General features: G+C 47.5%; 29 protein-coding genes and 1 rRNA gene. 22 read left to right on the top strand and 8 right to left on the bottom strand.

The genetic code is table 11. From position 1 onward, the window contains the following. Positions 1-408: 408 nt before the first annotated feature. Positions 409-804, bottom strand: coding sequence for a hypothetical protein (locus AC1DXC_RS26615; RefSeq protein ID WP_477462217.1), 396 nt, complete (start codon positions 802-804; stop codon positions 409-411). Between the two features lie 353 nt (positions 805-1,157). Between AC1DXC_RS26615 and AC1DXC_RS26610 the strand changes: the two genes are divergently transcribed. The 3 genes from AC1DXC_RS26610 (at position 1,158) to AC1DXC_RS26600 (ending at position 4,297) form a co-directional block, all read left to right on the top strand. Continuing rightward, the gene (locus AC1DXC_RS26610) at positions 1,158-2,057 is read left to right on the top strand and encodes a hypothetical protein (RefSeq protein WP_477462216.1); all 900 of its coding nucleotides are present in this window, start codon (positions 1,158-1,160) and stop codon (positions 2,055-2,057) included. Positions 2,058-2,380: 323 nt separating this feature from the next. Beyond that, complete coding sequence (gene lpdA / locus AC1DXC_RS26605) at positions 2,381-3,784, top strand: dihydrolipoyl dehydrogenase (protein WP_477462215.1); 1,404 nt, start codon at positions 2,381-2,383, stop codon at positions 3,782-3,784. Positions 3,785-3,859: 75 nt separating this feature from the next. Then, positions 3,860-4,297, top strand: a complete 438-nt coding sequence (locus AC1DXC_RS26600) for a sterol desaturase family protein (protein ID WP_477462214.1) — start codon at positions 3,860-3,862, stop codon at positions 4,295-4,297. Between the two features lie 112 nt (positions 4,298-4,409). On the opposite strand, the gene AC1DXC_RS26595 is transcribed toward AC1DXC_RS26600, so the two are convergent. After that, on the bottom strand, positions 4,410-5,057 hold the full coding sequence (locus AC1DXC_RS26595; protein ID WP_477462213.1) for an LA_2272 family surface repeat-containing protein: 648 nt from the start codon (positions 5,055-5,057) through the stop codon (positions 4,410-4,412). 202 nt (positions 5,058-5,259) lie between these two features. On the opposite strand from AC1DXC_RS26595, the gene AC1DXC_RS26590 reads away from it, so the two are divergent. Further along, on the top strand, positions 5,260-6,213 hold the full coding sequence (locus AC1DXC_RS26590) for a helix-turn-helix domain-containing protein (protein WP_477462212.1): 954 nt from the start codon (positions 5,260-5,262) through the stop codon (positions 6,211-6,213). A 142-nt stretch (positions 6,214-6,355) separates the two neighbouring features. Here AC1DXC_RS26590 and AC1DXC_RS26585 read toward each other — a convergent pair whose 3' ends face one another. Further along, complete coding sequence (locus tag AC1DXC_RS26585; protein WP_477462211.1) at positions 6,356-7,672, bottom strand: sugar MFS transporter; 1,317 nt, start codon at positions 7,670-7,672, stop codon at positions 6,356-6,358. A gap of 113 nt (positions 7,673-7,785) precedes the next feature. On the opposite strand from AC1DXC_RS26585, the gene AC1DXC_RS26580 reads away from it, so the two are divergent. Both AC1DXC_RS26580 and AC1DXC_RS26575 read left to right on the top strand, forming a co-directional pair. Next, complete coding sequence (locus tag AC1DXC_RS26580) at positions 7,786-8,766, top strand: glycosyltransferase (protein WP_477462210.1); 981 nt, start codon at positions 7,786-7,788, stop codon at positions 8,764-8,766. Between the two features lie 11 nt (positions 8,767-8,777). Then, positions 8,778-9,290: a hypothetical protein gene (locus AC1DXC_RS26575; protein WP_477462209.1), complete on the top strand. Its 513-nt coding sequence runs from the start codon at positions 8,778-8,780 to the stop codon at positions 9,288-9,290. A 103-nt stretch (positions 9,291-9,393) separates the two neighbouring features. Here the strand turns inward: AC1DXC_RS26575 and AC1DXC_RS26570 are convergent, their stop codons facing one another. Then, positions 9,394-10,164 carry a hypothetical protein gene (locus AC1DXC_RS26570; protein ID WP_477462208.1) on the bottom strand — a complete coding sequence of 257 codons (771 nt, stop codon included), beginning with the start codon at positions 10,162-10,164 and terminating at the stop codon, positions 9,394-9,396. Next, a complete protein-coding gene (locus AC1DXC_RS26565; RefSeq protein WP_477462207.1) occupies positions 10,161-10,751 on the bottom strand; it encodes a hypothetical protein in 591 nt (196 codons plus the stop codon). Before AC1DXC_RS26565 ends, AC1DXC_RS26570 begins: the two co-directional genes overlap by 4 nt. Before the next feature lie 126 nt (positions 10,752-10,877). Here AC1DXC_RS26565 and AC1DXC_RS26560 point away from each other — a divergent pair, with 126 nt between their 5' ends. After that, positions 10,878-12,551 (top strand): glycosyltransferase family 39 protein, encoded by a 1,674-nt coding sequence (locus AC1DXC_RS26560; protein ID WP_477462206.1) that lies wholly within the window; start codon positions 10,878-10,880, stop codon positions 12,549-12,551. 15 nt (positions 12,552-12,566) lie between these two features. Here the strand turns inward: AC1DXC_RS26560 and AC1DXC_RS26555 are convergent, their stop codons facing one another. Continuing rightward, complete coding sequence (locus AC1DXC_RS26555; protein WP_477462205.1) at positions 12,567-13,466, bottom strand: tetratricopeptide repeat protein; 900 nt, start codon at positions 13,464-13,466, stop codon at positions 12,567-12,569. 109 nt (positions 13,467-13,575) lie between these two features. Here AC1DXC_RS26555 and murB point away from each other — a divergent pair, with 109 nt between their 5' ends. From murB to AC1DXC_RS26540, 3 genes are all read left to right on the top strand, one after another. After that, the gene (gene murB / locus AC1DXC_RS26550; protein ID WP_477462204.1) at positions 13,576-14,595 is read left to right on the top strand and encodes a UDP-N-acetylmuramate dehydrogenase; all 1,020 of its coding nucleotides are present in this window, start codon (positions 13,576-13,578) and stop codon (positions 14,593-14,595) included. Between the two features lie 271 nt (positions 14,596-14,866). Further along, positions 14,867-15,403 (top strand): RNA polymerase sigma factor, encoded by a 537-nt coding sequence (locus AC1DXC_RS26545; RefSeq protein WP_477462203.1) that lies wholly within the window; start codon positions 14,867-14,869, stop codon positions 15,401-15,403. A 524-nt stretch (positions 15,404-15,927) separates the two neighbouring features. Further along, on the top strand, positions 15,928-18,549 hold the full coding sequence (locus AC1DXC_RS26540) for an alpha-L-arabinofuranosidase C-terminal domain-containing protein (protein WP_477462202.1): 2,622 nt from the start codon (positions 15,928-15,930) through the stop codon (positions 18,547-18,549). A 74-nt stretch (positions 18,550-18,623) separates the two neighbouring features. On the opposite strand, the gene AC1DXC_RS26535 is transcribed toward AC1DXC_RS26540, so the two are convergent. Both AC1DXC_RS26535 and AC1DXC_RS26530 read right to left on the bottom strand, forming a co-directional pair. Next, positions 18,624-19,832, bottom strand: a complete 1,209-nt coding sequence (locus tag AC1DXC_RS26535; protein WP_477462201.1) for an alkaline phosphatase family protein — start codon at positions 19,830-19,832, stop codon at positions 18,624-18,626. Positions 19,833-19,985: 153 nt separating this feature from the next. Beyond that, positions 19,986-20,894 carry an AraC family transcriptional regulator gene (locus AC1DXC_RS26530; RefSeq protein ID WP_477462200.1) on the bottom strand — a complete coding sequence of 303 codons (909 nt, stop codon included), beginning with the start codon at positions 20,892-20,894 and terminating at the stop codon, positions 19,986-19,988. Between the two features lie 281 nt (positions 20,895-21,175). Here AC1DXC_RS26530 and AC1DXC_RS26525 point away from each other — a divergent pair, with 281 nt between their 5' ends. The 12 genes from AC1DXC_RS26525 to AC1DXC_RS26470 form a co-directional block, all read left to right on the top strand. Then, positions 21,176-23,431 carry a hypothetical protein gene (locus AC1DXC_RS26525; protein ID WP_477462199.1) on the top strand — a complete coding sequence of 752 codons (2,256 nt, stop codon included), beginning with the start codon at positions 21,176-21,178 and terminating at the stop codon, positions 23,429-23,431. Positions 23,432-23,485: 54 nt separating this feature from the next. Continuing rightward, positions 23,486-24,829, top strand: coding sequence for a sugar porter family MFS transporter (locus tag AC1DXC_RS26520; RefSeq protein ID WP_477462198.1), 1,344 nt, complete (start codon positions 23,486-23,488; stop codon positions 24,827-24,829). A gap of 13 nt (positions 24,830-24,842) precedes the next feature. Next, a complete protein-coding gene (locus tag AC1DXC_RS26515) occupies positions 24,843-28,184 on the top strand; it encodes a DUF5107 domain-containing protein (RefSeq protein ID WP_477462197.1) in 3,342 nt (1,113 codons plus the stop codon). Between the two features lie 112 nt (positions 28,185-28,296). Then, complete coding sequence (locus AC1DXC_RS26510; RefSeq protein ID WP_477462196.1) at positions 28,297-30,504, top strand: alpha-galactosidase; 2,208 nt, start codon at positions 28,297-28,299, stop codon at positions 30,502-30,504. A 63-nt stretch (positions 30,505-30,567) separates the two neighbouring features. Then, positions 30,568-31,629, top strand: coding sequence for an aldose epimerase family protein (locus AC1DXC_RS26505; RefSeq protein ID WP_477462195.1), 1,062 nt, complete (start codon positions 30,568-30,570; stop codon positions 31,627-31,629). A 1,000-nt stretch (positions 31,630-32,629) separates the two neighbouring features. Beyond that, positions 32,630-35,905 (top strand): SusC/RagA family TonB-linked outer membrane protein, encoded by a 3,276-nt coding sequence (locus AC1DXC_RS26500; protein ID WP_477462194.1) that lies wholly within the window; start codon positions 32,630-32,632, stop codon positions 35,903-35,905. Between the two features lie 26 nt (positions 35,906-35,931). Beyond that, the gene (locus AC1DXC_RS26495) at positions 35,932-37,842 is read left to right on the top strand and encodes a RagB/SusD family nutrient uptake outer membrane protein (protein ID WP_477462193.1); all 1,911 of its coding nucleotides are present in this window, start codon (positions 35,932-35,934) and stop codon (positions 37,840-37,842) included. 51 nt (positions 37,843-37,893) lie between these two features. Beyond that, a complete protein-coding gene (locus AC1DXC_RS26490) occupies positions 37,894-39,129 on the top strand; it encodes a DUF4959 domain-containing protein (RefSeq protein ID WP_477462192.1) in 1,236 nt (411 codons plus the stop codon). A 23-nt stretch (positions 39,130-39,152) separates the two neighbouring features. Continuing rightward, positions 39,153-40,373: a DUF4998 domain-containing protein gene (locus AC1DXC_RS26485; protein ID WP_477462191.1), complete on the top strand. Its 1,221-nt coding sequence runs from the start codon at positions 39,153-39,155 to the stop codon at positions 40,371-40,373. 420 nt (positions 40,374-40,793) lie between these two features. After that, positions 40,794-41,213, top strand: coding sequence for a (R)-mandelonitrile lyase (locus AC1DXC_RS26480; RefSeq protein WP_477462190.1), 420 nt, complete (start codon positions 40,794-40,796; stop codon positions 41,211-41,213). A gap of 60 nt (positions 41,214-41,273) precedes the next feature. Next, entirely contained in the window at positions 41,274-42,257 is a 984-nt protein-coding gene (locus AC1DXC_RS26475) for an aldo/keto reductase (protein WP_477462189.1), read from the top strand. 1,065 nt (positions 42,258-43,322) lie between these two features. Beyond that, positions 43,323-43,395: ribosomal RNA gene (locus AC1DXC_RS26470) — 16S ribosomal RNA — on the top strand; the annotation flags it as partial.

The raw sequence follows: 43,395 nt of genomic DNA, 5'->3' as shown, positions 1-43,395 counted from the left end.
TTGTCAACCAGCTCTTCAAGGATAAAAGTAAAATCTATCAGTTCATTGATCTTGCGAAGAAGATTGTCTTTGGGTACGATCAAATCATACAATCCCGAAAACGCGCTAAATTGGATCTTTTGTTGTTGAGCTAACATCTGAAAGGCGTTCTAATACACCTTTAAAATACAAAAAAAGGAGCAGAAAGACAATCCTTCCTGCTCCTTTTTTACACCTCTTTTTCTAAAAGGACTTTTTCAGTGCCCTCCCTTCCCGGGGGCGCTCCTTTTTACCAAGAGTACCAAAACTGTGTATGATTATGAGCCGCGAGATACGATTCTGCCTTGTGACAGCTGAAAGCCAGCCCTATGCTACTGCAAATTTATAAATCGCGGTAGTCGAGATTTTGTCTCAAATCTATTAACAACCCTACCCAATGTCCCTCAGGCCCTCGCCAACGGTAATGTGGCTTAGTTCGGGCTGGTTATCGTAATTGATAAGCGGTCGCAACCTGGTTTCGGTGGGCTGCTTGTAGGGTTTCTCTATCACCTCTTCATTATAAGCACCGGTTTCTCCGGGGCGGGCGTAGCTATAGCCGAGGCGTTTGTTTTCTTCTTCTATAAAGGTGAACAAATCTCCCAGGGCAGCGTGCACTGCCTGTAAAAATTTATAGTTGGTTGAAGTGAGGCACTTGCCATTATCTTCAACACCTTTACCGGGTTCGCAAAAGTTTAGTTTGGTGATAACACCATTGGTCAATTCAACATCAAACTTACCTTCATTGTGCCAGGTTAAGTTGTTTTTTATCTCTCTGTAGTGGTCCATTTTGTTTGGTAATTATTTTTCATAGGGTATTTTGTGCGGGGCGCATCATTAAATATCGAAGGCCCTACCCATCCCGTTGCAATGTGTATGCCACATAGCAAAAAAACAGCTGCCAATCAGCCGGTTAGGCGTATTTATTTCAAACACTTAATTAAACATTAAAAAAATTTAAGCAGCATTAATAATTCTGTAGAAAAACCAGCGAGGCCGACCACCGCAAGCATTCAACCATAAATTTATAGTTATGCGGTTGTACAAAATAAACGGCATTGGCCGTTACTGTTCAAAAATGCATACACTTTTTGCTTGTTTATTTATGCCGATTTTTCGATAACTTACCATCCAATTAACCAATGGCCGCCAAACAAAAATTAGGGAACCCGTTTTTCATCACCGCTGTGTTGGTGCTGATTCTCAATGATTGGTACCTCAAAGCAAGCTTTCATAATGCCCTCACCGGCAAGTTATCTGATTTTGCAGGGCTTTTTGCTTTTGCCTACTTCCTGAGCGCGCTTTGGCCGCGCAGGGTAATGCTCGTACATGTGGTCACGCTGGTATTATTTATGGCTTGGAAATCGCCCCTGGCGCAACCATTTATCGATAGCCTTAACGGCCTGGGCATCCCGGTCAGTCGCGTGGTAGATTATTCGGACTACCTGGCTTTGTTTATCCTCCCGCTTTCTTATTACCTGTTTAACGCATCCGGCAGCTATCGGTTGAAGCCGGTTTTGCAAAGTGGGCTTATCTGCGTGTCGCTGTTATCTTTTGTGGCAACCAGCATGGTGCGCGGCAAATACACAAAAATTACCGGCATCAATAAAACCTACAGATTCAATTTCTCTAAGCGCGAGTTGGTTTCGCGCGTGAACTCACTGCAGCTGGAATATATAAAGGAATTTGATAAGTATGTACGCAGTCACAATAGCGGCAAAAGCCTGAAGATATCCCCCGATACCGCCAGCATCGATTTCGACAGCAAGACGAGTACGTTTTACTTCAGTAGCACTTCTAGCAAAAAAGATACGATAGCGAAACTGCTCGATTACGAGCGGCTGCAGGATGCCGACACCATCCGCCTGCGCACTATGCATTCAGATATCAATATCTCGGGCGACGCTACGCATTCCGAACTAAAATTACTTGGCGTGATGAGATACGTAGAACTTAAGGACAAAAGTGACGCGCAGGACAAAGCCGTAAGCCTCTTCGAAAAATGGGTAATTAAGGAGTTAAATAAGGGGTATGGAAAGTAAACGTACGCTGGATAAGGTTTTGCTTTGTGCCGATAAGCATGCAATTACTATAATAGACTATGTTTTTATAATTATACTATTATTGGTATACTGATACAACCCTTATTTGCACATCAGCCGCACGAAGGTTTTAGAACCACTATGCTTATTTCCAATATTGCGTTCCCTTTGTTGCAAGCCAGCTTCATCCCCCTGCAATTAAATCCCTAAATCGCATAAATCTGTTTAACGGCGAAGCCCTCTTGAACGCCATTAAAAACAATTATCTGGTGAAAAATCCCGGTTCTATTTCCTTAACTTTGCCAGCCATAAAATATACTACTATGCAATATGATGTTATCGTTATAGGTTCTGGTCCGGGTGGATACGTTGCGGCTATCCGCTGCGCGCAATTAGGCATGAAAACCGCCATTATCGAAAAATACAACACCCTTGGTGGTACCTGTCTCAATGTAGGCTGTATCCCATCTAAGGCACTGCTTGATTCTTCCGAACACTACCATAACGCTGCCCACACCTTTACCACCCATGGTATCAAACTGGATAATCTGGGTATCGATTTTGGGCAGATGATTAAACGTAAGCAGGAAGTAGTGGATGCCAACACCAGCGGCATCACTTATTTAATGAAGAAAAACAAAATCGACGTTCACCAGGGCGTTGGTTCTTTCAAAGATAAAAACACCATCATCGTTACCAAGGCAGATGGTACTGCTACCGAGTTGACTACCGACAAGGTAATCATTGCCACGGGTTCTAAACCATCCAGCCTGCCTTTCCTGAAGATAGATAAGAAACGCATTATCACCTCTACCGAGGCATTAACCTTAACCGAAGTACCCAAGCACCTGATATTGATCGGCGGCGGCGTTATCGGTTTGGAACTGGGCTCGGTTTACGCGCGTCTGGGTGCCAAGGTATCTGTCGTGGAGTTTATGGACGGCATTATCCCAACCATGGACAAGGGCCTTGGTCGCGAACTGCAGAAGGTATTGAAGAAACTGGGCATGGAGTTTTACCTGGGTCACAAAGTAACCGGTGCTACTGCCGAAGGCGATGTGGTAACCGTTACTGCCGACAGCCCTAAAGGCGAGAAAATAGAACTGAAAGGCGACTACTGTATGGTAGCCGTTGGCCGTATAGCTTATACCGATGGCCTGGGCCTCGATAAAATCGGTATAACCGTAGAAGAACGCGGCCGCAAAATTACGGTTGACGAGCATCTGGAAACCAGCGTTAAAGGCGTTTACGCCATTGGCGACGTGATAAAAGGCGCTATGCTTGCCCACAAGGCTGAAGACGAGGGCACCTTTGTCGCCGAACTTATTGCCGGCCAAAAACCACACATCAACTACAATCTGATACCGGGCGTTGTGTACACCTGGCCGGAGGTTGCTGCCGTTGGTTACACCGAGGAGCAACTGAAGGAAAAAGGAACCGCTTACAAAGTAGGTTCTTTCCCGTTCAAAGCCAGCGGACGTGCCCGCGCCAGCGGCGATTTAGACGGTTTTGTAAAAGTACTGGCCGATAAAACAACCGACGAAATTTTAGGCGTGCACATGATAGGTCCCCGCGCTGCGGATATGATTGCCGAAGCGGTTATCGCCATGGAATTCCGCGCCAGCGCGGAGGACGTAACCCGCGCCAGCCACGCCCACCCAACTTACACCGAAGCGATGAGGGAGGCTTGTTTGGCAGCGACCGAGAACCGCGCTATACATATTTAGGAGTTGCAGGATTTAGTTGCAGTAGTAGTTAGATTTAGGACTACTACTGCAACAGCCACTGCTACTAAAAAAGGGATGCAAGTAATACTCAATATCCTTATTTTACTATTCACTATTGCTGGCATGGAGCTGGCCTCCTGGGCTATGCATAAATACCTGTTCCATGGGCCGTTGTGGTTTATCCATAAAACGCATCACCAGCAGCGCCACGGTTGGTTCGAACTGAACGACCTGTTCAGCATCGGCTTTGCTGCGTTTGCGCTATGGCTGATGTGGCTTGGGCATGTCGCTTTAGATTACCGCTTTTGGATTGGTACGGGCATCAGCATGTACGGCACCATCTACTTCATCTTCCACGATTGGTTTATCCACAACCGATTTAAGGCTTTTAAAAGCAATAATCGATATTTATCGGCTATCCGCCGGGCGCATAAAATCCATCATAAGTCAACAGAAAAGGGCCCTTCGGAAGAGTTTGGCTTATTGGTGGTGGGGAAGAAGTGGTTTAGGTAATTGTCTGAACTCGGATTTTAAGGAAGTTATTGAATTAACAGAATTGAATATGCTAAATTCTAAAAATTCTTCCAATTCGATGAATTCGAGTTCGGACAAATCGCAGGCTAATCTAATCCCCAAAATTCCAGTTAAGTATAGGCAGTTTCCTTTTCTGGTTGGTGTTCCAAAGCCCGAACTGAATCCCCTTTAAATTGGTGGCATGATTAAATATCCCTATCTGGATACCCCTTGCTTTGCCGCTTGTATTGTTGAAGCCTATCTGGAAGCCCCGCATGGCATAGCTTTCGTTGATCATGGCCACCTGTATGCCATTGTGCTCCTGAGCCAAATTTATCATCACGCTTACCGAAACTCCGCTTACCCTACGGTTTATCTGGCCGATTAGCCCTGCGCTGATGCCATTAACAACACAATCGCATACGGTACCAGCGGGGGATAAATTGAAGCCGTTGATTCTTTCGGCTAGAGGCTCGGCCATCTTAGCCTTAAACTGCTCTTCGGTTTCGGCAATAGGGCTGCGGGGCATCAACGGCGAAAGTATGCCCAGGCCGATGGCCTCCAGCCGGATGCCATTGGTGTGCACATTGTTGATGCTATCCTGTGAGAGGACGGAGTATAGCCCCACCGAAATGCCGTTGATGGTTGAATTTTTCTCAAGGAAAGTGCCGACAGGGAAATGGCTCGCCCGTTTTTGCTGCTGGGCAAAAGCAACAGTTGTGTCTGATATGATAATGAGCAGTAATAATTTGAATTTCATCGTTTGTTTGTTTAATGAACTAATTTAGGCAAGCAAAAATTCATGGAGTATCCTATAAGAAGGGCCAACCCGGGTGGAGTAATTTTTAATGACTTTGGGTGAAGGGTAAATCCTATATTTATAATCTTTAAGATTTATTCTTCGCTAAAAAAAGTTGTAAAGCTAAATAAAACCCTATCAATCATCTTTTACATTATTCTTTATGGACACGCAACAGGTCAAGTTCTTCCAGGCTATCAGCCAATCCCTGCCCGAATATCAAAACCTGGCGCAAAACGTAGCCGAAGTGCTTGGCATCAGCACCAACGAAGCCTATAAAAAGGTTAGAGGCAAAAGTACTTTAAGCCTGCCGCAATTGGTAAAACTGTCGGATGCGTTCGGTACGCCGTTTTCGTACCAGCCCAACGATTTGTCCTCGGTTAGTTTCAACTACTTATATATAGACCGTGAAACGCCCAACATGCTTGCTTATCTGCAGGATTTGCAGCAAAACCTAAAAGCCATTAGGCAGCGGGCAGATAAGCATATCATGATTACTACAGATGATATACCCATCTTTCATTTCTTTAAATATCCGGAACTGACTTGTTTTAAGTTGTTCTTTTGGGCCGATAAGCCGGCGCTTAAATTTGATTATGAGGCCATCAGCGACGAGATTGTTGCCGTTGCGCAGGAACTGAATCGAATCTATCTCGAAATTCCGAGTACCGAAATATGGGCCAACGATGCTGTTTATGGTACCCTGGATCAGCTACGCTACGCTTTTGAAGCGGGGCACATCAGTGATAAAGCCCTCGCCGAAAAGATAGTGGAACAGGTGCGTTATTGCCTTACGGATATGAATATGTATGCCATCAGCGCAAAAAAAACCATCGACCCCGCGCATAGCTTTACCTGGTACAATTGCGATGTGCTGGGTAGCCTGGCCTATTTAGTAGAGTTTAAAGAAAGTATGCTGTGCTACAACCGCTTCAATACCTTTAATTACCTTAAAACCGACGACCAATTCTACTGCCGCCAAACAAAAGAATGGATGCAGGGGCTTATCCGCAAGTCGGTAGCCTTTAGTGGGCAGGGCGAAAAGTACCGCAATAAATTTTTGTACGCGGCCTTTGCTGCTTGCGATAAGTTGATTGAGGAAATTACAAGGGGATAAGGGAGATTGTCTGAACTCGAATTTTTTGTTAAATGTCTGAACTCGAATTTTAAGGAATTTATTGAATTAACAGAATAGAATAGTCTCAAATTCTGAAAATTCTTCTAATTCTTTAAAATTCGAGTTCAGACAAAAAGGAAACCTACGCCGCTACCACCTTCTTCCCCACCTTATAGCCCGACGCGGCATAATAGAGGATGAACAAATAAATTGGCAGCAATATCCAATAAGAAGATTGCGACGCGGCCTCGATGCCTTGCGTTTTCTTGAAATGGTCTACCAGCGCACCGTATATCGGCGGGAAAACTGCCGCGCCGGCGATGCCCATTACCAGTAAGGATGATGCTAATTTGGTAAACCTGCCCAGGCCCGATAAAGCCAGTGGCCAAATGGCGGGCCACATCAGCGAGTTAGCCAAACCTAAAAGTGCGATGCAGCTGATGGAAACATATTTGGGCGTAAACAGCGCTATGGTGGTTAGCACAACACCCAATATGGCGCAGGCAACCAATGCTTTTTGCTGCGAGAAATACTTGGGGATAAACAATATACCTACAACATAACCTATAACCATGCAGGCTAAAGTACCCGAAGCGAAATATTTGGCGGTAGAAAGCGCGATATGGTGGGATGTGCCGTAACCGATGATAGAATCGCCGGCGATTACTTCCGCGCCCACATAAAAGAACAAAGCAATAACGCCCAGCACCAGGTGCGGGAACTGCGTGATGCTGGTTTTGCCCGAATTGGCGGCAGCAACGGTTTCATCTTCGTGATCGGTATCAATTTCGGGCAGGCCGGAGAAGTAGATGAGCACCGCTAAAATTACCAGTATCACTACGATGAGGAGGTAAGGTACAATTACCCTGGAGGCCAGTTCGTTCAGCTGGATGAGTTTTTCGGCGGGGCTAAGTTTGGCAAGCTTGGCATCGAAACCGTCGAGGTTATTCAAAATTACGGCTCCGAGGGCCAATGGAGCCAGTACGCCCGCAAACTTGTTACAGATACCCATTATGCTGATACGTTTGGCGGCACTCTCGGGCGGGCCAACGATGGTGATATAAGGGTTTGATGCCGATTGCAAGACTGCCGAACCGCAACCCTGCACAAATAAACCAATCAAAAACACGGCGTAAACGCGGGTTAGGGCAGCCGGGATAAAAATCAACGCGCCAAGGCCCATCAGTACCAGACCCGCTACCATACCATTTTTAAAGCCTAGTAATTTCAATAGCCAGGCCGATGGCTTGGCCATGAGCAGGCAGGCGATGTAAAAAGAACTTGCCACCAGGTACGATTCGAGATTGGTTAACTGGCAGGCTATTTTTAAATAGGGGATAAGAACAGAATTTAGCCAGGCCACAAAACCCAGGATAAAAAATAAAGAGCCAATGATGATGATGGGGTTTAGTCCTGATTTTTTTGTTGCCGGGATTGCGGAATTGGTAACGACTGCCATAAGGGGATTTTAAAATTTGTTAATAAGTTAATGGAGTTACTAAAATAATTAAAAAAGCTGATGTTTTCTAATTTGGCTGTTTTATTTTGCGCCGAAAGCTAACTTTGCCGGTAATGAACATCCTCATCGTAAACGACACCCAAATACCGGCAACCACCTACGGCGGCACCGAGCGCGTGATTTGGTGGCTCGGGAAGGAGCTGGTGCGGCAGGGGCATAAGGTTACTTATTTGGTTGGCGCAGGGTCGAGCTGTCCGTTTGCCAAAGTATTGGCATACGATGCCTCAAAGGATATGAACCAGCAAGTGCCCGATGATATCGATGTGGTGCATTTTCAATTCCAGGTGCAGGGCTTTACTAAAAAGCCCTACTTGTGTACGGTTCATAACAATTCAGGCAGAGGGGGTATGGATATCAATTCGGTGTTCGTATCGGCCAACCATGCGGCGCGAAACGGCTCAACTACCTACGTTTATAACGGACTGGATATTGCCGATTACCGCCTGCCCAACCTTGCTAACAAACGCAGCTATACTCACTTTTTGGCCAAAGCCGCATGGCGGGTAAAGAATGTGCAAGGCGCTATTGATGTGGCCACTAAAAGCGGTAATAAGCTGGTGGTAATGGGCGGCACACGCCTCAACCTGAAGATGGGCCTGCGTTTTACACCGAATTTAAATGTGCGTTTTAAAGGGATGGTGAATAACGACCAAAAATCTGAAGTGATGAACGGCTCCAAGGCCCTGCTGTTCCCCGTGCTGTGGAACGAACCCTTCGGCATAGCCATTACCGAAAGCCTTTACTTTGGCTGCCCTGTTTTCGGTACGCCCTATGGGTCGTTGCCTGAACTGGTGCCGAAGGAGGTGGGGCTATTATCGAACAGTAAAGCCGTTTTGGTGGAAGGGCTAAAAAACGTTGCTAGCTTTAGCAAGCAGCTTTGCCACGAATATGCGATAGACAATTTCAACATCGCCAAAATGGCTGCGGATTATTTGAAGCTGTATGAGCTAATATTGAACGGAGGGACGTTGAACACTGTAGCTCCGATGCTATTAGAGCCGAACCAGCCGAAGTATTTGGCCTGGAATGATTAAATTGACTGCGGATGAGGAATTTTAAGATAAGCTTGGGGTATCGCATCATTTTGGTGGTTATAATATTTGTAACCGTTTTAGCCACTGTTATTTATTTTATTATCAGGCCAACACCTTTAGAACTCCTCTCAAAAGGCACCTGGTGTGTCGACCGCATTTATTATCAAAACGTTTTAATAGGACCCCGTACGAAGGTGTTTGTTTACCTGCAGGACGCTAACGGCAACGGTCCTTGTTTGGATGTGGCCGATTTTAGAGCGAATGGGGTTTTAGTACTTCCCGGAATTAATAGTTACGCCATCAATGGCACCTGGAAAATGGATGAAAATGGCAATTTATTAATGGATGCAGATTCTATCAAAAACGTTTTTAACGGAAAATACGAGATTAACGTAACGGAACAATTCCTGCAATTGAGGAATGGGAATACAACAATACTGGCCCATAAGGACAACTACACATTCCCTAATCCGCTTGACGATCTGCTGAAATGGCAAAGAGAACAAGGTGGAAGGCGGTATTAATATCTGGCATATCGTCTAAAATTACGCAAAGGGAAACTCTATTTACCCTGGAATAAATAAATAAGGATCAGATTTGTCAACTTTTTAAAAGTTGACAAATCTATCATTGCTTCTTTTTAATGGGCCATTGCTTTTTGTAAAGTTTGTCAACCATGCCGCTAAATTCCGGACTAAAAACCCGCTCGGGTACCCCGCCTTTTTTTAAATCATAAAGGTACTGAATGGCCGCAACGTCAACGTCTTTCCCTTTATACGTGCTATCCCGCCGGGTTTCCATTAGTATCATTCCCGTTTTTTTTATCATTTCCCAGTTTTCTACATTGGTGCCTCGCGGCGATATCTGCCTGAAATTGTTGCCTTCCTTATCGCTGATATATAAGTAATCGGGGTCTTTATCGTCAAGCTTTCCATCCTTGTTTTGGTCTTCGGAGATTATCGTATAAAATATAAAGCTACCCTGCTGAACAGCGCCTGATTTATCGTAAGGCGCATGGCCCGATTGCGAAGAATATGCTGATTTGGTGTAATCGGTATTATAAGAGTTAATAATCATTCTTTTATTGTTATCGAGCAGATGATATTTTCTGGTGTTAGTATTATAAAATGCGATGTTCCAAAAAGTGACTGAGCGGGCGTCACCACTACTTGAGTACGACCCGCTATCGTCTTCTTTCTCTTCGGTGATATGCGGTAGCGGATACATTACATTTTCCGAGCTATCTATTTCTACCGGCCCTGACGTATATAATTCGGGAGGCGCAGGTTTTCCGGGTACAGCGGTAGTATCAGAGGGATTTACTTCGGGCTTATCTCCCGAGCCCGATTCGCAGGCGGCCAACAAAAGGCATATGGCAGGTATCAATATTTTTTTCATAGATGTTCGTTTTCTTCTTTTGACGCGGTTTCTTCATTAGCCTGGGGATTATACCCGGTCGGGCGCGTCGGCTCCCTCCTTGTCTTCTCTATTAAATTAACAACCGCTCGGTTATTAGTTACAAGCAAATAACCTACTAATATTTTACAGACGTCAAAAAACATCGATGTAAGGTCTGCACCCGGGCCCATTTTGTCGAAGGTTTGCGACCGGTAGTAGAAATATACTTCCCTGAAAAACACTGGGAGCGTATTCATGATCATTAGCGCCCCTACGATAATTACGGCTATTGCTATAACAGTAGAGCGATGGATATTGAGGCTGAATTGCTCCTCTTCGAACCGTTTATCCAATTTAAGTTTGTCTATTACCTGGTCGGGCCTGAATATCAATAACCGGATGATAGCCACGTACACTAATAAAATGATCAGTGAGCTAAGAATTACTTCCCAGTTTTCGTATCTAAACGGAGAGGGGGATGCGGGATAAAACAACAGGAAGAATTGCGGAACTACATCAAAAGCGTGGAACAGTATCCAAACGCCAACCAACTTTAAAAGGACGATCCAAAACGAACGTGGGGACATAATAATTTTTGATAAGGTTTACGTTGCAATATAATAATAATGGCTTAACAGGTTGCCAATACTGGCAGGTTAAATTTGCATAAAGGGAACATAAACCCTGTGTTTCGTAGGAACTAAACAAGTTTAGTGGAAAAAGCAATCACCTCTCCCGACGGCCAATTACCTCAAAGCGTATATTATTACGTTATCGTCGCTGCTATATTGGTAAACATCGCCGGCATAGCCATCCCTTTTTTTACCGATGACCCCGCCTTGTACGCCATACTTGCGCGCAACATGGCTCGAAGCAACAACTTTACCGACCTGATTTACCACGGTCGCGACTGGCTGGACAAACCCCATTTCCCCTTTTGGGTGGTGGCTATCAGCTTTAAAATATTCGGCATAAACACCATTGCTTATAAGCTGCCGGGCTTGTTGTTTTACGGCATGTCGGTTATTTATACCTATAAACTCTGCCGCAAATTCTACGATGCGCAAACCGCGTTGCTGGCTGTATTGATATTGCTTACTGCCCAGCACGCCATCATGTCGAACACTGACGTGCGCGCCGAGCCTTACATTATGGGCCTGCTGATAGCCAGCGTTTACCATTTTTATGAGCTGAAGGAGAAATTCAGTATTATGCACCTGCTGCTGGCCACGGTATTTGCCGCCTGCGCGGTAATGACTAAAGGCATCTACCTGCTTATCCCCATCGGCAGCGCTATCATTGGCGATTATGTGTTCAAGAAAGATTACAAAGGGATGCTGCAATGGCGATGGCTGCTTTCGGTAGTGCTGGTATGCTTGTTCATACTGCCTGAGATATACACTGTTTACGTACAATTCGATTTGCATCCCGAAAAAATGGTTTTCGGGCGTACGGGCGTATCGGGCATTTGGTGGTTTTTGTGGGGTAGCCAGTTTGGCCGTTTCAATAATGATGGCTTTATCAAAAACTCGCATGGCGACCCGGCCTTTTTTCTGCATACGCTTCTATGGGCCTTCGCGCCATGGGCCATCGTTTTCTTTTACGCGTTAGGTAAAAAAATAAGAGACATCATTAAAGGAATTGCCCAGCCCGAGTATCTCTGCCTTACCGCATCAGTGGTTATGCTACTCATCTTCTCCATATCAAAGTTCCAGCTGCCGTTTTATACCAATATCCTGTTCCCATTCTTCGCGGTGATTACTGCCGGGTTTATCCGCCCGCTAATCGCAGGTGCCGAATTGCGTTTTTTCAAGATTAGCCAATACATCATATGCTGCTTGTTGCTGGCAGTATTTGCAGCTATCAGCTTTTTGTTTGCGCCCGAAAAGTTGTGGATTGCGATTGTATTGCTTTTGATAGGAGCTCTGGCCATTTACTTTATTTACCGGCAGGGCAGGGGAGGCTATCAGTCCGTGTTCTTATTGAGCTGTGTGGTGATGATAATCGTTAATGCCTGGTTTGTGCTGATATTTTATCCTCAACTGGTAAGCTATAAAGGAGATACCGTAGCGGCGCAATATGTAAATGCCCATTACCCCGGCAGGCAGGTAATATCCACCGCGCCGATGGCCGACAGGTTCGATTTTTACATGCAGCAGCCGGTGGCCTATGCCACGCCCGAAGATATCATAGGCAAGGGCTTGCCCAAGGGCAGCCTGGTTTTCGCCAACGATGCCGCAATGGATAAGCTTAAGAACAGCCCGCTACGCATGCACGTAGTTAAAGTATTCGATAACTACTTTGGTGAGAATTTAAAGCTCAGTTTCATTAATAAAGCCACGCGGCAAAGTGCCCTGGTTCATTTTTATTTGATAAGTGTTGAGTGATGCTGAATCTTAAAATCAAGGCTTCCTCAGTTGGCTCAACTTTTCGGTGGCTTGCCTTTTGGTTTCCTCATCGCCATATTTCAGGGCAAGTTCATAGTATTTAATGGCGTTCGGTTTATCGTGCATGTTCATGTGGCAAAAGGCGATATTATTAAGCACAATGTAATCCTGCGGGTTTATTTTTTCGGCTTTCAAAAGCGGGACAAGCGCACTGGTATAATCAGCCTTTATCATATAGCCGATAGATAAATTAGATAAACTCTCCACATGATCGGGATGATACTTCAAAACAGTTTGGACAATGGTTTTAATATTGCCGGCATTCTGGTCACCCGCTTCAAAAAGCTGCATTACGTAACTTTGTACGGTCGAGAGCATGAATTCTTTCGGCTCATCCAGCGGTTTGTTGTCGGTCCATAGCCATTTCAGGTCGATGGTTTCGCCATAATCTATGGCTGCCACAATTTCTTTGGTGAATGCGTCATAGTTTTTGATGCGCCCTAAAATATATACTTTACCGAAGCGCAGATCCAGCCTTGTAGGGAATTTGGCTATTGCCGTATCGATATATTTAAAACCCTTAGTAAGATAAGTCTCGTTATGTGCGCTAGTGCCACTGATATAACCCGCAACTTTTCCTGTGCTGTCTTTTACTTGTATAGCGTCGCCGGCGGGTGCATCTTTGGTTAAGCTTATAACCTCTTTCAATCCTTCCTTTGCATACAGGTTATAATAGGCCACATACATTTCGGGGTCGTTTGGGGTGGCTTTTTGCCATTTGCCCAGCAGGTTTAAGGTAGCCTGCACGTCGTCTTTGCCTATTAGTTCTTTGAAACTTGCTTTATAATCCTGCGCCATGGCGCTTAGGCATGACAAGCAGGCGATGATAAAAAGGGCGACAGATTTAGGTTTCATTTGTTTGTGCTGAATTTTTGTTCAAGATAATAAAATCTGTTTTAAGCCCAAACGGGTCGGCAATTTTTTAAAGGTTGCCAAATCTTAAATTTTTCCGAAATTCGCCATCATGCTGCAAATACAGGAAAACGTATCGCTTAAAAACTTCAACACTTTCGGTATAGATGCCAACGCCCGCTATTTTGCAGAGATAAGTCATGCTGATGAATTGACCGAACTTTTTGCCGACCCGCTCTGGCTCAGCATGCCACGCTTAGTTTTAGGTGGCGGCAGCAATATGCTGATGGTGGCCGATTTCGGTGGCCTGGTTATCCGCCTTAACATCCGCGGTATTGAGCATCGCATCAGCCACGATGATGTTTTTGTAGAAGCGGGCGCAGGCGAGGTATGGAACGATCTGGTAAATTATTGCGTAGATCATGGCTATGCGGGCATGGAAAACCTGAGCCTCATCCCCGGCTCGGTAGGGGCATCGCCCATCCAGAACATAGGTGCTTACGGCGTGGAGCTGAAAGATGTTTTCGAAAGCTGCCAGGCTTTTGAGATAGCATCGGGCAGTATTAAGACCTTCAGCAAAGAAGATTGCAAGTTCGGCTATCGCGAAAGCGTATTCAAAGGGGAACTGGCCGGGCAGTATATCATCGTATCGGTAAAGTTTAAGCTGTCCTTAAAACCCAATTTCAATTTAAAATACGGTGCTATAGAGCAAGAACTGGCAGCACGCGGCATCAGCGAGCCTACGCTAAAGGATGTATCGCAGGTGGTGTCGCATATCCGCGTATCTAAACTGCCCGACCCATCTACCATCGGCAACGCAGGCAGTTTCTTTAAAAATCCGGTTATCAGCGCAGCAGAATTTGAGTCAGTTAAACAAAACTTTCCTGATGTTGTTAATTATCCGGCAGGCGATGGGCTGGTAAAACTGGCCGCAGGCTGGCTGATAGAACAATGCGGCTGGAAAGGCAAAACCGTTGGCAACACCGGCACCTGGAAGAACCAGGCATTGGTGCTGGTGAACCACGGCGGCGCAACGGGCGAAGAAGTGTACAGCCTTTCGTCGCAAATCATAGACAGTGTGTACACTAAATTTGGCGTTACCCTACACCGCGAGGTGAATATTGTTAATTAATATCTTTAACTATAAAGATATTTTCTCAACCCTCTATAAGCTAAGCGTTTAAAAGCCGAAATGTTTTAAATTGTTTTCTGATTTTCCCGCGCTGCGCTTCTTACCGATTAAATGCCTAAAAGTGCTGATTTATAGCTATTTGAGATAATGTGCGTTCGTAAACGGGCTGAAATGCTTCTTACGACTGGTCTTTTGGGGCATTCTAAAATTCGCTACACTTTTTATTAGTGGTATCATGTTTGAATACTATTCTGTACAAAACATTAACAGAATGACAAAGATTGAGTTTAACACCCTGGTATTACGTCAAGCAAGTTCATTAAGGTCATACGCCTTACACTTCACACATGACGCAGACGATGCTAACGACCTTGTTCAGGATACAATGTTGAAAGCCATAACTTATTACAATAAGTTTAAAGAAGGCACAAATTTGAAAGGCTGGTTATATACCATCATGAAGAACACCTTCATCAACAATTACCGCCGTTTTGTTAAAATGAGCACTTTTGTTACCAAGAGCGACGAGATTTCTTCTCCGAACCTGGTATTCAGTTCAACCAAAAATCAAGGCGAAGCCAAATTTGTGATGGACGATATCAAACGCGCTTTAGACCGCCTGCCCGCAGATTACTATGTTCCCTTCACCATGTATTTCGAAGGCCATAAATACCACGAGATTGCCGACCACCTAACCATCCCTATCGGTACCGTAAAAACCCGCATACACGTAGCCCGCAAGCTGCTGAAGAAAAGCCTTAAAGCTTACGATAACGGTATTGCAAAACCTGTTTACGCAGAAAACTAAGCACATAAACTCAACCCTATATAAAAGGAAGAAACCCGCTTAAATGGCGGGTTTTTTCGTTTATAAAAATTACGAGGTAGTAATCCTGATGCCATCAGGATGGCATCGAGGCGTTTTTCAAAATCCGGCGCCATAAAAATTAACCCTGGAGGCCTTGCCGGTTTCAGCGAGAACATCGGTAGCGCCCGGCTTATTCACTGTAATTATTATTAGTGTATTATTAACACTTAATTATAATAAAGTTCGAAGTATGTGGCGGGTTAAGAAATCATGGAGGGTGTGATGCGTCGTATAATTGGATTATTTTAGTAAAAGTGATGCGGGGTGGGCTGGTTTAGACCGGCTAAGTTGAAAAAAGCCGCGCGCTGTCTTTTTTGCAATATTTTAAGTGTTTATTTTACAATTAATAAAATTTGTGCATATTTGGTTTCGATTTGTTTTACACCAATTATAAATTCGCTTGCGCGCCCCCGGGCAACCGGATGAAACCCTTAACGATTATCGAACCACCTAATATTGCCCTAATGAATATTAACAAGAAAAAACACCACGCAATTTGCCTGCTGCTTTTTGCCGTTTCACTTTTGCCGATGGCCGCGAAAGCTGCCGGTAGCCCGGCGCAGGCCGACTCGGCATACCTTTTTGCTTATGCATCGGCCCAAAATAACCATGATGTAGGCTTGCAACTGGCCTGGAGCGTGGATAAAATAAAATGGGAAAACATCGGCAGCAACTTCGGTTTCGTAAAAAGCGATTATGGCCCATGGGGCAGGGGGAAAAAGATGTTCAACCCCTTCTTGTTTCGCGATAGGGCTGGGTTGTGGCATTGCATATGGGGCCTCGGCAACGATATACGCGCTTTTGCCCACGCCGCATCTGCAGATTTAATCAACTGGAAAAGGCAAAGCTATCCCGCAATAACTAAAGGCGATGCATTCCTTAATCCATCTGTTGCGTACGATGCTGCCCAAAAGGTTTATCATATTATCTATGCAGATAAACAAGGCAAGCACTACCGCATCAACACTGCAGACTTTAAAGCGTATTCCGCCTCGCAGGATATGCCGGATGCGGTAGTTGTAAACCAAACGCAAAGCCTTAACCTTTCAGAGGGTACCGAAACCGGCAACATAACTTTTGTTGCCGGGCCGGTGGTTGATAAGCTATTGAATACCTTAAAGCAACGCCAGCGTGCAGGCGCACTGTTCAGCGAAACTTTGCGCAAGGATAGCGCATCCTTTATGGGCCTTAAACCGCTAAGCGTAAGGATAAAGCCGCAAACTGCTACCGCGAAGCCCATAAGCGATATGCTCATCGGGATATTTTTTGAAGATATTAACTATGCTGCCGATGGCGGGCTGTACGCCGAAATGATACAGAACCGCGATTTTGAGTACGCCCCTGCGGATAAATCGGGCCACGATGCCAATTGGAACAGCACCTACGCCTGGAAAGCGCAAGGCGATAACATCAGCCTTAAAATTGATTCGATATCGCCCATAAATACTTACAACCAACATTACGCAGTACTGAGCGTGAAGAAACCAGGCGGCGTGCTTTATAACACCGGTTACGATGGCATCGCACTGAAAAAAGAGGGCAAGTATAGCTTCACCTTTTTCGGCAAAGCCGATGGTGCTTCGCCCCGAAAAATAAAAGTCAAACTGGTTAGCACAAAGCTGGGCGTGGTGGCAGAAACGGTTATCAACCTAACATCAACAGGGTGGAAGAAGTGGGGCACTACATTGGTATCAGCAGCAACGGTGACTGATGCCGCGCTGTATATCGAACCGCTTTCGGCGGGTGAACTTGCACTCGATATGGTATCGCTGTTCCCGGCGAATACATACAAGAACCGGCCGAATGGCATGCGCGCCGACCTGGCTGATGCCATAGCCGATATCCATCCGCGATTCGTGCGCTTCCCCGGCGGTTGCGTTGCCCATGGCGATGGTCTCAACAATATCTACCGCTGGAAAAACACCATCGGCCCGCTGGAGGCCAGGATACCGCAACGCAACCTTTGGGGCTACCACCAAAGTGCAGGCCTGGGTTTCCATGAATATTTTCAGTTTTGCGAGGATATTGGCGCTGCCCCTGTGCCGGTTATAGCGGCTGGCGTGCCTTGCCAAAATTCATCGACCGGTGGCGATGGCCAGCAAGGCGGCATACCCATGGCAGATATGCAGGCTTACATACAAGACATTAACGACCTGGTAGAATATGCCAACGGCACCGTAACCACCAACTGGGGTAAAAAGCGGGCGCAGGCGGGCCACCCCAAGCCATTCAACCTAAAATACATTGGCATCGGCAACGAGGATTTGATTTCGGATGTTTTCGAGGCCCGTTTTAAGATGATATTCAACGCGCTTGCCAAAAGCCACCCCGAGATAACAGTGATAGGTACGGTTGGTCCTTTCCACTCGGGTACCGACTTTGTGGAAGGCTGGGATATAGCGGGCAAACTTAAAGTGCCCGTTGTAGACGAGCATTATTACGAAAGCCCGGGTTGGTTCATCAATAACCAAAGCCGCTACGATAGTTATGACCGTACAAAATCAAAAGTGTACCTGGGCGAATATGCGGCCCACGCCCCCGGCGGCCAAACCAATTTAGAAACCGCGCTGACCGAGGCGCTGTACCTCACCTCGCTGGAGCGTAATGGCGATGTGGTGAAAATGGCATCTTACGCGCCGCTGCTGGCCAAAGAAAACCACACGCAATGGAACCCGGATATGATTTACTTCAACAACACCGAAGTGAAACCAACCACGGGCTATTATGTGCAAACCATGTTCGGTAAAAATGCAGGCGATATTTATATGCCATCGGCAGTTACCCTGAGCGATACCGCAGCTTCCGTGAAAAAGCGCATTGGTATCTCGGTTGTAAAAGACAAGCAAACCGGCGATGTCATCATCAAGATGGCCAACCTTTTGCCTGTTGAAGTAAACGCGGGTATCGACCTTAGTGGCTTCCCATCCTTATCGGCAACAGCTACCAAAAGCGTACTTACAGGCAGCCTGGCAGATAAATTCCTGAAACCAAACACTTCGCAGATAAAAGCACCGAAACAATTAGCCCAAACGCTGCCGGCCTATTCCTTTACCGTAATACGCATACCCGCAAAACCGGTAAAATAGATACTGCTATTAACCATTAGCCTGCCTTGCGAAAATTGAAACAGCAGGGCAGGCTAAACAAATTGGCCGGTGTGCTAATTGCGATACATCCATGCTGCCAGCAGGTAATTGTATTTGAAATAAGCTGCGCCGGGGGCGTTTTTGGCATTGTAAACGAATAACGGCACATGCGCCTCATAGCCCGAGCCATGGCTGCGGTAATGCGCATCCAGCTGCTCCGATTCGGCGTTTTCCAGGTAGCCGAATACGGTAGTTTTATCGGCCAGCACCATCAGGTCGCCAATACGCTCCGGCATCAGGCCAAACCGTTTTGCGGCCTGCGCACGTGTCAATACCGCCTCAACGCCTTTTAGGCAGAGGATAGTCTTCTTTACCTTTTCAAGGTCTTTTTTATCGTTCAGGTAAACGTATGCCGCGCCGCCCATGCCGCGGTGGTGCTTTACGTATTTGTCCTTTTCTGGCGATATCACGATTTTCACCGGCGCATTGCGGGCCTGCAGGGCTTTTTCCAGGTCCCAGCAGAGGCTTTTGCTGTTCAGGCCATGGTCCGCAGTAATCAGGATGGCTGCATCGGGTGCAATTTTCCTTAGCTCTCCTATGTATTCGTCTACATGATGCAGGAAGTCTTTGGCATCGGCACTTTCGGGTGGCCACATGTGCATGGGGTAATCGGTAGTGTGTATGTAGATGAATCCCAGATCAGGGTTGTTCTTGATAGTGTAAATGGCCGATTTAAAAATCCAGTAAGAGATTTCTTTGGAATAAACATCCGGCGGCGCGCCAAATTCCTTCGCCCATACGGTGCTGCCCGCGCCGTCGCATTCGGGGCATAGGCTGATGTCGGCAAAGCCGCCCATCAGGTCTACCGTTTTCTTTTTACAGGAGAACAGGGCCGATTTTACGCCCAACTTTTTTGCCTGCTGGAAGATGGTAGGCGTAAGGATAAGTCTCGGGTCTTCTATGTATTCCTCTTTTTGCGTTTTGGGGTTAAAGAACACGTTGCCCGTGATGCCGTTTTTTGCCGGAAGGTCGCTGGTGGCAATGGCAATGTTATTTACGTTGGTTACGGCAGGCATCAACGATGGCACCACTTTGTAAATACCGGCCTTTTCCAGTTGGTTAAGGTTGGGCATATCCGCGTTGCGGTAATAGTCGTTGCCGAAGCCATCCATCATAATGATGATGGTGCGCTGTGGTTTTGCTGCTGTTTGTGCGTTTGCTGTTTGCAGGGATAAAAGGCTGATAGCCAGGCAGAGGCCGATGTGGGCGAAACATTTCTTCATTTTTTGGGGATGGGACAGGGCCTAAATTAAGGCATGGCTATCTTAGCCTCCTCAAAAAATTAAAAACATAACATTGCCTTAATATTGGCGAAGCCAGAAATAGTGTGGCTGAGCAGGGTATTGCCGACAGGCCGCAAAGGGAGGATAATCACCTTAACTGCTTGCCTTCACCTTTTTGCGGTATTCGTTTGGCGAGGTGCCCATCAGTTTGGTAAACATCCGCGAGAAATAGTACTGGTCCTCTATCCCCAGGCTGATGGCGATATTTTTGATAGACATGGCCGTGAACGAGATGTACTGGCAAGCCTTCTGTATCTTCAGTTGGTTGAAATACTCTACCGGCGAGTACCCTGTTTTTGCGCGGAAAATAGCGGAGTAATGCGATTTGGATAGCTTGGCGTGGCTGCTCAGTTCGTCCAACCGTATCATGGTATTGATATTTTCCTGCATGTATTGGATGCTCTTCTCTACAATGTCCATGTCGGCCGGCTTGTCTTCGGCCTGGTTGAATTTATCCTCGTAAATCAACGACGACAGAAAGTGCGAGAATATCATATTCACATAGCGCAGGGCATCGCTGCTATACCCTTTTTCCAGGTTAAAGCATATATCCTCGAACAGCTTGATACGGTTTTCGTTGAAGGATAGGTACGGCTTGTAGTTTTCGGAGTTCTTCAATATCAGGTCTATGATGAAGGAAGCCACTTCTCCTTTAAAGTGTATCCAGTATATCGTCCATGGTTTATCCATATTGGCGGCATAACGATGCGGCGTATTGGCGGGTATGGCAATAAATTGCGATGGCGAAACCTCTACTTTTTTCTTGTTGATCTCCAGCCAGCCGTAACCCTCGGTACAATAGATAATGATGTGCTGATTGATGCCATGCGGCCGCTCGGCGTAATGGTGCATGGCCTTTGGGTAATAGCCAATGTCGGTAATGTAGATTTGCTTGGTAACCAAATCCTTGCTCAGGAAGTTGGTGATGATTTTTTTGGGCAGCACAATGAGTTTCTGCCCTTCGAAGCCATCACGGCGCCGCAGTACTGTAGTTTTCGCCATGGGAGAGTATTGGTAATTGGTTATTAGCGGTAATGACGGGTAGCCAGCCGTTATGCAAACATTCACAATTTTTTTTAAATCGGCCTTATCCGTAAGCAAATAAATCTAAATGCGGTCACCGTAATAAAATCCATCAAGTCCGTAATATTGACTATTTTATTATCTCATTTTATCCATCACTTTTACATCGTAACCAATTAACGATACCAGCTACACCGGCGGCCTTTATCAATATTTCCGTTTGGGCGGATAGGCCCTCTTGTAGCCATATAAAACTGTAGATGCCATACTTTAACACAATAGCACGCAACCGTAAAATATCCACAAGCTGTCTGGCGGTATGGGCAAGTCTGTGTGCCGTCATCCTATGCGCACATAGCCTGCAGGCGCAACAGCTTGCTAAAAACGCCGATAATACCAGCATCAGCAGTCCGCAGCTCAAAATCACGGCAGATATAAGCACAGGCGTGGTTAATTACACATTCAGCAACGGCACGCATATAAATAATGCTATTGCCTATGTTAACGATATAAGCACCGGTTATCTACCCAGCACCGACCTGGCCGCCCATACCTGTACGGTAGAAAATATCAACGACAAGATGGGCCAAGGCCTTTGCCTCACCCTAAAACATAGCGACGCGAAGCACGCTATCAGTATCACGCAGCAATTCACGCTTTATAAGGGTAAGCCCTACGCGCTGGTAAAGGTTACGGCAACATCAACAGGCAAACCTATAGAAACAAGGGATATCAGTCCGCTGGCTATATTGCCTGCGCATAAGGGCCTGCTTTTTATCCCCGGCACCGAGCCGCGTATATTAGATGTCCCCTTCGATAACGACGACTGGACGCCCACCGTGGAAAGACGCTGGCCCGCCGCAGGCCAACCCAAAAGTCAGGGCATCAGCTACGAATTCCTGGCCGTTTACGACCAGGTGAAGAACAGCGGACTTGTGATAGGCAGCATTAACCACGATTTCTGGAAAACAGGCCTCGCTTACCAAACCGGCACGCAGTTGGGTTATGCAGATTCGTTAAAAGTATTCGGCGGTGCAGCTACGGCAGATAACCCCGCCCTTAAATCGGGCTATGGTGGCCTCGATGGCACGCACGACCATGCCGAACACGGCACCATGCTGGGCCAAACAGTAAGCTCGCCAACGATATACCTCGCAGCGTCCGACGATTTGCACGAAGCATTCAAGGATTATGGCCGCGTAAATTCCATCATCAACGGTAAACAAACGTGGGATGCGCCAGCGCCTGTTTACTGGAACAGCTTCGGCGTAGAGGGCGTTTTGGGTTACGAAACGGTGATGATGCCCCCGGCGGTAAACCAAATCTCCGATTTTCTGCATAAGATGCCCAATTTCAGCGCGTATTCTAAACCCGTGCTCAGCATCGACTCGTACGACCAGGGCATCTACACTACCGAAGTATTGAAGGAAATTGGCGAATACGGCGCAAAGAACGGCCAGCAAATGGGCTTTTATTTTATCCCCTTTGCCATGTGGAGCTGGAAAGATAATATCAAAGGCAACAAACTCCCGGGCGGTAACTACCTGTTGGAGGAGGTACTGCTACACGATAAGGACGGCAAACCCATTATGTATAAAGACGGGCAATGGGGCGCTTACGCCATGGACCCTACGCACCCGGCAGTGCGTTTGTACATCATCCAGCAGCTAAAGAAAGCCAAGGCCATCAACGCCAAATTCCTCAAGATAGATTTCCTTACAGCCGGTGCGCTGGAAACGACCAAACGGTACGATCCAAAAGTGCGCAGCGGCATGCAAGCTTATGATTACGGCATGAAAACGCTGCGCCATTTGGTAGATTCTATCATGGGCAAGGATATTTTTATCACCCAGGCTATCTCGCCGCTGTTCCCGCATCAGTATGCGCATACCCGCTTCGTATCTACCGATGTTTACTCGCACCTGCGTGATGACCAGAAAGGTTTTCCCGGATGGGGGAGTACCGAATCGTCTCTGGCTACCGGTTCGCACATGGGCTGGATGCAGGGAACACTGTTCCCCTACACAAATCTCGATGTGGCCATCATGAAGAACTTCCAGCGCAACCCCGACCTGACCGAGCAGGAAATAAAGGTGCGTCTGTATGCCATGATGGTAATGGGTAGCATTCTGGGTGATGGATCCGACTATCGCAACCCCATAGCGGCCTACCGCGCGCAGGCCTTTCTGGATAATAAGAATATAGCGAAGTTTTTCAGCGACCCTAAGGCATTCATCCCCCTTAAAACTGCCGACGGCGACAGCTACGACCAACAGCTATCTTTCTACTTACCCGGCGATAATACCATGCTGGCCCTGTTCAACTTTCACTGGAAAGACGACTTCAAGCAAACCTTTAGCCGGGCCACGTTGCACCTCGCCGCAGGCAAAAAATACGAGCTGCGCGATTTTATGAACGATAAACCGATAGGCGAATTAGGGGCTGACAAACAGGAGCTTACCCTACAAGCCAGCCCCGGCGATGCGGTGCTGGTAAAATTCGTCGCGATTGATTAATCAACAAAATAAGTTTAATATTATGCCACCAGTTAACCCTATACAACCCAAAAAATGAGCAGCACAAAAAGCTTCAATAGCAATTATATTATCGGCATTTCCTTTATTTCGGCATTAGGCGGCTATTTATTCGGGTTCGATTTTGCGGTGATATCCGGCGCATTGCCCTTTCTGCGTACGCAATTTGCGCTTACCGATGTAAGCGAAGGTTTCCTTACCGGCTCATTGGCTTTAGGCTGTATAGTAGGCTGCCTGCTAGCCGGCAATATTGCCGACAAATATGGCCGTAAGCCGGGGCTTATCATAGCGGCGCTCATTTTTGCCGTTTCTTCTATAGGCATAGCGTTCTCACCATCGCTTGCCTATTTTTTGGTATTGCGATTCGCAGCCGGCATCGGCGTGGGCATGGCATCTATGCTTTGTCCCATGTACATTGCCGAGGTTTCGCCTGCAGAGGTGCGCGGGCGTAACGTGGCCATCAACCAGCTTACGGTGGTAATCGGCATTTTGGTTACCAATCTGGTCAACTATTTTCTGGCAGACCACGGCGCAGATTCCTGGCGCTGGATGTTTGGCCTGGGTGCGGTGCCCTCGGCTATATTTCTGATAGGCGTTACCTGGCTGCCCGAGAGCCCAAGGTGGCTGATGAAGGCCGGGCAGACGGAAAAAGCCATGGCCATCCTCAACAAAATCGGCTCTCCCGATTTCGTGGAATCCACATTCAAGGCGGTAAAGAAATCGTTGGAGGGTTCTACCAAGCAATCTTACGCCATGGTGTTCGAGAAGGCCGTGCGCCCTGCCGTGGTGGTGGGTATCACCCTGGCGGTGTTCCAGCAATTTTGTGGCAGCAATATACTTTTCAATTATGCGTCTACTATTTTTAAAGAGGCAGGTTCCAGCGTTGATCATCAATTGCTTGAGACGGTTTTCATTGGGGTAGTGAACCTCATATTTACCGTGTTAGCTATGTTTATGGTTGATAAATTAGGCAGGCGGCCACTGATGCTAATCGGCTCGATAGGCTTATCGGTATCGTTTATCGTGCTGGCCTTTTTACTGCAGAGCCATGCGCCGGTGCTGCTGTTGTCTATAGTGGTGCTATCGGCCATCAGCGTGTACTCTTTTACCCTGGCCCCGGTTACCTGGGTGCTCATCTCAGAGATATTCCCCAACAAAATACGCGGCGTGGCCTCCTCGGTAGCTATCGTATCGCTTTGGCTGGCCTATTTCATACTCGTATTTACATTCCCCATACTGGCTAATCACCTGGGCACCTATGGTCCGTTTTACCTGTACGCAGGTATCTGCTTCGCGGGTTTCCTGTTCGTAAAGGCGAAAGTGAAAGAAACCAAGGGCCAAACTTTAGAAGAGTTGGAAGATAATTTAGTAAGACATTAACATCATACAGCAAATGCAAAATTCATCTGTTTCCGTTTGGGAAGAGCAAGTCATAATCCCTACCTACGGCGTAGGCAAGCCCGATAAAAACCCCATGTTTTTCGAAAAACGGGTTTACCAGGGCAGCAGCGGCGTAGTGTATCCCAACCCGGTAATCGAAAAAATTGCCGACGAGAAGGAGGATAAAGCCTACACCGGCTTGTTTCTAGAGAACAAGTACATCAAGGTGATGATACTGCCGCAATTGGGCGGCCGCATCCAAACCGCATACGATAAAATAAAGCAACGCCATTTCATTTACCATAACCAGGTGATAAAGCCGGCATTGGTTGGCCTCACCGGTCCCTGGATTTCGGGCGGTATCGAGTTCAACTGGCCGCAGCACCATCGCCCAAGCACTTTCGACCCGGTAGATTACCGGCTGGAAGAGCATGCCGACGGCAGCAAGACCGTTTGGGTAAACGAGTTGGAGCGCATGTTCCACACCCGTGGAATGGCCGGCTTTACCCTGCATCCGGATACGGCCTATATCGAAATAAAAGCGAAGCTGCTGAACCGCTCGGTCCTGCCGCAAACTTTTTTATGGTGGGCTAACCCTGCCGTTAAGGTGAACGACTATTACCAGTCGGTTTTCCCGCCGGATGTAAACGCAGTGTTCGACCACGGCAAGCGCGATGTTTCGGATTTCCCAATCGCCACGGGCACTTATTACAAGGTAGATTATTCGCCGGGTACGGATATATCGATGTATAAGAATATCCCGGTGCCTACATCTTACATGGCCATCAATTCAGATTATGATTTCGTGGGCGGATACGAGCACGACAGTCAGGCCGGCCTGCTACACGTGGCCAACCACCATGTATCGCCCGGCAAAAAACAGTGGACCTGGGGCCACAGCGATTTCGGCCAGGCCTGGGACAGGAACCTTACTGATGAGGATGGTCCGTACATAGAACTGATGACGGGTGTATTTACCGATAACCAGCCCGATTTCAGTTGGCTGATGCCCAACGAGGAAAAAACCTTTACCCAGTACTTTTTGCCCTACCGCGAGTTGGGCATGGTAAAGAATGCTTCGAAAGATATATTGCTGGCCCTAAGCAAAGAGGGGGAAACCCTCAACCTTAAAGTGCAGGTAACATCGGCGCAAGATAATCTGCATATCAGCCTCGCGCATAGGGGCGAAGAATTGTTCGCGCACACCGGCACGCTTACGCCGGAGGTAATTTTTGTAAAGCAATTGCCCGTTGACGCCCGCCTGAACGAGCAGGAATTATTGGTGATTATCACCAAGGACAACCGTGAGGTCCTCCGTTACGAGCCCGCCAAAAACAAGCAGAATGAAATGGCCATCCCGGCGAAACCAGCCTTGGAGCCTGCCGACGTGGAGAGCGTGGAGCAATTGTTTTTAACCGCGCAGCATTTAGAGCAATACCGCCATGCCACGTTTTCGCCGGTGCCTTATTACGAGGAAGCCCTGCGCCGCGAGCCGGGCGATATCCGCAACAACAATGCGCTGGGCAAATGGTATATCCGCAAAGGGCAATTCGCCAAAGCCGAAGCATTTTTGCGCAAAGCCGTAGAGACCAGCATACAGCGTAACCCCAACCCTTACGATAGCGAACCATACTACAACCTGGGCCTTTGCCTAAAATATCTGGACAAACCGGACGAAGCCTACACCGTCTTCTATAAATCAACCTGGAGCAACGCCTGGAAGGATAGTGGCTTTTTCGAAGTGGCCAAAATAGATATGGCCCGCGGGCATTTTGCCCTGGCGCTCGACCATATCAACCAATCATTAGACCGCAACGCCAACAACAGCAAGGCTTACGTAGTGAAAATTGCTGCCCTGCGCAAATTGAAACAATTGGATAAGGCTTTTGCTATTGCCGATGCTGCGCTGGAGCGAGATAGCTTCAACCTGGGTGTGATTTTCGAAAAAGTACAGATTTATAATGCCACAGGCAATGCTGAAAAGGCCACTGAATGCCTCGATACCCTACTGATTCTTAGCCGTAACGATGACCAGAATTTTATAGAATACGCGCTCGATTATGCATCGGCCGGCTTATATGCCGAGGCTGCCGAGTTGTTACAACTGACGCTGAAAAGCACCGGCAACAATGCCATAGTGTACTACACGCTTGGTTACCTCGATCATAAAAGCGGTCTACAAGCCGAAGCAAAGGAATGGTTCCTAAAAGCTGCCGCTACCGCCCCATACCTATGTTTCCCTAATCGTTTGGATGAGGTAAAGATATTGCAATTAGCTATGGAGGTAAATCCATCAGATGCCCGCGCACCTTACTATTTGGGTAACCTGTTTTACGATAAACGCCAGTACGATGACGCGCTTGGCAACTGGGAAAAAGCGGCTAAGCTGGATGACAAGTTCCCTACCGTGTTCCGCAACCTGGCTATCGCTTATCATAACAAGCAAAACGATGCCGAAAAGGCGCTGAAATATTTCGAGAAAGCCTTCGCGCTGGATACCACCGATGCCCGGGTATTGATGGAGTTGGATCAGCTGTACAAACGATTGAATTACCCGCCCGCCACGCGCCTGAAATTTCTGGAAGATTATCCGGAAGTTGCCGCCCAGCGCGATGATGTTTACCTGGAACGCGTAACGCTTTACAACCTGCTGGGCCAATACGATAGCGCGTTGAACCTGCTGATGCAACGCCAGTTCCATCCTTGGGAGGGGGGCGAGGGCAAAGCATCGGGGCAATATGTATTTAGCCTGATGCAGTTGGCCAGGCAGCACATTGAAGAAGGTAGTTTCGAGGATGCTATTGTAAATCTTAACCGGGCCAAAAGCTATCCGCATAATCTTGGCGAGGGCAAGCTCTTCGGTACGCAGGAAAACGATATCGACTATTGGCTGGGTTGCGCCTATGAAGGCCTTGGCCGGGCGGAAGAAGCAAAAGCCAGCTTCGTTGCATCAACCGTTGGCCTTGATGAGCCATCCGCCGCCGTGTTCTACAACGACCAGCAACCCGATAAGATATTTTATCAGGGCCTCAGTTGGGTCAAACTCGGCGATAAGGAACGGGCGAAAAGCATCTTTAGCAAGTTGCTGGCTTATGGCAAGGCGCACGAGAACGACGAGGTGAAGATAGATTACTTCGCAGTATCGCTGCCCAACCTCCTCATTTTTGATGACGACCTTAACCTGCGCAACGTTTGTCATACCAACTTTTTGCAGGGCCTGGGCCTGCTTGGTCTTGATGAGCTGGATGCCGCCAAAGAAATGCTTACCAAAGTATCGTTGATGGATGCAGCCCACGCCGGGGCCTTAATCCATTTAGAGATGGCAAAGAAACAATTAAACGTATCCAGCTACTAAGAAAATCATCCCCCAAACCATAAGTAATAGCCATTGCGAATGGTACCTGTGGAGCCGCGATGCTTCACCGGCGGGGAGCTTTTATGTACATTTTAACGATAAACGATAAGATATGTATTTATTCCATACCCTAAAAAGAGCTTCGGCTTTGTTGATTGCAGGCTGCTTTTTTGTCGCAACGCAGGTCAGTGCGCAAGTGATTACTATACCTGTAGAGACCGCGCACCACGCTGTGTTATTGCAGGTTGATGAGGCAAAAAGTCTCAGCACCGTTTACTTCGGCAAGAAATTGGCGGACGTGAGCGGGTATAAAGATGTGGCCGCCATGTACAAATTCGCGGCGGATTATAGCGGCGTGCTTAACTCGGCATATACCCCTGCGGGTTCGCGTAACCTTGCCGAGCCTGCCATTGCGGTAACCCATGCAGACGGCAACATGTCGCTTGACCTGAAATATGTCAGGCACCAACTGACGAAGATAGACGAGGATGTGGCCCTGCTCAGCATAAACCTGAAGGACCCTGTTTATAACCTGGAGGTAACGCTTTATTACAAAATCTATTTTAAAGAGGATGTGGTGGAGCAATGGAGCGCCATCAAAAACCTGGAGAAAGGCAACATCACGCTGCAGAAATTTGCCTCGGCAAATTTATACGTGCAGGCCAAAAGCTATTGGCTAAGGCAGTACCACGGCGATTGGGCCAAAGAGATGCAGCCCGAGGAGAAGGAACTGAGCCACGGCATCAAGGTGTTGGATAGCAAGCTGGGTACCCGCGCCAATCTGTTCCAGCCATCGGTATTTATGGTGTCGCTGGATAAGCCTGCATCCGAGGATGAGGGTACCGTGCTCTACGGTTCGCTGGAGTGGAGCGGCAACTTCCGCATCGATCTGGAGGTAGACCCACAGGATAACCTGCGCATCATCGCCGGGATAAACAACTACGCATCACCATACGTACTTAAACCAACCGAGGAATTCACGACGCCGCCATTCCTCTACACCTTTTCGGATAAAGGCAAAGGCGATGCCAGCCGTAAATTGCAACGCTGGGCCCGCGAGTATAAACTACTCGATGGCAAAGGCACGCGCTTAACCTTGCTGAACAATTGGGAAGCAACGGGGTTCGATTTCAACGAAAATAAGCTGAAGGAAATACTAAAAGACACCAAAAAATTGGGCGTAGATATGTTTTTGCTGGACGACGGCTGGTTCGGCAACAAATTCCCCCGTAATGACGACCATGCCGGTCTGGGCGACTGGCAAGAAAACGTAAAGAAATTGCCTAACGGCATCGCTTCGTTGGTGCAGGAATCCCAAAACACGGGCGTAAAATTCGGGATATGGATAGAGCCGGAGATGGTGAACCCCCAAAGCGAGCTATATAAAAAACATCCCGATTGGGTAATTAAACAAGCGGGCCGCTCCGAATATTATTTCCGTAACCAGTTGGTGCTGGATCTGGCTAACCCCAAAGTGCAGGATTTCGTTTACGGCATCGTCGATTCACTTTTTATCAAAAGTCCCGCCCTTGCCTATATCAAATGGGATTGCAACGCGGTTATTTATAATGCCTACTCGACTTACCTCAAAAAGGACCAGTCGCAGTTTTATGTAGATTACGTAAAGGGGCTGTACAAGGTGCTGAAACGCATCCGCGCCAAATACCCTACTGTGCCCATGATGCTGTGCAGCGGCGGTGGCGGCCGGGTTGACTATGGTGCCCTGCAATACTTCACCGAGTTTTGGCCAAGCGATAATACCGACCCATTGGAGCGCATTTTTATGCAGTGGGAGTACTCGTATTTCTACCCCGCAATGGCCACCGCCAACCACGTAACCGACTGGGGCAAACAACCGCTTAAATTTCGCGTGGATGTTGTCATGATGGGCCGCCTCGGGTTCGATATCGTAATCGGCAAATTATCAGGCAATGACCTTGCCTTTTGCCAGCAGGCCGTTAAGACCTACGATAAACTCAAACCTATCATCTTCCAGGGCGACCAGTACCGTTTATCAGACCCGGTTACCGAAAGCGTAGCCTCAGTATTATATGTAGATACCGCCAAGACATCGGCCGTGGTATTCAATTACCTGGTGAACAACCGTTACGGGCAGGGCAACAAGCTCCCCATCAAACTTAAGGGCCTCGATGCGGCGAAACGCTACAGCCTGCAGGAAGTGAATCTGTATCCCGGCGCAAGCTCGCCCTTAGATGGCAAAAAAAACTATACGGGCGATTTCCTCATGACCGTAGGCTTCGACCCGGGCATCAATACTTATAAAACCAGCTCAGTCGTCCGCCTTGTCGAGGTAAAATAGTGTCAACTTGTAACCGTGAATCGTGTCAAGAAAGTTTAGCATGGTTTAATATTATCCACTATCTTGAACTTTAAAATAAAACCAATTATGATCAATAGCCCGGCCGCCATATCGTACCAAAAATGGGGTGAACACGCGGAGCAGCCGGTTTTTCTCTTCAGGCTGGGCAACAGCATGGGTGCGTACGTGGAGCTGTGCAACTACGGCGCAACGCTGGTTTCTGCTGTGGTGCCTGATAAGAATGGCAATTTTGGGAACGTGGTTTTGGGCTACCCATCGTTGACCGGCTACATAAACGACGAGTGTTACCTGGGTGCCACCATTGGGCGATTTGCCAATCGCGTAGGTGGCGCGGCATTTGAATTGGATGGCACGGTTTATCAACTGCAGGCGAACGATAAGGGCAATACAAATCATGGTGGATGGGATGGATTTAATAGTAAAGTGTTCGCTTACGAGTTAGGCGAGAATAGCGTAACGTTTATTTGCCGAAGCCCAGATGGCGAGGGAGGGTTCCCAGGCAACCTTGAGCTTTCCGTTAGTTATCGTTTTACGGACGATAATGAGCTTCGCATCCACTTTAACGCCGTTACCGATAGAACTACCGTAGCCAATTTTACAAATCACGCTTATTTTAACCTGGCGGCGAAGTCGGGCAGTATTTTAGGGCATAAGTTAAAAGTACATGCCCAAAATATGCTGGATACGGATGCAGCCCATATACCCACCGGGTTAATAAAACCTACGGGCAGCAAAGCCTGGAACGGCGATCCCGTAGGCAACAAAATGAATAGCGACGGGCATGCAACCACCGGTTTCAATTATTGCTACCTGTTGGATAGTGCCGAATCATTAAAGTCCGCCGCCGAATTAATGGACGATAAAAGCGGCCGCAGGCTGGAAGTCACTACCACTTACCCATCGGTAATGGTTTATACCGGCGATTACCTCAGCAGCAATTGCGAGGGTAATTTTGGCCGACCGTATCAGCCGCTCGATGGCCTTTGCCTGGAATGCCAGTACTATCCCGATAGCCCGAACCACGCGCATTTCCCCTCCACGGTACTCCACCCAAGCGAAAAGTACGACCAAACTATTGTTTATAAATTCGGGGTGATTGGGTAATATTCAAAGCCTCTGTCTAATCATCCAATTGTTGCAGGCACACTCAATAAGCGGTATCCATGCGTTGTTGTTAAAGTATCTTCCCAAAAAATGCTTAGGTCGTAATATTGTCTATCTAAAATTAATGGCTGTTTAAAACTGGAACGAGGTTCCTTAGCCGCGTTATGCGTTCGGCCCAGGCGCCCAATTTTTAAAATTCGATACGGCTAAAACGTTTCGACTTGCATTTTAAAGCAATCCGGAAGGTTGCCTTTACCTCGAATCGGAAAAATTAAAAGGGGCTGTCGGAGTCTTCGGCCTCTCAAAAAAGCTACAGATGTCGCCGCGCGCCTGGGTTTGACATGCCCTTGCCTAACGCTGCAAAATCCACAAGAATATGCCTTTTACGGTTACCTATACGCTTGATTGCGCGGATTTTGCAAACGCCTCCTCCAATATTAACCACGAGATTGGTGCCTGTAATTGTTTCGTTAACTTCGGCATGCGGGCAAACCCGTGTAAATAGCCGCAGGTATCTAACGTCTGCAGATGGTGAAAATTAAAAAAGCGGTGTCGCGTGGCCCGGATGTTTTGCGTAAGGCACATTGACGTTGGTCCTTGTAGGCGGGCACGCTACGCAGCTAACGCAGGATGAGTAAATCCCTGCTTTGTATTGCCCCGGCCGCCGCGATGTATTATCTTCCAAAAAAATCAAAAATCAGAATATTGTCTATCTATTTTGGAAGTCAATCCATTTTTTAAACGCGTTGTGCGCTATACATTTACAAAACCAATTATTAACTAAAGACATAAAGTATGTAAAAAATTCGACTCTTATATCTAAGGGGAAGCGCGTAAACTTTTCATTCCAACCGGGTTAATTCATTAACCCCAATTAGGTTGGCATGTTTCAGCATTTGATATTTTGGGCTACAGCCTACCCCAGCTACAATCCAGTGTACCAACCAAACTGATTGACCAAACCCGATTGACTTAAAATAAATTTTATGACCAAAACTTTATGAACCAACCTTACCTAATCAACAAAATACTTTTAAAGGAGTATGCAAAGCTCTTAAGGTACTGCCAGTGGCGCTGTCTGATGCTTTTTGCCCTTTGCATGTTCTTCGGTACCGCGTTTGCGCAAACCGCCAAAATTACGGTAACCGGTAAAGTAACCGATACCACCGGCGTTACCCTGCCGGGCGTTAGCGTAGCCGTTGTAAACAATAACAAACTGGGTACGCAAACAGATGTTAACGGCCGCTTTATATTAGAAGTTTCAGACGGGGCACAGCTGCGTATTTCTTACGTAGGTTTCAAACCCCAAACCATCATCGTGTCGGCAACAAATAACAACCTTACCATACAGCTTAGCGAGAGCAAAGGCCAGTTAGATGAGGTTGTGGTAACCGCCTTCGGTAAAAAGGAGCGTAAAGAAGCGCTCGTGGGCTCGGTTACCAGTATAAAACCCAGCGAACTGAAAATACCCGCCAGTAACTTAACCGCTGCATTGGCGGGGCAGGCGGCAGGTATAGTGGCTTACCAACGCAGCGGTCAACCGGGGCAGGATAATGCCTCGTTCTTCGTGCGTGGGGTAACTACTTTCGGTTACAAACAAGATCCCCTTATTTTGATAGATAACGTAGAGCTCACCACATCAGACCTTGCCCGTTTGCAGGTTGATGATATCGCCAGCTTCTCTATATTAAAGGATGCCAGTGCAACCGCCCTTTACGGCGCACGTGGTGCAAACGGCGTTATTCTGGTGAGCACCAAGGAAGGTAAAGTAGGTCCGGCAAAAATCAATTTCCGGTCGGAATATTCTTCTTCGCTATCTACCCAAACACCGCAGATTGTGGATCCCATCGAATACATGAATTTGTATAACGAGGCATCCCTCACCCGCGACCCTGCCTTGCCTTTGCCATTCCCGCAAAGCAAGATCAACAACACACAAAATACCATCAACGGCGGCCCCGGCGCAAACCCCTACGTTTACCCGGCGGTGGATTGGCTGAAGATGCTGTTCAACAAAAGGGCAACCACGCAGCGCAATAACTTAAGCGTAAACGGCGGTAATGAGTTTGCTCGTTATTATATAACGGGTACTTACAACCAGGATAATGGCGTGCTGAAAACCGATGTGCGCAACAATAATAACAACAACGTAAGCTTCAAGAATTATCAGCTGCGCTCTAACATCAACCTAAACCTTACCAAAACTACCGAGGTTGTGGTGAGGCTATCGGGTACGTTCAATGAGTACGCCGGGCCAATCACTGCCGATGGTTCGTTTGCATCTGACCTTTATAATATAGCTATCCACACCAGCCCGGTGCTTTTTCCGGCTTTTTATCCTGCCGATGCGGCCAACCAGAACGCACAGCATATCCTTTTCGGGAACGTGGGCCAGGCCGATGGTGCCAGCAGCAACAATATATTATATAATAACCCTTACGCTGCTTTGCTGAGGGGGCACAAGAATTTTTCAGAATCGAGAATGTCGGCCCAGTTGGAGCTGAACCAGAATCTGAATTTCGTAACAGATGGGCTTAAGTTTCGTTCGCTGTTCAATACCAACAGGCATTCTTATTTCGATTCGCAATTGGCCTACAGCCCCTTTTATTATAATGTAGGTTCGTACGATAAGGTAACAGACCAGTACACGCTATCCTGGCTCAACCCTCAGCCGACTGGCTATAACGTAGCGCAGGAATACCTGTCGTACTCCAAGAATGAGCCGAATGCCGATACTTTCCTGTACCTGCAAACAGCACTCGATTACAACAAACAGCTTGGCGACCATAATATCAATGCCACGTTGATAGGTACAGTGCAACAAACCGTTTACTCTAGCCAGAAGGATCCAAAGACGAATACCACCACCCTTCAATACTCATTGCCTTTCCGCAACCTGGGCCTTGCCGGTAGGTTAACCTATGGTTTCAAAAGCAAATACTTTATAGAGGGTAACTTTGGCTACAACGGGTCCGAGCGTTTCAATGCTGCGCACCGGTACGGTTTCTTCCCAACCATCGGCGGTTCGTGGGTGGTATCTAACGAGAAATTCTGGAACCCTGATATCATCCAGCGTTTAAAGATACGCGCAAGCTACGGTTTGGTGGGTAACGATGCCATTGGCCAGCAGCGCTTCTTCTACCTGTCTGATGTGAACTTTACCAACGGCCCCAATTACTCGCAGTTTGGTTTCAACAACTCGTACGAGCGTAAGGGCGTTTTCATCAACAGCTACGAAAACAACAACATCACCTGGGAAACATCAAGGCAAACCAACTTAGCGGTAGAGTTTACCGTGCTGAAGAACCTAAGCGTGATTGCCGAGATTTACAAAAACCATCGTTACGATATCCTGCGCCAGCGTTTGGTGCCATCAAGCGAGGGCTTCGAATCGGCCATCAGCTCTAACTTAGGGGTGGTAGATTCTAAGGGCCTCGATCTTTCTGCAGATTACAAGGCAAGCTTCAGCAATGGTGCCTGGGCATCATTCAGGGGTAACTTCACGTATTCTACCAACAAGTACACCTATATAGAAGAGCCCAATTACAACGAACCGTGGAGGCACTTCATAGGCCAGCCCATCAGCCGTGGTTACGGTTATGTGGCCGAGCGTTTATTCGTGGATGATCAGGAAGCACGCAACTCGCCATCGCAGGTATTCAGCGGTACCGGCATAGCCCCTAAAGGCGGCGACATCAAATACCGCGATTTGAACAACGACGGCAAGATAGATAACCTGGACCTTACCTTCCTGGGCTATCCGCAAACGCCGGAGATTGTTTACGGTTTCGGTTTCTCTACCGGTTACAAAGGCTTCGATTTATCGGCCTTCTTCCAGGGGCAGGCCAGGGTATCGTTCTTCGTAGATCCTAACCGCGTTAGTCCCTTCATCCCAAGCCCCGATGCCTACGTTTATGGCAATACGCAGGTGCTGAAAGAATTTGCTGATAGCCACTGGAGCGAAGAGAACCAAAACCTTTACGCCGCTTACCCAAGGCTGGGCACTACAAGGGCAGTTATAGAGAATAATCTGCAGCCAAGCACCTGGTGGCTGCGCGATGCCAGCTTCCTGAGGCTGAAATCGCTGGAGATTGGCTACACGCTGCCCGTGCGTTTAGCAAAATCATTAAAGCTTACCAACTTAAGGATATATTTCAACGGTTTGAACCTGGTTACCTGGAGCCCCTTCAAGATGTGGGATCCCGAACAGGGCGGCAATGGATTTGCTTACCCTATACAAAAGGTGTTCAACATTGGTATTAACGTGAATTTATAACCCTAACCGATTTAAAAAGAGACGATATGAGACCATATTATAAATTTATACTGATGGCTGTATTATGCATTTCGGGCGTGTCGTGCAAGAAATACCTGGATGTAGCGCCTGATAACGTTGGTACGCTGGATTATGCTTTCCGTAACCGCAATGAGGCGGAGAGCTATCTGTTTAGTTGTTATTCTACCATGCAGCAAATGAACAACGTCATTTACGATGCAGGGTTCACCACCTCGTCGGAGATTGTGTACCCAAACAACCTTACCGCCAACTTCTTCGATCAAAGCGGCTTCAACCTTATCAGGGGCGTGCAAAGCACAGGCTCGCCGGTACTCAATTACTGGGGCGGCAACGTGGGCAGCGTAAACCTATTCCAGGGCTTGCGCCGATGCAACACCATGCTGGAAAATATAGATAAGCCCATAGATCTGAGCGCACCCGAGAAACAGCGCTGGATTGCCGAGGTGAAATTCCTGAAGGCATTTTACCACTACTATTTAATAAGGATGTACGGGCCGGTTATACTAATCGATAAGAGCTTCCCGATAGATGCGCCAACCGATTCACTGAAACGCAAACGCTCATCTACCGATGAATCTTTCAATTACGTGGTGAAGTTGCTGGATGAAGCCATCCCCAACCTGCCGCCTACCATAGAGAACCAGGCTAAAGAGTTTGGCCGTATTACCAAATTCATCGCTATGTCGGTAAAGGCCGAGGTTTTGGCAACTGCCGCCAGCCCGCTGTTCAACGGCAACCCCGATTACGCCAGCTTTACCGACCGTGCCGGCAAGCACCTTTTCTCGGCTAATTATGATCCCACCAAATGGAAAACAGCCGCCGATGCCGCAAAAGCCGCGATAGTAGAATGCGAGGCCAGGGGCCTTCACCTGAACACTACTGCACCTACCACGGGCGTAAGCAGCGCATCAGACGAAATGAAGCGGGTGCTAACGCTACAGTCTGCCGTTACCGGCAAATGGGAGCAGAACCCCGAACTGATATGGGCGCTTAACTACGGTTTCGGTTACCAGGGCTTCGTTATACCAAAGCTTACCAGCGCAGCGGTGGGCATGGCAAATACCTATCCATCAAATTGGGCGGTACCTATCAGCGAGTCTGATTTATTCTACAGCAACAAGGGCGTGCCTATTGGCGAGGATAAAACCTTCGATTATAATGGCCGCTTTACGCCACAGGCCGGCGACGATGCCAACAAGCATTATGTAAGGCAGGGTTACGAAACAGCCAAAGGCAACCTTAACCGCGAGCCGCGCTTTTACGCCAGCATCGGTTTCGACGGCGGCATATGGTTCGGCAACGGCAAGGTTACCGAGGCCGATGCGCCTTACGTGCAGGCGCGTGGTATATTTGCTACCGCAGGGCCAAAAAGCTTCAACTCTACCAACATTACCGGTATATGGCCAAAAAAACTAGCTAACTACCAAACCGTAATGGACCAAACCTTCGATGTGATCAACTACCAGTTGCCCTTGATCAGGTTATCGGGCCTATACCTTTTATATGCCGAAGCATTGAACGAAGCCGAAGGGCCGAGTGCGGAAGTATATACATATATAGATAGGGTGCGCGCGAGGGCCGGCCTGGAAGGCGTGCAGAGTGCCTGGGCCAATTACTCTAAAACCCCCGGTAAAGCCTTGTCAAAAGATGGCTTACGCCAGATTATACACCAGGAGCGCAGGATAGAGCTTGCTTTTGAAGGCCAGATAGGCTGGGATTTGCGCAGATGGAAAGAACTGCAGGAAGTGTTGAGCAAACCACTGCAAGGCTGGAACATCAACGAAACAAGTTCTGCCGCTTACTATCGCCCATCAACTGTTGTGATACCAGTATTCGGCGTGAAGGATTATTTGTTCCCTATTGCTACGCAGGATATCATCATCAACGAAAACCTTACCCAGAACCCTTACTGGTAGGCGGTAGAATCTTAACCATATGTTGGCATTGAAAAAATTAAAATACGAATTATGAAAAAGATATATAAACGCAGCTGCCTTGCATGCCTCTTGCTGGCATCGGTGATGCTCATGATGTTCGCGCCCTCTTGCAAAAAGGCCGAATCAAACATCCAGGTGGTATCTACAGATCAAACCAAGCCAGGGCCGGTAACCAATGTTAAGGTAGAGAACCTAAACGGCGCGGCAAGGCTCACTTACACCCTGCCCGATTCAAAAAACCTGCTGTACGTTTTGGCCAGGTACGATATTAATGATAGCCGCACCAGGGAAACCAAAGCCAGCTATTATACCGATACCATCGTAGTAGATGGTTTTGCGAAAGCTAAAGAGTACACCGTTACTTTATATGCGGTAAGCAGGGCCAACGTAATGTCGGATCCGGTTACGGTTAAAGTAAACCCCGCTACGCCCAACTATGAACTGATTAACAAAAACCTGGCTATCACGCCCGACTTTGGCGGGGCAAACTTCTTTGGACTCAACCCCAATAAAGTTCCGGTAGCTGTGCACATCCTTTCGTTCAACTCAACCACCAATAAGTACGACGAGCAGGAACCTACCTATTTGGCCGGTGATACAGTAAACGTATCGGCACAGGGTTTCCCTGCATTGCCGCAAAAATTCGGTGTGTTCGTTACCGATAGGTTCGGCAACGTATCTGATACCATCTTCAAAACTTTGACGCCATTGTTTGAGGTAACACTGGATAAAAAGAAGTTCTCTACCTACCACCTGGCCACAGATAGCCCTATTGGTTATGGTTGGGAGTTCAGGAATTTCTTTGACGACAACCTGGGCGATCCGGGATGGCACACCACTAGCAACCCTTTGAAGATAGGCAGCATTAGCCTCGGCGTAACGGCCAAGATAAGTCGCGTAAAGCTGTACAACAGGCTGCCCGATATCTACGGCTACCAAAATACCCGCCAATTCACCATCTGGGGTTCGCTAAAAGATGCGCCTGCAGATTATGCTGCGTGGCCCGCTACCGTAACGCCGGTTGGCACGGTACTAGGCGATTGGGTTAACATGGGCAACTTTGTGTTCCCTAACCCGCCTTCGGGCTTGCTGCCGGGCCAGGCCAATGCCGCCGATATCGCTTTCGGTGCCGCCGGGGTCGATTTCAAGATGCCGAATACTGCGCCCAAGGCCAAGTTTATCCGTTTCCAGTGTACGCAAACCTGGGCGGGGCTCGATTATGTCAACGCGAAGGAGATTACGTTATTCGGCGATCCTACACAGTAAACTTTAACATATAATTTAAAAAGATGAAAAAGATTTTCTACATCATTGCTTTCCTGGTAGTATGCGTTATTGCAGCTGCGTGCAGGAAATATGCCGATGACTATAAGAGCTTCCTGGATAACCACGAAGTTACTTACCCGGGCCTGGCATCGGGCGTGGGCTACCGCGCGGGCAACCTGCGCGCTGTACTGGTATGGCACCCCAGCCCCGATCCCAGCATCAAGAATTACCGCGTGAGCTGGAACAACAACGCCGATTCGGTGGTGGTAGAAGCGACAAGCCATAGCCCCGGCGATTCCATCAAGGTATCCATCCCTAACCTTAAGGAATATGTGTACAGCTTCAGGATTATCGCCCGCGATAATAGCGGCAACGCATCGGTAGGGCAGGACCTTAATAACGTGCGTGTGTACGGGCCTATATATCAGTCTACACTGCTTAACCGTGGTTATAATATAGCAAACCCGTACATGGTGCGCCCTGATGGTTCGGTGGACCTTAATTTTATACAGCCTGATAGCGGTAACGTATCTACCTCGATAGAATACAGTACCAATACCGGCGGGTTAAAAACCGTAACCTTGATGCCTAAAAACAACACCATCAATTTGCCTGATTTTAAATTTGGAACGGTGGTAAATTATCAATCGAGCTATGTACCGGCAGCCAATTCGGCAGATGTATTTACTACGCTGGAAAAAGCTACTTTCCCAACCATAAGATTTATTGCCATATGTGATAAATCGTTGTTTAGGGAGAACCCTTTACCTGGCGATGCGGGGATCTATGACTCCAACACCACGGTACGCAAATTGTGGGATGGATCGGTTGGCCCGCAGGGTTACCCGGATGTATTCCACAGCGATGGCAGCCATGGCATGCCGCATGCAATAACTTTTGATATGGGTAAAGTGTATAAACAGCTTACATCGGTAGAAGAAACCGGGCGCAGCTGTTGCAATAACCCCGACCAGTTTGAAATTTGGGGGATAGCGGATATTACCGGTGCAGAAACAAGCCTGTCGCCGCGCGATGGCGGATGGCCGGCCGAGATGATTGCCAAAGGATGGACACTGTTGAAAGACATACGCAGAACCGATGATGGCCAGAACACGCAGAAATTCGATTTCGGTACAGTTCCGCCGGTAAGGTACATCCGCGTACGCATCAAACACGTAACCACAAATGATAGCAATTACAGCAACATCAGCGAATTTACCTTCTGGAACGAAAAGGTTGATTAGCCACCATCAGGGCGATATTCACATTCTTGTTCATTTTAATGCAGGGCAACTGTTTTAAAGGTCAGAAGTATGAAGCTTAGAAAAATCGAGTAATTGGTGCTTTTATATATTGGGTGAATAGAAGCCGGCGGCGCAATAAGTGCCTGCCGGCTTTTTTGCGTGTACATATTATATATACTGGCAGGCCTTTTTCTGGCGATTGGTTGCCCGGTAATCCTGTTGTGCGTCTATACGTTGTCAGGCCTCAATCGCTCAACGCTGTTTGATTTTCGCAACTTTTTGTTTGATTGGCGATATCGGTTGCCTTAGTACGGCGCTAACTTTACTTTAATTAACAATGGCCCTTGAAGGGCGCGATAGTCAACAATATGCCACCGGCTTTGTTATGCACAAGCCGCTAAGGGCAAAAAACTCCAAATAATGAGCACTACGGATAATCAACAATCAGATTCCATTTTCCCGCAAGGTGATAGCGCCCCGGCAGACTACTTTACCGGCCAGGCATGGGTGAAAGTTTTGGTACCCAACGATGCCACGTTTAACAGCGTAATTGGCAACGTAGTATTTGAGCCGGGCACGCGCAATAACTGGCATACCCACCCCGGTGGGCAGATATTGCTTTGTACCGAAGGCACCGGCTATTACCAGGAAAAAGGCAAACCTATTCGGGTATTGCACAAAGGCGATGTGGTTACCATACCGCCCGATTTGGTGCATTGGCACGGCGCATCGCCCGATAGCCGGTTTACGCATATCGCCATCAGTACCAATACCCAAAATGGCGTGGTGATTTGGCTGGATAGGGTTACCGATGAGGAATACTACAGCATGATAAAATAAGGCGGCCGGCAACATACGAATGCGGCGGAGTATATATAAACCTTAAGATATAACAACATTATGGAGAAAAGGAATTTAGGCAGCGGCGGCCTCGAGGTATCGGCAATTGGCCTCGGCTGTATGGGCTTGAGCTTTGCCTACGGCCCTGCTACCGATACTAAAGATGCTGTAAAACTACTGCGGGCGGCTTTTGAGCGTGGGGTTACGTTTTTTGATAGTGCCGAGGCTTACGGCCCCAATGCCAACGAAGAATTGCTGGGCGAGGCGCTGCAACCGTTCCGCAATGAGGTAGTGATAGCTACTAAATTCGGTTTTAAGGATGGCATAGTGGCCCACGGCCTTGATAGCCGGCCCGAAAACATCAGGGCGGTTACCGAGGGCGCCCTTAAGCGCCTGCGTACAGATCGCATAGATCTTTTATACCAGCACCGCGTAGACCCCAACGTGCCTATAGAAGAGGTTGCCGGCACCGTGAAGGAGTTGATAGCCGAGGGCAAGGTGAAGTACTTCGGCATGTCGGAAGCCGGGGCGCAAACCATCCGCAAAGCACATGCCGTGCAGCCCGTATCTGCGCTGCAAAGCGAGTATTCGCTTTGGTGGCGCGAACCTGAAAATGAAATCATCCCTACGTTGCAGGAACTAGGTATCGGCTTTGTGCCTTTCAGTCCGCTGGGCAGGGGCTTCCTGACTGGGGCTATTAACGAGAATACCACATTCGATAAAAACGATTTCCGCAACACACTACCTCGCTTTGGTACCGATGCCCGCAAAGCCAACCAGGCCCTGGTAGATCTGCTTGGCCGGATAGCGGGGCAGAAGGATGCAACAACAGCGCAGATTGCGCTGGCCTGGCTGCTGGCGCAAAAATCATGGATAGTGCCTATCCCCGGTACCACCAAGCTGCAGAGGCTGGAGGAGAACCTAGGCGCAGCCAATGTGGTGCTCACGGCCGAGGATATTGGCCAAATTGAGGAAGCGGCCGCTCATATTACTATAGAAGGGGCGCGTTACCCGCAGCAAATGCAAGCCACCGTGGGGAAATAGTACCTGCACGGTGGGACAAAATTGGGACAAACGCCTCATACCGTTCTTTAAGGCTGATACTTTAAGATTGTTTTTAATCTTTGCGCTCTCATTTGTAGGCATAGCTTACTATTGTGATAAGGTTTAGGTTAAAGCCCCCAGGCAGCGAGTGCGAGGGGGCTTTTATTTTTTGGCCATTTTCGGCCGCTATGGGCAATCGAAGCCGTTTCGGGCATCAGGTTGGTTTATTCTCTCTATATTATATATAGCAATAATGTAGTAATGCTGCCTGTAAATAGGCCCCTTTTTTGTATATACGCAGCAGTAACGCCCCGCGCTTACTACCACATAGCGCTTTTAAGGGCAGATAACGCAAATTTTTAGCCCTCATCTACAGCGTGTTAAAACTACACTATGTAAATTATGTGCAAAGCATTTGCAAAAGCAAAAAAGCTACGTACCTTTGCATCCCGCAAACGAAATAGCGGGTTGTTCTCTGAAAAAATAAGCAACTAAAAATTAAAAAAATAAAGTTTGCAAATTCAACAAAGGTTAATACCTTTGCAGCCCGCAAAATAGGTAACGAAATTGCGGTTGTACATTGAAAAGCAAGCTTTAAAAATTAAAAAATAAAGTTTGCAAGTTAAAGGAAAGTAAGTACCTTTGCAGCCCGCCAAATCGGTAACGATTAGCGAATTGAAAAGGGAAAAACAAAGCAAGATTATTTAATAATAAAGTTTGCAAAATTCAAAAGGTTTTCTACCTTTGCAGTCCCAAAACGAGGGAGCGGAAATTAGAAATAAGGGAAGCAAAAAGCGTTAAAAAGTTAAGAGCAATTCTTAATAACAAAATATTGAAAGTTAAGCATCGCAATGATGTAACGACATATACCGGAACCGTGAGGCTAAGGGAACAAGTTCTTAAAAGAGATAGAAAATGAAATTATGCAGCGTAACGGCCGGAGGGTTGTTAAGCTGAGGAAAAGAAGCTTGAGATTGATAGAGGGATAATGTAAGAGAATATTTTTTTTTTACAGATTTCTATTGATTGAGTTTAATAGGGTCTGGATCAATAACAACACATTATACAATGGAGAGTTTGATCCTGGCTCAGGATGAACGCTAGCGGCAGGCCTAATACATGCAAGTCGGACGGGATT

Source organism: Mucilaginibacter sp. P2_D11 (genome assembly GCF_056404435.1).
The sequence above is the reverse complement of the archived record's forward strand: the minus strand, read 5'-3'. Positions and strand labels throughout refer to the sequence as shown.

Bases quoted from the DNA above. Each gene is read 5' to 3' on its own strand.
- AC1DXC_RS26510 (WP_477462196.1), top strand. From the start codon at position 28,297: ATGTATTTATTCCATACCCTAAAAAGAGCTTCGGCTTTGTTGATTGCA.
- AC1DXC_RS26555 (WP_477462205.1), bottom strand. From the start codon at position 13,466: ATGAAACCTAAATCTGTCGCCCTTTTTATCATCGCCTGCTTGTCATGC.
- AC1DXC_RS26515 (WP_477462197.1), top strand. From the start codon at position 24,843: ATGCAAAATTCATCTGTTTCCGTTTGGGAAGAGCAAGTCATAATCCCT.
- AC1DXC_RS26575 (WP_477462209.1), top strand. From the start codon at position 8,778: ATGAGGAATTTTAAGATAAGCTTGGGGTATCGCATCATTTTGGTGGTT.
- lpdA (WP_477462215.1), top strand. From the start codon at position 2,381: ATGCAATATGATGTTATCGTTATAGGTTCTGGTCCGGGTGGATACGTT.
- AC1DXC_RS26570 (WP_477462208.1), bottom strand. From the start codon at position 10,164: ATGAAAAAAATATTGATACCTGCCATATGCCTTTTGTTGGCCGCCTGC.
- AC1DXC_RS26535 (WP_477462201.1), bottom strand. From the start codon at position 19,832: ATGAAGAAATGTTTCGCCCACATCGGCCTCTGCCTGGCTATCAGCCTT.
- murB (WP_477462204.1), top strand. From the start codon at position 13,576: ATGCTGCAAATACAGGAAAACGTATCGCTTAAAAACTTCAACACTTTC.
- AC1DXC_RS26590 (WP_477462212.1), top strand. From the start codon at position 5,260: ATGGACACGCAACAGGTCAAGTTCTTCCAGGCTATCAGCCAATCCCTG.
- AC1DXC_RS26495 (WP_477462193.1), top strand. From the start codon at position 35,932: ATGAGACCATATTATAAATTTATACTGATGGCTGTATTATGCATTTCG.
- AC1DXC_RS26475 (WP_477462189.1), top strand. From the start codon at position 41,274: ATGGAGAAAAGGAATTTAGGCAGCGGCGGCCTCGAGGTATCGGCAATT.
- AC1DXC_RS26565 (WP_477462207.1), bottom strand. From the start codon at position 10,751: ATGTCCCCACGTTCGTTTTGGATCGTCCTTTTAAAGTTGGTTGGCGTT.
- AC1DXC_RS26540 (WP_477462202.1), top strand. From the start codon at position 15,928: ATGAATATTAACAAGAAAAAACACCACGCAATTTGCCTGCTGCTTTTT.
- AC1DXC_RS26480 (WP_477462190.1), top strand. From the start codon at position 40,794: ATGAGCACTACGGATAATCAACAATCAGATTCCATTTTCCCGCAAGGT.
- AC1DXC_RS26500 (WP_477462194.1), top strand. From the start codon at position 32,630: ATGAACCAACCTTACCTAATCAACAAAATACTTTTAAAGGAGTATGCA.
- AC1DXC_RS26580 (WP_477462210.1), top strand. From the start codon at position 7,786: ATGAACATCCTCATCGTAAACGACACCCAAATACCGGCAACCACCTAC.
- AC1DXC_RS26525 (WP_477462199.1), top strand. From the start codon at position 21,176: ATGCCATACTTTAACACAATAGCACGCAACCGTAAAATATCCACAAGC.
- AC1DXC_RS26585 (WP_477462211.1), bottom strand. From the start codon at position 7,672: ATGGCAGTCGTTACCAATTCCGCAATCCCGGCAACAAAAAAATCAGGA.
- AC1DXC_RS26485 (WP_477462191.1), top strand. From the start codon at position 39,153: ATGAAAAAGATTTTCTACATCATTGCTTTCCTGGTAGTATGCGTTATT.
- AC1DXC_RS26530 (WP_477462200.1), bottom strand. From the start codon at position 20,894: ATGGCGAAAACTACAGTACTGCGGCGCCGTGATGGCTTCGAAGGGCAG.
- AC1DXC_RS26595 (WP_477462213.1), bottom strand. From the start codon at position 5,057: ATGAAATTCAAATTATTACTGCTCATTATCATATCAGACACAACTGTT.
- AC1DXC_RS26610 (WP_477462216.1), top strand. From the start codon at position 1,158: ATGGCCGCCAAACAAAAATTAGGGAACCCGTTTTTCATCACCGCTGTG.
- AC1DXC_RS26520 (WP_477462198.1), top strand. From the start codon at position 23,486: ATGAGCAGCACAAAAAGCTTCAATAGCAATTATATTATCGGCATTTCC.
- AC1DXC_RS26545 (WP_477462203.1), top strand. From the start codon at position 14,867: ATGACAAAGATTGAGTTTAACACCCTGGTATTACGTCAAGCAAGTTCA.
- AC1DXC_RS26600 (WP_477462214.1), top strand. From the start codon at position 3,860: ATGCAAGTAATACTCAATATCCTTATTTTACTATTCACTATTGCTGGC.
- AC1DXC_RS26615 (WP_477462217.1), bottom strand. From the start codon at position 804: ATGGACCACTACAGAGAGATAAAAAACAACTTAACCTGGCACAATGAA.
- AC1DXC_RS26490 (WP_477462192.1), top strand. From the start codon at position 37,894: ATGAAAAAGATATATAAACGCAGCTGCCTTGCATGCCTCTTGCTGGCA.